Source organism: Nostoc sp. DedVER02, assembly GCF_034530675.2.
In the GTDB taxonomy this organism is placed as follows: Bacteria; Cyanobacteriota; Cyanobacteriia; order Cyanobacteriales; family Nostocaceae; genus Nostoc.
Genome location: NZ_JAVRCP020000013.1, coordinates 1 through 57,671, shown reverse-complemented (window position 1 = coordinate 57,671; position 57,671 = coordinate 1). Strand labels below are relative to the sequence as shown.

General features: G+C 42.0%; 40 protein-coding genes and 2 pseudogenes (1 of these 42 running past the window's edge). 23 read left to right on the top strand and 19 right to left on the bottom strand.

Annotated features, from left to right (window positions below; translation table 11 throughout):
• Nucleotides 1-733: the 3' portion of an ABC transporter substrate-binding protein gene (locus RMZ41_RS14925; protein WP_322642222.1), read on the top strand. 584 nt of this gene lie to the left of the window's left edge; 733 of the gene's 1,317 nt are visible here — the last part of the coding sequence; its start codon lies beyond the left edge, outside the window; it ends in the stop codon at nt 731-733.
• Nucleotides 734-810: 77 nt separating this feature from the next.
• On the opposite strand, the gene RMZ41_RS14920 is transcribed toward RMZ41_RS14925, so the two are convergent.
• Nucleotides 811-1,644, bottom strand: coding sequence for a hypothetical protein (locus RMZ41_RS14920; RefSeq protein WP_322642223.1), 834 nt, complete (start codon nt 1,642-1,644; stop codon nt 811-813).
• A gap of 414 nt (nt 1,645-2,058) precedes the next feature.
• Here RMZ41_RS14920 and RMZ41_RS14915 point away from each other — a divergent pair, with 414 nt between their 5' ends.
• The 8 genes from RMZ41_RS14915 to RMZ41_RS14880 all read left to right on the top strand — a co-directional run bounded on the left by RMZ41_RS14915 (nt 2,059) and on the right by RMZ41_RS14880 (nt 17,234).
• Complete coding sequence (locus RMZ41_RS14915) at nt 2,059-2,376, top strand: hypothetical protein (RefSeq protein WP_012409297.1); 318 nt, start codon at nt 2,059-2,061, stop codon at nt 2,374-2,376.
• Nucleotides 2,377-2,616: 240 nt separating this feature from the next.
• The gene (locus RMZ41_RS14910) at nt 2,617-4,344 is read left to right on the top strand and encodes a succinate dehydrogenase/fumarate reductase flavoprotein subunit (protein ID WP_322642224.1); all 1,728 of its coding nucleotides are present in this window, start codon (nt 2,617-2,619) and stop codon (nt 4,342-4,344) included.
• A gap of 151 nt (nt 4,345-4,495) precedes the next feature.
• Entirely contained in the window at nt 4,496-5,539 is a 1,044-nt protein-coding gene (locus tag RMZ41_RS14905; RefSeq protein WP_322642225.1) for a hypothetical protein, read from the top strand.
• Nucleotides 5,536-8,868: an ATP-binding protein gene (locus RMZ41_RS14900; RefSeq protein WP_322642226.1), complete on the top strand. Its 3,333-nt coding sequence runs from the start codon at nt 5,536-5,538 to the stop codon at nt 8,866-8,868. The genes RMZ41_RS14905 and RMZ41_RS14900 overlap by 4 nt, the downstream gene beginning before the upstream one ends.
• Nucleotides 8,865-11,417, top strand: a complete 2,553-nt coding sequence (locus tag RMZ41_RS14895) for a pPIWI_RE module domain-containing protein (protein ID WP_322642227.1) — start codon at nt 8,865-8,867, stop codon at nt 11,415-11,417. Before RMZ41_RS14900 ends, RMZ41_RS14895 begins: the two co-directional genes overlap by 4 nt.
• Before the next feature lie 228 nt (nt 11,418-11,645).
• Nucleotides 11,646-12,608 carry a protochlorophyllide reductase gene (locus tag RMZ41_RS14890; RefSeq protein WP_322642228.1) on the top strand — a complete coding sequence of 321 codons (963 nt, stop codon included), beginning with the start codon at nt 11,646-11,648 and terminating at the stop codon, nt 12,606-12,608.
• 732 nt (nt 12,609-13,340) lie between these two features.
• Nucleotides 13,341-16,313, top strand: a complete 2,973-nt coding sequence (locus tag RMZ41_RS14885; RefSeq protein ID WP_322642229.1) for an ELWxxDGT repeat protein — start codon at nt 13,341-13,343, stop codon at nt 16,311-16,313.
• 303 nt (nt 16,314-16,616) lie between these two features.
• On the top strand, nt 16,617-17,234 hold the full coding sequence (locus RMZ41_RS14880) for a TMEM165/GDT1 family protein (protein ID WP_322642230.1): 618 nt from the start codon (nt 16,617-16,619) through the stop codon (nt 17,232-17,234).
• A 128-nt stretch (nt 17,235-17,362) separates the two neighbouring features.
• Here RMZ41_RS14880 and RMZ41_RS14875 read toward each other — a convergent pair whose 3' ends face one another.
• Nucleotides 17,363-18,256, bottom strand: coding sequence for a tetratricopeptide repeat protein (locus RMZ41_RS14875; RefSeq protein ID WP_322642231.1), 894 nt, complete (start codon nt 18,254-18,256; stop codon nt 17,363-17,365).
• Nucleotides 18,257-18,634: 378 nt separating this feature from the next.
• Between RMZ41_RS14875 and RMZ41_RS14870 the strand changes: the two genes are divergently transcribed.
• Nucleotides 18,635-19,663 carry a hypothetical protein gene (locus RMZ41_RS14870; protein ID WP_322642232.1) on the top strand — a complete coding sequence of 343 codons (1,029 nt, stop codon included), beginning with the start codon at nt 18,635-18,637 and terminating at the stop codon, nt 19,661-19,663.
• 110 nt (nt 19,664-19,773) lie between these two features.
• On the opposite strand, the gene RMZ41_RS14865 is transcribed toward RMZ41_RS14870, so the two are convergent.
• On the bottom strand, nt 19,774-20,943 hold the full coding sequence (locus tag RMZ41_RS14865; protein ID WP_322642233.1) for a homocysteine biosynthesis protein: 1,170 nt from the start codon (nt 20,941-20,943) through the stop codon (nt 19,774-19,776).
• Nucleotides 20,944-21,534: 591 nt separating this feature from the next.
• On the opposite strand from RMZ41_RS14865, the gene RMZ41_RS14860 reads away from it, so the two are divergent.
• From RMZ41_RS14860 to RMZ41_RS14845, 4 genes are all read left to right on the top strand, one after another.
• A complete protein-coding gene (locus RMZ41_RS14860) occupies nt 21,535-22,413 on the top strand; it encodes a DUF4231 domain-containing protein (RefSeq protein WP_322642234.1) in 879 nt (292 codons plus the stop codon).
• A gap of 453 nt (nt 22,414-22,866) precedes the next feature.
• Nucleotides 22,867-24,135: an MFS transporter gene (locus RMZ41_RS14855; RefSeq protein WP_322642235.1), complete on the top strand. Its 1,269-nt coding sequence runs from the start codon at nt 22,867-22,869 to the stop codon at nt 24,133-24,135.
• Nucleotides 24,136-24,299: 164 nt separating this feature from the next.
• Complete coding sequence (locus RMZ41_RS14850) at nt 24,300-25,886, top strand: B12-binding domain-containing radical SAM protein (RefSeq protein WP_322642236.1); 1,587 nt, start codon at nt 24,300-24,302, stop codon at nt 25,884-25,886.
• Between the two features lie 134 nt (nt 25,887-26,020).
• Nucleotides 26,021-27,061: a DUF2891 domain-containing protein gene (locus tag RMZ41_RS14845; protein WP_322642237.1), complete on the top strand. Its 1,041-nt coding sequence runs from the start codon at nt 26,021-26,023 to the stop codon at nt 27,059-27,061.
• A gap of 57 nt (nt 27,062-27,118) precedes the next feature.
• On the opposite strand, the gene RMZ41_RS14840 is transcribed toward RMZ41_RS14845, so the two are convergent.
• Entirely contained in the window at nt 27,119-27,244 is a 126-nt protein-coding gene (locus RMZ41_RS14840) for a hypothetical protein (RefSeq protein ID WP_322642238.1), read from the bottom strand.
• Nucleotides 27,245-27,362: 118 nt separating this feature from the next.
• On the opposite strand from RMZ41_RS14840, the gene gap reads away from it, so the two are divergent.
• From gap to RMZ41_RS14825, 3 genes are all read left to right on the top strand, one after another.
• Nucleotides 27,363-28,400, top strand: coding sequence for a type I glyceraldehyde-3-phosphate dehydrogenase (gene gap / locus RMZ41_RS14835; protein WP_322642239.1), 1,038 nt, complete (start codon nt 27,363-27,365; stop codon nt 28,398-28,400).
• Nucleotides 28,401-28,795: 395 nt separating this feature from the next.
• Nucleotides 28,796-30,226, top strand: a complete 1,431-nt coding sequence (pyk, locus tag RMZ41_RS14830) for a pyruvate kinase (RefSeq protein WP_322642240.1) — start codon at nt 28,796-28,798, stop codon at nt 30,224-30,226.
• A gap of 248 nt (nt 30,227-30,474) precedes the next feature.
• Entirely contained in the window at nt 30,475-31,479 is a 1,005-nt protein-coding gene (locus RMZ41_RS14825; protein ID WP_322642241.1) for a transaldolase, read from the top strand.
• A gap of 62 nt (nt 31,480-31,541) precedes the next feature.
• Here RMZ41_RS14825 and RMZ41_RS14820 read toward each other — a convergent pair whose 3' ends face one another.
• From RMZ41_RS14820 to gyrA, 4 genes are all read right to left on the bottom strand, one after another.
• Nucleotides 31,542-31,907, bottom strand: a complete 366-nt coding sequence (locus tag RMZ41_RS14820; RefSeq protein WP_322642242.1) for a hypothetical protein — start codon at nt 31,905-31,907, stop codon at nt 31,542-31,544.
• A gap of 401 nt (nt 31,908-32,308) precedes the next feature.
• The gene (locus RMZ41_RS14815) at nt 32,309-32,644 is read right to left on the bottom strand and encodes a DUF4870 domain-containing protein (protein WP_322642243.1); all 336 of its coding nucleotides are present in this window, start codon (nt 32,642-32,644) and stop codon (nt 32,309-32,311) included.
• Nucleotides 32,645-32,721: 77 nt separating this feature from the next.
• Complete coding sequence (gene lnt, locus RMZ41_RS14810) at nt 32,722-34,329, bottom strand: apolipoprotein N-acyltransferase (RefSeq protein WP_322642244.1); 1,608 nt, start codon at nt 34,327-34,329, stop codon at nt 32,722-32,724.
• The gene (gyrA, locus tag RMZ41_RS14805; protein WP_322642245.1) at nt 34,310-36,916 is read right to left on the bottom strand and encodes a DNA topoisomerase (ATP-hydrolyzing) subunit A; all 2,607 of its coding nucleotides are present in this window, start codon (nt 36,914-36,916) and stop codon (nt 34,310-34,312) included. The genes lnt and gyrA overlap by 20 nt, the downstream gene beginning before the upstream one ends.
• Before the next feature lie 649 nt (nt 36,917-37,565).
• Between gyrA and trmB the strand changes: the two genes are divergently transcribed.
• A complete protein-coding gene (trmB, locus tag RMZ41_RS14800; RefSeq protein ID WP_322642246.1) occupies nt 37,566-38,222 on the top strand; it encodes a tRNA (guanosine(46)-N7)-methyltransferase TrmB in 657 nt (218 codons plus the stop codon).
• Between the two features lie 76 nt (nt 38,223-38,298).
• Here trmB and RMZ41_RS14795 read toward each other — a convergent pair whose 3' ends face one another.
• The 7 genes and pseudogenes from RMZ41_RS14795 to ppsA all read right to left on the bottom strand — a co-directional run bounded on the left by RMZ41_RS14795 (nt 38,299) and on the right by ppsA (nt 47,662).
• Nucleotides 38,299-39,462: a hybrid sensor histidine kinase/response regulator gene (locus tag RMZ41_RS14795; protein ID WP_322642247.1), complete on the bottom strand. Its 1,164-nt coding sequence runs from the start codon at nt 39,460-39,462 to the stop codon at nt 38,299-38,301.
• Nucleotides 39,463-39,620: 158 nt separating this feature from the next.
• Nucleotides 39,621-40,067: a response regulator gene (locus RMZ41_RS14790; RefSeq protein WP_322642248.1), complete on the bottom strand. Its 447-nt coding sequence runs from the start codon at nt 40,065-40,067 to the stop codon at nt 39,621-39,623.
• Nucleotides 40,015-42,318, bottom strand: coding sequence for an ATP-binding protein (locus RMZ41_RS14785; RefSeq protein ID WP_322642249.1), 2,304 nt, complete (start codon nt 42,316-42,318; stop codon nt 40,015-40,017). The genes RMZ41_RS14790 and RMZ41_RS14785 overlap by 53 nt, the downstream gene beginning before the upstream one ends.
• 403 nt (nt 42,319-42,721) lie before the next feature.
• Nucleotides 42,722-44,290: a dolichyl-phosphate-mannose--protein mannosyltransferase gene (locus RMZ41_RS14780; RefSeq protein WP_409875392.1), complete on the bottom strand. Its 1,569-nt coding sequence runs from the start codon at nt 44,288-44,290 to the stop codon at nt 42,722-42,724.
• Nucleotides 44,291-44,403: 113 nt separating this feature from the next.
• Complete coding sequence (locus RMZ41_RS14775; RefSeq protein WP_322642250.1) at nt 44,404-44,763, bottom strand: XisI protein; 360 nt, start codon at nt 44,761-44,763, stop codon at nt 44,404-44,406.
• Nucleotides 44,733-45,169, bottom strand: a pseudogene (locus tag RMZ41_RS14770) (element excision factor XisH family protein). The gene RMZ41_RS14775 and the pseudogene RMZ41_RS14770 overlap by 31 nt, the downstream one beginning before the upstream one ends.
• A 12-nt stretch (nt 45,170-45,181) precedes the next feature.
• Nucleotides 45,182-47,662, bottom strand: coding sequence for a phosphoenolpyruvate synthase (ppsA, locus tag RMZ41_RS14765; protein ID WP_322642252.1), 2,481 nt, complete (start codon nt 47,660-47,662; stop codon nt 45,182-45,184).
• A gap of 185 nt (nt 47,663-47,847) precedes the next feature.
• Between ppsA and RMZ41_RS14760 the strand changes: the two genes are divergently transcribed.
• The gene (locus RMZ41_RS14760; protein ID WP_322642269.1) at nt 47,848-48,249 is read left to right on the top strand and encodes a hypothetical protein; all 402 of its coding nucleotides are present in this window, start codon (nt 47,848-47,850) and stop codon (nt 48,247-48,249) included.
• A gap of 303 nt (nt 48,250-48,552) precedes the next feature.
• On the opposite strand, the gene RMZ41_RS14755 is transcribed toward RMZ41_RS14760, so the two are convergent.
• The 4 genes from RMZ41_RS14755 to RMZ41_RS14740 form a co-directional block, all read right to left on the bottom strand.
• Nucleotides 48,553-49,287: a class I SAM-dependent methyltransferase gene (locus RMZ41_RS14755; RefSeq protein ID WP_322642253.1), complete on the bottom strand. Its 735-nt coding sequence runs from the start codon at nt 49,285-49,287 to the stop codon at nt 48,553-48,555.
• Between the two features lie 18 nt (nt 49,288-49,305).
• On the bottom strand, nt 49,306-49,566 hold the full coding sequence (locus tag RMZ41_RS14750) for a MerR family DNA-binding protein (protein WP_322642270.1): 261 nt from the start codon (nt 49,564-49,566) through the stop codon (nt 49,306-49,308).
• A gap of 31 nt (nt 49,567-49,597) precedes the next feature.
• Nucleotides 49,598-50,344 (bottom strand): hypothetical protein, encoded by a 747-nt coding sequence (locus RMZ41_RS14745; protein ID WP_322642254.1) that lies wholly within the window; start codon nt 50,342-50,344, stop codon nt 49,598-49,600.
• Between the two features lie 484 nt (nt 50,345-50,828).
• Nucleotides 50,829-52,757, bottom strand: a complete 1,929-nt coding sequence (locus RMZ41_RS14740) for an alpha-amylase family glycosyl hydrolase (protein WP_322642255.1) — start codon at nt 52,755-52,757, stop codon at nt 50,829-50,831.
• A gap of 230 nt (nt 52,758-52,987) precedes the next feature.
• Between RMZ41_RS14740 and RMZ41_RS14735 the strand changes: the two genes are divergently transcribed.
• From RMZ41_RS14735 to RMZ41_RS14720, 4 genes and pseudogenes are all read left to right on the top strand, one after another.
• On the top strand, nt 52,988-53,116 hold the full coding sequence (locus RMZ41_RS14735; protein WP_322642256.1) for a hypothetical protein: 129 nt from the start codon (nt 52,988-52,990) through the stop codon (nt 53,114-53,116).
• 111 nt (nt 53,117-53,227) lie between these two features.
• The gene (locus RMZ41_RS14730; protein ID WP_322642257.1) at nt 53,228-54,277 is read left to right on the top strand and encodes a hypothetical protein; all 1,050 of its coding nucleotides are present in this window, start codon (nt 53,228-53,230) and stop codon (nt 54,275-54,277) included.
• A gap of 227 nt (nt 54,278-54,504) precedes the next feature.
• On the top strand, nt 54,505-56,343 hold the full coding sequence (locus RMZ41_RS14725) for a protein kinase domain-containing protein (protein WP_322642258.1): 1,839 nt from the start codon (nt 54,505-54,507) through the stop codon (nt 56,341-56,343).
• A 461-nt stretch (nt 56,344-56,804) separates the two neighbouring features.
• Nucleotides 56,805-57,671, top strand: a pseudogene (locus tag RMZ41_RS14720) (haloacid dehalogenase-like hydrolase); the annotation flags it as partial.

Genomic DNA, 57,671 nt, shown 5'->3' with positions numbered 1-57,671 from the left:
GCGAGTTTCTACAGTCGTGATTAATAACGACTATGGCGTTGGCTTTGAAAAAGCATTTGTGCAAACTTTTGAAAAATTGGGTGGAACCATCGTTAATAAGGATAAGCCTGTCCGCTACGACGCGAAAGCGCAGACATTTGATACAGAAGCGGCTGCTGCTTTTGCTGGTAAACCAGATGCAGTCCTGGCTGTACTGTATGCGGAAACTGGCAGTCTGTTTCTGAAAGCCGCCTATCAGCAAGGTGTGACGAAGGGAGTGCAAATTTTACTGACAGATGGGGTGAAATCACCTACTTTTCCCGAACAAGTTGGCAAAGATGGTGACAAATATATTTTAACTGGAGCGATCGGTACAGTACCCGGTTCCGATGGCAAAGCACTAGAAGCTTTCAACAAACTGTGGAAGGATAAAAAGGGTGGTGCGCCAGGGGAATATGCTCCTCAAGCTTGGGATGCGGCTGCCTTGTTGACGTTGGCTGCACAAGCTGCTAAAGAAAATACCGGTGTTGGTATAGCGAGCAAAATCCGTGAAGTGGCTGATGGGCCTGGCACAGAAGTTACCGATGTCTGCGAGGGACTGAAGTTACTTAAAGATGGTAAAAAGATTAACTACCAAGGAGCTAGCGGCAACGTAGATGTTGATGCTAACGGCGATGTCATCGGTGTTTACGATGTTTGGACAGTAGGAGACGATGGCAAAATCAAGGTAATTGACAAAGTTACCCCTAAGTAGAAAGTCAGGAATTAGGAGTTAAGAGTTATGAATGAAATATTACTAACTCTTAACTCCTAACTCATAATTCCTAACTCTTATAACCCAGTGAAGTTATAACCAACTCCTAACAATAAGCCAACATCAGTTTGATCGAAAAATCCCGCATTGACAGAGGCTGTTGCTGTGAATTGAGGAGTTAGAGGCACATCAATGCCACCAGATACCAAAAAGGCAAATTGCGAATCATCACCAGTTTTGTAAGCTGCACCCACTCCGACGTAAGGTGCGATCGCTAACGGTTCGCTAAAAGCATCTGCTGATTTGAAGGTAAAATCATAGGTGATTGGAAGCAAAATTGTGGTGTTGTCACCTAATACGGCTGAAGGCCGCACAGATATAGAATTTGTCAGTCCGATTTTACTAACTACCGCAAAGTTTCCATCGCCCAAGGACGAGCTACCATCACCACTCAAACCAATGTTAACAGCAACGCCAATATAGCTGCTGCCACCACGAGTAGTTCTACCTAAATCAATATCCGATTGTGCCACTTTGGTATCAGATGGTTGATGAGTCGTTTGAGAAGTAGGTTGTACAAACTCAGAGGTAAGGGTTGCAGATGAAGTTGCTACAGTGCCTGGAACGGGTGTAGACGTTTCCTCTATGACAAGGTTTTGAGGCTGTTGTACCTCAGCTAAATTGGTTGCGGTAAATGTTTCAGTTGTTTCTGTAGAGAGCTTTTGGCTTACAGCGTCTAGTTCTGTACTAAACTCATTGGCAGATGCTACGGTTGCGGAAGGATCAGTTAATGCCTGACTGCTTACCTTGTCTACTGTCTGGGCATTTGCAGATAAACCGCTACTCAGGATTGTAAGAGCAGCTATACCTGGCAACCAAAAAACACCTTTATGACGAAAAATAGTATTCACGTTCACTCCTAATACAACATTGCCACGAAAAATAAAGGTTTTTGTTGATTTAAGTCAACAAACCCGGGCAATACTCAAAATTTAACACCAAAAAATCGGATTTCACATCCTTATTTTGCTGAATTTTTCTATAGTTAGAATGACCTGAAAACCTGCGATTGCATCTTAATCTACGACGTAATATATCCTATAAAACTAGGTTTTTAGGACTTATGTATGTATACACTGTAATACAAGGAAAAAAAAGAATACTTGGTCTATTTACGCTATTCAGGACTAAGAATTATACTTTGTAACGAAAAAAGTTAATTGTGAAGCAATATTACGAAGTTTGCAAAAATATTTAGAAATTGTCTACAAAGCAAACATGGTTCTAACGTAGAACCTATATAGGAGAGACTTGAGGCAAATGTGATGAGCGGAAATAATATTCAAAAGTATCGGTTTGTCTGTACCCTGACTTTTGGTGACATCTACGGCCAAATAATTGTTTGGTTAATTACAATTACCCTAAGTTTGGCATCTGCCTTGGCGCTGATGGGTGCCAAGCGTCCTGTGTACGCTTTAGCAACTGCGGGTTTGGTCGTTCTGCTATCGCTACCTTTCTTGTTGTTTGCGTTTGTCACTACCTTGTTAAATCATATTGAAGTCAGTCCTGTAGGGCCGGGAACCAAAATGGAACCCATACCAGGTAATGTGTCTCAACAACAACCTGTACAAGCAGCTAGTTAAAGAATTACCAGAGGCGATTAATCGCATCTGTACATGAGAGACGCGATTAATCGCGTCTGTACAAAAGTTAGGAGTGAAGACCTAACTTTACATTTGACTTTTCACTTTTAATTTAAAAATTTGTCATAATATCCCTGTCTATAGGCAGGGAATTTTTTTGTAGAGACGCGATCGCAACGCACTACCACAGAATCACCTCTCTACAATAGAACAGCAGTGCTTTGCAATCAGGGGCTTATTATGCTGGAACACGATGTGATTATTGTCGGGGGTGGATTGGCGGGATGTCGCGCTGCTGTGGAAATTGCCCGCACTGACCCTAGTTTAAATATTGCTGTGGTTGCGAAAACACACCCAATTCGTTCTCATTCGGTAGCGGCTCAAGGTGGTATGGCTGCGTCGCTGAAAAATGTTGATTCACAAGATACTTGGGAAGCACATGCTTTTGATACTGTCAAGGGTTCTGATTATTTGGCAGACCAAGATGCTGTGGCAATTCTTACCCAAGAAGCGCCAGATGTGGTAATTGACTTGGAACATTTAGGGGTTTTGTTCTCTCGCTTACCCGATGGCCGCATTGCCCAACGAGCTTTTGGCGGACATTCCCACAACCGCACTTGCTACGCTGCTGATAAAACTGGTCACGCGATTTTGCACGAATTGGTTAACAATTTGCGGCGTTATGGGGTGCAAGTTTATGAAGAATGGTATGTGATGCGTCTCATTTTGGAAGAAAATGAGGCGAAAGGTGTGGTGATGTTCCATCTGTTGGATGGACAAATAGAGGTGGTGCGAGCCAAGGCGGTGATGTTTGCTACAGGAGGCTATGGCCGCGTTTATAATACCACCTCTAATGATTACGCTTCTTCGGGTGATGGTTTGGCAATGACTGCGATCGCAGGTTTACCTCTCGAAGATATGGAATTTGTGCAATTTCATCCCACTGGTTTATATCCAGTAGGGGTGCTGATTTCAGAAGCAGTAAGGGGTGAAGGCGCATATCTAATTAACAGTGAAGGCGATCGCTTTATGGCGAACTATGCACCCAGTCGGATGGAACTGGCTCCTCGTGATATTACCTCACGAGCGATCGCTTACGAAATTCGCGCTGGTCGTGGTATTCATCTCAATGGTAGTGCTGGCGGCCCCTTTGTCTATTTGGATTTGCGGCACATGGGCAAAGAAAAAATTATGAGTCGCGTCCCATTTTGTTGGGAAGAAGCGCATCGTTTAGTGGGCGTTGATGCGGTAACTCAACCGATGCCAGTCCGTCCGACAATTCACTACTGTATGGGTGGTATCCCAGTTAATACTGATGGTCAAGTCCGCAGTAGTGGTGATGGTTTAGTTGATGCTTTCTTTGCTGCGGGTGAAACAGCTTGTGTTTCCGTACATGGTGCAAATCGCCTGGGTAGTAATTCTCTGTTAGAATGTGTTGTTTATGGCAAGAGAACTGGGGCTGCGATCGCCAAATTTGTCCAAAAACGTAAGTTGCCCTCTATAGATGAGCAACGCTATGTAACCCAAGCCCAGCAAGAAATCCAATCTCTGCTAGAACAACCAGGACTGTATCGAATTAACCAAGTCCGTCAAGCCTTCCAGGATTGTATGACTGATTACTGCGGTGTTTTCCGTACTGAGGCATTAATGAGTGAAGGGTTGCACAAATTAGAAGAAATACAACAGCGATATCCACAAATTTATTTAGATGACAAAGGTAGTTGCTGGAATACGGAACTTGTGGAAGCTTTGGAATTGCGAAGTTTGATGGTAGTAGGACAGACTATTTTGGCATCAGCTTTAAATCGCCAAGAGAGTCGTGGCGCTCATTTCCGCGAAGATTATTCCGAGCGAGATGATGCTAACTTTCTCAAACACACAATGGCTTACTATTCACCAGCCGGAATTGACATTCAATATCGTCCTGTGGCGATTACTATGTTTGAGCCAAAAGAGCGGAAGTATTAGCCAAAAGTAAATTTATGTGAGAAATCGAGGTGACTATAAAAATTTAGTCCACCTCGATGAATAATAACGTGATTATAAATATTCTTAAAGTCTGAAAACTAGTTCAAACGTATTAAAATAACGGTCAATATCGCTATATAAAAGTCTGGATATGCAATTCAGTGAGGATGAAATTCTGTTCATCAAGTTATGTAAAGGACTTGTGCAGATTTGCGATCGCATCAACCGAGGTGAGCCAGCTTATCTAGTCGAGGACTCACAACCGTTTCCACAGCCATTATATGAAGCATTTCAAGGATTGAGCTTGAAATGGATACTGCGGGATGAAGAAATGCGACATCCAGCAATATTGTGCATGGTTGAGGCCGCCAGAAAGTCAGTAGAGACAGTTGAGCCAGACTTTTCTGAGTTCGTCGATTTTCCAGAAGAGTCACTAATTGAAAATATAACGCGCCCTTCAGAGGAATGTGAAGCTTGGGCTAGCAGGTATGCACTGAATTTGGAACGAGAGCAGAATCAAAGCTACATTCCCCGCCTAATGGCAGAAATTGAGCGACTTAGCTTACCCCACAGTACCTACACACTTTTCCGTCGATTTATTGCTGAGAACCCATTTCCTTCAGATTTAATCATTGCCCTATTTCGCTCTAATAATCCTGATATCGAGCCAGTTTTAGACCTGTTAATGCAAGCATATCGGGATGCCCCACCGCAGTCTGAGTCAATGCCATTATGCAAAACTTGCGGTGGATATTTGGATTGTGCCGCACGAGATATCGAAGGCTGTTGTGAACCATTAGAAAAACGAGTAGATAGGGCACCAATAGAAGATACCGTAATCTGCCTAATTAGACCATCCCTAATTGAATTACGCCTAGCTCGAACTCTCGAAACAATGGGATTGCAAGTAGAACTATGGCCAGAACTGGACAAGGCTGATCTGAAAGTGACACTACCGACTGGAGATATTTGGGCAATTGACGCGAAAGATTGGGGAAGCGCCACCATGTTAGCTAAAGAATTAAATCAAGATACGATTCCAAATATTGGTCAGTCTCAATCATTCTTTGTAGTTCCAGATTACCGATGGAAAAATTTAGCATATCAAGCAGCTTTTAAAAGTCGGTATAAGGGAAATTTGCCTGTTTTTTCAGAGTCAGAATTAATTAAGCGTGTCAAGGGAGTTTTGCAGTGAGAGATACCAGTACTTTGAGTGAGGCGCTGAAAAAAGCAATGGGAGGCGAATCACCACCCATTGGGATGAAATTTCCTGATTTCGCCCGCACAGAATTAATGCTTCATGCTCTACAGACTCATTTCTCTGACCAACCTATTCGGAAAGCACATTTATTGATGCAAGGTTATCGAGAGCCAGGTATCACAGATGTTCAGTGGGATATATTGAAGCATTTACGCCATTTAGCGCCAGAATTCCGCAGTTCAATTAGCTGGGAAATTGCTCTCCGTAGCTATGATGAAGTTGCCAAAAGTTCGGCTTCCGGTTGGCTGGGTTTTGACATAGACTATCCTAACAACCAAATTACGCCAACTAAAAAGATGGCATTGGCTCGATATGATTTATACGAAAGGCTGCTGACTCAAGAGTCATTGAAGTTTCGGCAGGCGAAATACAGACCAGCCCCAGCTGGTGACTACGAGTTCAACATTAACCCACAGCAGACCCGCACAATCAGAATTTCCCAAGAAATTGCCAATATCGGCGTAAAATACGCCACTCAAATTCCCAGTATTAATCTTTCTAAGGCTCGTCAGTCAATCAAAATACCCCTAGCTGATTTGATTAAGAAAGGAACTGAATTGAAACCGATTTTAGGATACGACGCAGGGCAAATACTTAATCAATCAACCTATTGGGATATTCAGCAGGATCAAGAAGCTAGAGAGATTTTTATTGAGCAAGAAGGTCATATTTTAGGCCCGACTGGAAGTGGCAAATCCACCCTAATTGATTGTCTAGTTGCACTCTTGGTAGATAGTAAAAAAAGAGTTGCAATTGCTACAAATAGTGTAGGTGAAGTCCAAAACTGGCTTGAATTTGCTCAAAAAGTTGGGATTAGGGCAGTTCCGATTATTGGAGAATCGGAACGACACAAGCACCTCAGCCGATTAAATCAGGCTGTAATGTTCAGTAACAAACAGCAGCCTTTTACCCATCCAGGTTTTAAATGGCTGGCACAATCCTGCCCATTGTATAGCTTGGCACAGCCTCAGATTCCACAAACATCGAATGGTCAGCGCAGTAGACCACCATGCTTCGGAAAGCTACAAGATGTTAACGATCCGAATAAGGTTTATAGTTGTCCTCTGGCTCCTATTTGTCCCAGACATATTAAAGCTACTGAATTAGAAAATGCACAACTAATCGTTGGAACTTTACAAGGGTTTATTCAGAAAAAAGTTTCCCTACACAATTTGACTGAAAATATTACCATTCTTGAATATTTAGCACTAACAACAGATTTGTTTATCATCGATGAAGTTGATCTTGCTCAACCAAAGCTAGATGAAATTTTCTATCCGACAGAGACACTTGCATCTTTCGATTTGTTGCAAGATACATGGACAAGAACTGAATCTTATCAACATGTACATGGTCTGATGGAAGGCGAAGTGGTTGTGCCAGGGAGATACCGCGATCCCTATTTAGAACAGTCAGAAGATCAACGACATTTAGCCAACCGGGGAATTGGGGCTTTGATGTATTTGATGAGAAATATCACAAATACTCTTAAAGGAAACAGTCCTCGTCAAGAAATTGAGAAACTGTTAAAAGCATACACTCAGGAAGGAAGGCTGTTTACAGCTTGGACATTTTTCGATAAATTGGCTGAACAACTTTCAGGTAAAGCACATATTCAGATTGGTGCTAAGAAAGTCCGAAAACAAACTTTATCAAAATATGAGCGTAACTACGATCGCTACCGTGAAATTTTCAAGCGAATACAGGATAATCCTGTTAGTCCTGACACCGTTGGTCTTAACTCTAGTGACACAGTAATTGCAGAACGTTTAGCACTAGTTTGTGGAGCGCTACTAGCAGGAGACTTGCTCACTACAGTGCCACATCCTAACTGCAAAAAGTTTATTCAAACAACACGATGGGATATTAAATTTGACCAACTAGAATTTGATGTCGACCGCTTCATAGATAATCTTGCTAAATTGCTACAACTAGGTATTTATGCATCCCATGTATTAGGTGCATTAGGTAAGCACGTATCTGCTAGAGGTCACGCTAGCGTTGACCTAGAATCTACCTTACCTATGACTCCTCCAAGTGACTTTGAATGCTTGCTACCTAATTCTCCTGTTGGTTCGGTAACTAGTGCCCAATTCCTCAACAAACAACTTAGGATATTTCGCGGGATTGCCTTGGGTCGGTCACTTCTCAGCCGATGGAATTCTATTTTCAGTATAGACGGGCTAACTCCAGCAAATTTGTTAGTTACATCAGCAACCAGTTACTCAGGAGATAGCGAACAATCATATCCTTTTCATGTGCAATTAAAGCCAACCTTGTTAATAGAACCACCTCCTGATAAGTCTAAAGCGGTAGCACATGATAGTGAATTCTTTTATTGCCCCGTTGTCGATGATGCAGGGAATCCTGTTTTTATCTCCGGTAGTCAAGGAGATGACCGACAAGAGAACATTAGCCGGATGATTTCAGGTCTTTGTCGTCAAAGCAAACAAGGTAAGCCACTACTTGAGCAATTTCAAGATTATTTAGCAACAAACGTCGGTAGCGATCGCAAAAATCTGCTAATTGTCACAAATAGCTATGCAGAAGCTAAGGCATTTTATAATTCTCTAAAAAATCCTTATCTTGATAGGGCATCTTACGTTGTTCAGGATGGTCGCTGGGTTTCAGACGATCAGGTTTCTCGATCTAAGCTCACTGAGTTTCCAGGTCGTGGTAAAGAGTTTTTAATTGCACCAATGGGTGCTATATCTCGTGCTGTTAACATGATGCATCCAGTGACTGGAGAGCCATACTTTGGCGGTATGCTGATTGCCGTTAGACAGCATCCTAGCCCAGACGATAATCAAACAGTTATCAGTGGGGTTAATAAAGAAACAATAGATATCATCGACAAACTACCCGTCGAGGCGATTCAGAGACATGCTCGATATGCACGAGACACTTTTTTGACAATCCCGCAAATTTTCTCTCGATTACCTGATAAAATCGCTAAAATTGCGCTCAAAACGCCACTAGTCTGGACGCTAACGGTTAATTTAACTCAATTAATCGGACGTAGTACTCGCGGTGGTCGCAAAACAGTTGTCTGGTTTGTAGATGCTGCCTTTATGCCAGAAAGCGCAAAGGGAAATTCATCTGGTGATTCGGAGCAAAATTCTATTTTGTTGGCTGCACGCAAACTTTTGGGTAGCGCCATCAATAAAGGTGGTGGCTCTGGAAGGCTCATCAAAACTCTGTATGGGCCAGTTTATTACCCGTTAACTCGACTAACCCATTTCATTCACGGAGTGAAACTTTGAGCATTAATTACTTTCAGCCCATCTACCTTGAGTACAACCAAGAATTGGTCAGTGATATCACTGGTTTTATGATGCCGTTTCCCAATTTAAAAAAATTTAATGCCCATTACGGTAAACCTGAAGAAAATGCCCCAACGACTCCATTACTTAATACGATCCGATTATTGCTGCCACAGATTCGTGTTATCAACCCTTTGGTTGTTAACGGCGAACCAAACCCCGCTACTTTCTTAGCTTATGAAGAAGTTGACCCAGAAATTCTAGCTCTTATATTCAAGAGATGGGTTGAAGTATGTTATCCAGAGTCAGAACATAAAGCGTTAAAACCATATTGCAGTGCCGATCAGTTTCATTGGACAGCATTAACGCCTAATCATCTCGAATTTTGGGCACCTTCTTGGGCGATCGCTTGGGAACTGAGCAAGCATGAGTATCAAATGGGAGAAAATTCATTCAAATTTTTATTTGGCCCAGGAAGGAGCGGAAATACAGTTGAACTTGTATCTTGGCCACCGATTCAAAATATACATGGTCATCGAGCATCTGTGGCGCTTGTTATATCAACTCAAAGTGACATAGATCCTAAAAAAATCAACCTTCACTTTCAGATGAAGCGTTGGATAGTTAAACAAGGAAAGGACTCAGGTATTCGGTTAGAGAAGCGTACTACAGGATGTTATGTTCGCAGATTACGCTCTTGGCTAGGAGACTACAACCTACTACAGCCCAATGCCTTCACGGTTTTGGAAGCAAATTACCGTCGGGAAGGAACTGAATATGTTCCTCAATGGAAAAATCGACAGGTCAGCCAAATTTTAGAACGTTTATCAGTACAAATTCCAAACATCATAGATGTCTTGGCAAACCCATTCAATTTTATTGAAACAGACCAGACAGATATTCTGGTTCCGGCACGAGTCTACCAGAAAGCAGGATGGGGAACAGGATTTACATTTGAGGATGAAAGAACATTGCTTGAACAAATCAAAGATGTTTTACCAACTAGTGTAGTACTTTCTGCTCCCTGGAAAAGGATTTCTGTTGATAGAGATTTGAAGAAGTTCATTAACCAACGATTTCAAAATACGCTAATTATCCCTAGACCCTCTAAAGGTAAACTGCCCAAAATTACTAGAGAAGTACTAGTATTCCTCGCTGAACGAGCTAATAACTTAACTATCCAGGTACGTTACCTGACAGAAGAAGTTCAAGAAGCTCTTGCATTGGTTGCTAAACATTATTTTGGTAACAGTCTAAATTTAGAGTTTTACACATCTGAAGGTTTAGCCGATCCTATTGTTTATAAAGAATCAAAACGCAATGAGAAGCTTCCTCAGACTCAACACATCCAACATTTTGGAGAGCAGAACCAACCTAAGCATCCAATGCCTATGATCGTAGAAATTCTGCCTCCAAACCATCCTAAATACCGTAATGACCAAGATCCGAAACCTTTTCTAAAATCTCTGTTACCTAAATATAATTTTATTCCTCAGTGTATCTTGTCAGCAGAGAAGGTAGATAATAATGGAACTGGGGAAGCAAAAACAGATGAAGATTTGCAAGAGAATATTTATAATCGTGCTCTTTCTGCAATTCTGGATGCCATTTTGCCATTCGACCTAAATTATCCTTTATCAACTCCTGACGATAACACCGTCTATGCTGGTTTGTATGTAAGTCGGCGGAATCAGAGAACAGCAACCCAAAGTTTTAATGAGTCAATTTTGTTGGTAATTTATAAGAATGAAGTCAGCATGTTATTGCCTCAGAGGGATCTGCATTTTAGAACTATGCCTGATACAATTTGCGAATTAGCAAAGCACAAAACATCTAAGGCTAATTGCGATCAAGTCATCAGTAATATGCTGACTACGTTGAGCCAGACATACTCTGCTGCTGACGATATATATCTATTTGTTCATGGTCAAAATGCTCGTAGCTATTGGTCTTGGTTACAAGACAGCAAGTTCGATCCAGATAAACCACCGACAAATAAAATCCACATTGTTCGTATCCGTGACCAGATGAACAATGAAGTTCCGCAAGGATATGGACTTGCGACAAAGCAGGAAACATTTACAAAAGGTGCTGTCTCTTTTACAAAAGGAATTTTTATTCCACAAGACTGCGATATTAATACAACTCGGTTTACTCAAACTGTCCTCAGCATTGCTGAAAAACCTATCAAATTGGCTAAGGAAATGAGCCGTTATCAAGCCTGGATATCGAGAGGATATGAAAAAGAAATTGACAAAGATGGAAAATTAGTAAGCAAACTGGATTCTAAAACAGGCAAATGTATTATCAAAAATATTGCTCACAATTCATCTCCAAGAAAAGATTGGAAAGCTCCGCAGCCACGCGCCCACAATATCCTAGCAACGCGATCGCCAGATAAATTCAAACTTCATCATCTTATTACACACCACCTCAGATCCTGTCATTGGTGGACTTCTGCTGAATGCGCGTCTCCTTTACCTCTGTCATTAGCTGAAAAGTCTAAAGAGTGGTGTTTTAACGATGGCGAATTGGAAAATAAAGAATAATGTTCTCTAACAAGAGTTGCGATCGCTTACCTAAAATTTATTTGCGAGTATCGAGTATCAAGATGAATATTAGCGAAATCTTTCGTAAATCTGTGAGCTATAAACCTTGATTTAAATACTTGTTTATTACCAAAGATGAAACTCAATATTTACAAAATAAATATTGGTACAACCCAGTGATGTAAAATCCTGAAGGGAGAAAAAGGTGATTCACAGAGTCTGAATAGAATGGTACAGGATAGGAAGTCAACGGTTATAATCACAGGTGCTTCTTCAGGAGTCGGTTTGTACGCTGCCAAGGCTCTTGCTGAAAGGGGATGGTATGTAGTGATGGCCTGTAGGGATATAGCGAAGGCTCAACTGGCAGCCCAATCTGTGGGAATCCCGCACCAGGGTAGCTACACTATCATGCATATCGATCTTGGCTCTTTGGATAGCGTTCGACAATTTGTGAAGAACTTCCGAGCAAGCGGACACTCCCTAGATGCTTTGGTGTGCAACGCTGCAATTTATATGCCTTTGTTAAAGGAGCCACTGCGAAGCCCAGAAGGATATGAGTTAAGTGTTGCGACAAATCACCTGGGACATTTCCTTTTGTGCAACCTAATGCTAGAGGATCTACAGAAGTCATCTTCAGAGCCAAGGCTGGTAATTTTGGGAACTGTTACCCATAATCCAGACGAACTAGGTGGGAAGATTCCGCCGCGTCCAGACTTGGGTGATTTGCAAGGTTTTGCAGAAGGATTTAAAGAACCAATCTCGATGATTGATGGCAAGAAATTTGAACCAGTCAAAGCTTACAAGGATAGCAAGGTTTGTAACGTCCTAACCATGCGAGAACTACATCAGCGCTATCACGAGTCAACCGGTATCGTCTTCAACTCTCTCTATCCGGGATGTGTTGCAGAAACACCGCTATTTAGAAACCACTATCCTCTATTTCAAAAAATCTTCCCATTATTCCAGAAGTACATCACTAAGGGATATGTATCTCAGGAGTTGGCGGGAGAAAGAGTTGCGGCCGTGGTTGCCGATCCTGAGTACAATCAATCTGGTGTGTATTGGAGTTGGGGAAATCGCCAGAAGGAAGATGGTAAGTCCTTTGTTCAAAAGGTTTCTCCTCAAGCCCGCGATGACGACAAAGGCGATCGCATGTGGGAACTAAGCGCCAAGTTGGTTGGACTCGCTTAATAAGATAGGATTTGGCTTTAACCTTGGGCATAATTTATCTATTTATCGATCCATTTTTTTGAATAAATGGGTATTATGCCCAGGCAAAAAATACTTGAGGTGACTTAATAATCACTTTTGAAATTAATAGCTTTGTTTAATTTCCAATTTTTTGTATAATCTATAACTCTGACATAATTTTCACTACAAGCAGACAAGATTACATATAAGTTCTGACTTTGCGAAAAGTCCATTTTTCCATAGAGTGATTGCGAACTATGGTGACATTAATTTGTCTTTATTGCATATAGCATTTTAGAGGATGATTATATTGCAGCGCTTACTAGATTAGGATTTCCAGTAAACAAAGATTTAAAACTTGGGACGTACAGATATTCATCTTTAACAAATTGGCTTTATATCTTTATATAAAGAAAATTAAAGAAATAATTCAGAATCGAGAAGTGTGGGGATTCAGAACTTCCATTGAATACCACTAAATTTAGATATTTAATAGAGATTCTTAAACTCCTCGATCCATTCATAAGTTGCTTAACCTTCTTATAGAATTAACGCTTCTGACCTCTAAGCTATTTATTAATAAAATTCAACATCTTTACTGAGGCTATTTAATTGTAAAAAAGCGAAGCTAAGGCAATTCAGCGATCCGCATCTTTGCAAGCAAGAAACAGAGTATCAACTACGCCTGATTTCGCTTGTGATTTTTATCCAAAAGTTTAAGGAAAAACGGTTATGGCAACAGAAGAAGCATCGATTAGCCTTGTCAAAGATATAAATACTGGTGGAGTTTCCTCTAACCCGCAAAATTTGACCAATGTCAATGGCACGCTGTACTTTGTTGCCATTGACAGCAGCGGTGGCTATGAACTGTGGAAAAGTGATGGCACGGAAGCTGATACCGTTATTGTTAAGGATATTTTCTCTGGTACTGGTAGCTCTACCCCGCAAAATCTGACCAATATCAACGGCACATTGTACTTCAGAGCCACCGACAGTAGTGGGGGCTCTGAACTGTGGAAGAGTGATGGTACTGAAGCTGGTACTGTCCGCGTCAAGGATATTTTCTCTGGTACTGGTAGCTCAAATCCGCAAAATTTGACCAATGTCAATGGCATACTGTACTTCAGAGCGATCGACAGCAGTGGGGGAACTGAACTGTGGAAGAGCGATGGCACGGAATCTGGTACTGTCCGTGTCAAAGATATCTTTTCTGGTACGGGTAGCTCTTACCCACAAAATCTGACCAATATCGATGGCACGCTGTACTTCATTGCTAGCGACAGCACTGGGGGCTATGAACTGTGGAAGAGTGATGGCACGGAATTTGGTACTGTTCGCGTCAAGGATATCTTCACTGGTACGGGTAGCTCTTACCCACAAAATCTCACCAATGTCAACGGCACGCTGTACTTCAGTGCCACCGACGGCAGTGGGGGCAGTGAACTGTGGAAGAGTGATGGCACCGAAACTGGTACTGTTCGCGTCAAGGATATTAATACTGCCACAGTCTCTTCTGAACCGTATTTTCTGACAAATGTCAACGACACACTCTACTTTAGAGCCAACGATGGCAGTGGGGGCAATGAACTATGGAAGAGTGATGGTACTGAGGCTGGTACTGTCCGCGTCAAGGATATCTTCACTGGTACGGGTAGCTCAAACCCGCAAAATCTGACCAATGTCAACGGCACACTCTACTTCAGTGCTTCCGACAGCAGTGGGGGCAATGAACTATGGAAGAGTGATGGTACTGAGGCTGGTACTGTCCGCGTCAAGGATATTTTCTCTGGTACGGGTGGCTCTGACCCTAACTTTCTGACGAATATCAACGGTATGCTGTACTTCGTTGCCACCGATAGCGCTGGGGGTCGGGAACTGTGGAAGAGTGATGGTACTGAGGCTGGTACTGTCCGCGTCAAGGATATTTTCTCTGGCACTGGTAGCTCAAATCCGCAAAATTTGACCAATGTTAACGGCACGTTCTACTTCAGTGCTACCGACAGTATTGGAGGTCGTGAATTGTGGAAGAGTGATGGTACAGAAACTGGTACTGTCCGTATCAAGGATATCTTCTCTGGTACGGGTAGCTCTTACCCGCAAAATCTGACCAATGTCAATGGCACATTGTACTTCGTTGCCACCGATAGCAGTGGGGGAACTGAACTGTGGAAGAGTGATGGCACGGAATCTGGTACTGTCCGCGTCAAGGATATCTTCTCTGGCACTGGTAGCTCAAATCCGCAAAATTTGACCAATGTTAACGGCACGCTCTACTTCAGTGCTATCGACAGCAGTGGAGACAATGAATTGTGGAAGAGTGATGGTACTGAGGCTGGTACTGTCCGCATCAAGGATATTTTCTCTGGTACTGGTAGCTCTAATCCTCAAAATCTAACCAATGTCAACGGTACGCTCTACTTCAGGGGCACTGATAGCAGTGGGGGTAATGAACTGTGGAAGAGTGATGGTACTGAAGCTGGTACTGTTCGCGTTAAGGATATTGTCTCTGGCACTGGTAGCTCAAATCCGCAAAATCTGACTAATATCAACGGCACGCTGTACTTCAGTGCCTCCGACAGCAATGGGGGAACTGAACTTTGGAAGAGTGATGGTACTGAGGCTGGTACCGTCTGCGTTAAGGATATCTTCTCTGGCACAAGTAGCTCTTACCCTAACAACTTTACTTACATCAATGGCAAGCTCTACTTTTTTGCAGATAACGGGAACACTGGGCAAGAACTTTTTCAGCTTGACCTAAACAATACTCCCACTGACCTGAGCCTGAGTGCTACTAGCGTGAATGAGAATGTTCCTGCAAACACAGTAATTGGCAACTTTAGCACCACTGACACAGATCCAGACAACACCCACACTTACACTTTAGTTTCAGGTACAGACAGCAACGATAATAGCGCCTTCACGATTGTAGGTAATGAGTTATACCTTAACGTTTCACCTGACTACGAAACTAAGAATAGTTACAACATCCGTTTACGCACCACAGATCAGGGTGGTTTATTCTACGAGAAAGCGATCGCGATCGCAGTCAATAATATTAATGATGCTCCAACAGTGGCAAATACCATTGCCGACCAAACAGCTACAGAAGACAGCCCTTTCAACTTCACTCTACCTACCAACACCTTTGGAGATGAGGATGCAGGAGATAGCCTCACCTACAGCGCCAGCCTGGAAAATGGTGAACCAATCCCTAGTTGGTTAACCTGGGACGGCATCAGTTTCAGTGGTACTCCCACAAATGACAACCTTGGCAGCCTCAACATTCAAGTTATCGCTAGTGATGGAATGGCAACTATCAGCGATGTTTTTGTACTGACAGTGGTTAATAGTACTTCGAGTGGAAATAACCTAATTGGTACAAATAAAACAGATATCATCCCAGTATCTCAGGATAATGACATCTTGTTTAGTGGTGTAGGTAACGATGTAATCATCGGTGGAAACCTAACTGATACTAGCACTGATTTTAATGTTGAAGACAATACTATCTTCTTTTCCAAAGCAGAATTCGGACTGAGCCAATCTCAGGATGTGACAATTAATTCAAGTTCCTTCCAACTTGGGACTAGTTCCATAACCGCAGGCAATAGCTCGATCGACAATCAAACTACGGGGAACCTATTATTTGATCAACATGGAGTTGGTGTTACAGAACAAGTTCAAATAGCCCCCTTCTCGAATTAGGCAATACTTAGCAATACAAATATTGCCGCGATCGCCTAATGCTATGTAGCTAGTTGCCTTGACTTTTACTTGTAACAGATGTATAATTTAAATCGCATTGAAGGGGAGTAGCTGCTGGCAAAAAAATAAGAGCCAGTACATCTGAATCAACATACTGGCGATGAGCCTGGTTCAGATGACGAATAATAAATATTTGAAAGCGAGACCTTCACTAAGTTCACACCGAAAAGTGTAAACTTGGTGAGGTCTTTTGGTTCTCATCAAGCTTCACATCGGTAAACGATTTTTCAGGAGCTTGAAAGAGTGTTAACAGCTTTTACCGCAGGTTTGTTATTAATTACAGTTTCAGAATTAGGCGATAAAACATTTTTTATTGCCGTGATTTTGGCAATGCACCACCCACGGCGGCTGGTATTTATAGGTGTGACAGCTGCTTTAGCCGCGATGACAATCCTTTCGGTGCTATTTGGACAAGCGGTATCTTTATTGCCAAAAGTTTATATTCATTATGCTGAAATAATTTTGTTTCTTGCCTTTGGTATTAAGCTGTTGTACGACGCTAGTAAAATGTCTGCTGCTTGTGATACAGAAGTTGTACAAGAAGCCGAAACTGCGGTGAAAAAAGCAGATTTGCAGTTACCAAAGCAAAAGACTCCCTTAGCAATTGTAATAGAAGCCTTTGCATTGACATTTATGGCAGAGTGGGGTGATCGCACCCAAATTGCCACCATTGCCCTAGCAGCCGGAAATAATCCAATTGGAGTTACCATAGGTGCAATTTTAGGACATGCGATTTGTGCTGCGATCGCAGTTATCGGCGGCAAAATGATTGCCGGTCGAATTTCTGAGCGTCAACTCACCTTTGTTGGCGGATGCCTATTTTTAGTTTTTGGTGTCGTTGCTGCCATTGAGGGAGCGTGAGGGGAAGAGGCAGGGGGCAATACTTGTCGGTTAAAGGGAAAAGGGGAAGGGGAAAAGGGAGAGAAAAAACCTTTAACCTTTACCCTTTACCCTTTACCCCAAATTCCCAATGCCCAATTCCCAATTCCCTACTTCGGAGTAGTTTGCAAGGAGGGTGCGGGAGACGCAGCAGGATTAGGTATTGGAGAAGCCGTTGCTGCTTTTTTAATTTCGTCTTTGTACTGAGCAGGTGCTAAAGCTGCGGCACTATCAAACAAAGGTTTTGCATCTGCGTCTTTGCCTTGTTGTTTCAAGAGCATCGCTTTTGCCACGACGGGGCGAAAATCTTTAGGATCTTTCTTAATTGCCTGGTCATAAGCAGAGCTAGCTTGAGCGTAGCGTTTCTGGGAAGCGTGAACAGAACCTAACAGCACCTGCACGGCTACTATATCTACGCTTCCAGGCTGAATTGTATTTGCTTGGGCTGCTTTCGAGAGGCTTTCTTGCAGCAAACCAATGGCTGCTTCTGGGCGTTGCTGACTGATTAGTAAAGCCACCATTCCTTGCAAAGCCTTCAGATCGCCTGGTTTTGTGGACAAAATCGAGCGATAAGCTTGAGCCGCTCCTTCGCGATCGCCTATTTGCTGTTTAGCTTGAGCCAGTAGTACTGAATATTCTGACTGTTCAGGATTCAGCTTGGCTAGCTTTTCAAGGGGTTCAATGACAACTTGGATATCAGCTGGTTTAACCTCACTTTTTTCTTTCTGACTTAGTAGTTGTAGCCGCGCCTGCAATAAACCCTTAAGGGCAGTCTGATTTTCTGGTTCCCTTTGCAAAACCAGTTCATAACCCCGAACTTCATCTTCCAGTTTTGATTTTTGGTCAGCAGAGGGCAAAGTGCCTCTAGTGCTAGCGGTATTCTGGTTGGAGGATGGCGTATTATTAAATGCTCCAATTATGGGAATCACTGAAACACCCACAAAAGCAAGAACTGCCAGCGCTAATACGACTTGAACTATCCAGCGATTGCGTGTTTGAAACACAGTTTTGTCTTTCTCCTGAATTCTAATGACATTATCATTTACACAAATCGTAAAGTTAAAAATTTCCAAAACTTTGCGGAATACCGCCAATTGCCTGTGAATTTTATAACAATTAACTATCTACACTGCTAAAGTAAGTGATGACTTTAGGAGGAGCCGTCAGAATTGTAGCTATGATATGCTTCCGAAACTAGTGTCAAAGCGCAAAATTACACGTTTAATCTACAAACACTAAATTTAGCGCCTTTAAGATTGTATAGAGTACCCTAGTGTGGCTTTGTGAAAAGCAAATATACTTTCATCAGTCGCACAAATGCTCTTTTCAGCTACCTTTATAAAATCCCACAATGGGATGTGTCTGTGCCGCAAGGAGTTTTTATGAATTCCGACCTGATGCCGTTGCCTGAATCTTCCAATTCTTCTGCCTCTAACAAAAGCCCAATTAAGATCGAGACAGCCACCGATGTTAACATAGCCAAGTCCTCCAAATTTGAAAATTCGCCTGTCAACCCCACTGAGACTGACTCAAATGGGAACTTAGTCAATCGACAGCAGCCGATTCCGCCTCCCAGCGAACCGATGCAGTACCGAGCGATCGGATTAGTCCGGGGTCGCTATCATGCTAGCAGCGAACAATTTACTCAAGGTACGCTCCTAACTACAGATGGTGTAGAACTCAATGCCGTCCTCCTAGGCCGGATTATGAGCTTAGTCAAGAATCACCTAGACTTAGAGAAAGATCACTTGTGGGTAGTATATCCACGCACAAGACAAGAAAATGACACCTTGCACATCCAAATTGTTGGAGTTTGGGAGCCAGAAAATCTGGCTAAAAATTCAACAGATGAGGATGATTTAAATTTAGAGTTGCAAGAGTCAGAGACAGACGATGATGGCTTATCTGAAAATTCTGAATTAAGTACAATTTCCACGATTCCCTCATCAGAAGTTGCCGATGGTGGTTTTTCTGTTCGTGGTGAGGTAGTGTACCAGTCTTTTGACGCTAAGAGCTTAGTAGTCAAAATTAGGCAGGCTGCACGCAAACCAACTGACAAACCCAAGTATTTCAAGTTGAAATTGAGGGGTGTTCTGACCACCAAAGCAGTAGGAAAGTTTTGGGATTTCCAAGCCAAGCGAGAAGCTGACGTTTTAATAGTAGAAAAAGCTGAAGCGATCGCTGACTTGCCCAAAAAACGCAAACCACCATTCAGAGGCGGCCCTCGTGCTGGCGGCGGTGGTACTGGTGCTGGTGGTAGAAAACCATTCCCCCCCAGACGCAGTGGTGAAACCCCGCGTCCTATCAAGAAAACAGGCGGGAGTAGCGACACTTCTGTAGTGTCAAAACCTATACCAAGAACGCCCACTCCAAAGCCCATTATCAAGCGACCGAAACCAACTCAAGATTAGGGAATTGGGAATTGGGAATTGGGAATGGAGAATTGGGGAATTGGTTATTTCCCCCCTTCTCCTCTGCTCCCCTGCCCCCTGCCCCCTGTCTCCTGCTCCATTCCTCAAGATCAAAAATCCGTCCGTCGGTCTTGGGGTAGAAAAGATCGCTCCATTGGAATTGGAGAAACTGGTTCTGTAAGGGTAAATGTCCCTGCTTCAATCCACTTTTTCAACTCTAGGGCGACTTGCCTAGAAAAAAATAAACTCGCTAAGGGGGCAGAGCGTATTGCTTTGCCCTCAATAGCGATCTTCCCAGATTTGAGTTGGGCATAACTTACCAAACCGAAAGTGGGGCGAACGCGCCGGGGTATGGAAAAATCCACTATTGGGGCTACTAAGTCTTGATCCTGTACCGCACAGTGTTCAACTACTTGTTCATTTAATACAGGGAGTGGGACACCAACGCCTAACATCAATGAGGGGCCATAACTTTTAAAGTAACAACCCCGCACCCAATGAGCATCCATCTGTTTGGCATCACCAATTAAAGCTAATGTGGCAGAGGGCCCAATGGGTGTACGATTAGCTAAACGCTTTTGTAACGGGAAGTGCTGAGTGCCTTCCCAAGCGACATAGCCAATACCACCACCTAAAAAAATTCGAGTCCCTATACCAACGAGTTGCAAATCGGGATCATTGAGTAAGGGGGAAATAGCACCAGGATTAGAGTAAACAGCATTCCCCAGACGCGGTTGTAAAGGGCCCAGGTAGGTGAAGAGGGGGCGATCGCCACCATTTACACCTACAATAAAATTTTGATAAAGATTGCGCGGATTGAATAAATAAAACTGATTAATGCTTTCACGGGTAACTGTAGTTTCAAAACTTGCTCTGGGGTAACAATCAGTTACTTGTCCTTGCGCTTTTACATGTATGGCTTTACCAGCGATTAAATCTTCAATTACATGACCACCGCCACGTTCTCGAACTTCTTCCCCATCGGTCGTTTCTACAGCACAACTCGCACCCAAGTATAAATCTACTGCCCCAAAACCAGAGTATGCTGGTACACCATCTAACCAACAACGGCGAATTTTTATCGGGGGGTCAGTATGTCCGAGATTGATAATTGCACCGCTTGATTCCATCGGCTCAAACGTGCCAGTGGTGATTACATCAACTTCTTTAGCAGCTTTAGTAACACCGATTTCTACAACTCGTGCTTTTAACTCTTCAGTTGTCAATACTACCGCACGTTGGCGGATAATTTTCTCATTAATTTCTGCAATTGTTCGCATCTTATCAGTGCTAGCGCTTCCTGCTATCTTCTTCTTTGAAGGATATCCTGATAAATCGGAGAATCTTGAATAATTTTCTGTCGCAATAGTTGTTTGCCAATCTCGACACGACAGGCTAACAACCCCGATAGGCTTAAAATTCTCTTCAAAAAAACAATTCAACTATTGCAAAGCCCAAATCATATATTTTATTTAGAACAACAGATACTTGTATTAAAAATATTTTAATCTCTACGTAAAAACACTTTCAAAAAAACTTGCATTATCAATCAAATGTATGTATGGTTAGGATTAATTAGACTTGCTAGACTGAGATAATTTTACGTCAACAGAAAGAAAGATTTCTGGCTTTTATAAAGGATCTCAGCCAACTAGTCAATCGCAAAATGGAAGCTAATAGTAGATGCTAGAAGGTTTTGGAAAGGGATAAACTGCTTAAGAACAGTTATACAAGGGATGTCTAAGCAAAAGTTAGAATTCTATATATTTGCAAAGTTGTCCTGACTTCTACCCCCTCAGCACAATTAATTCTACTTATTGCTATTCATTTGATTGCTGCATTTCACCCGATAAAAAATTGAGTAAGAGGCAATGACTACTTCTGAATTACCTAATCTTAATCAAAGAAACCAAGGAAAAATTTCCGATAGGATTGAAAATTTCTCCTCCATATCAGATGAAAAAAAGTTCTTTAACTTGAAGGTAATTGAGTATTTATTACTTGCAGCTTTTGTTTCGTCTGGACTCTTTATTGTTTTTCTCTCAGAAGATAAAAGAGTTGTTATTTCTGGGGCAGTAGCTCTAACTTTCTTATTTTTTTTGTTGCTTATCAATAGACAAGTATTCCAGAACTATAAGAAGGCAGCTTATCAGTCAGAACTCACCAAGAAAGCTGAACTATATAGTTATCTATTAACTAATCCTAATTCTTGGGATAAAGATACGCTGACTCTAACAAGAGGGAAGGCTTTACAATACAGCCAAGACTTGATTGACGATTATAAAAAAATTAGGGGTGTATCAAGGAACCTTTACTATAGTTTGCAAATTGCGACAGTGATTTTATCAGGAGTCACACCAATTTTAGTTCTGGTAGACAAATTAGAAGCAGGACAAGCTTGGCTCAAATGGCTCCCTGTATTGTGTCCAGCTATTGCTTCTATTGTTGCTAGTATAGTTACCTCTTTTCCTTTTCAGAAGAATTCTCTTGCTGCTAACACAGCCGTTGAATTGTTAGAAGCGGAACAAGAGAAATTTATATTGGGAGTAACTCCGCCTTATCGTTGCTATGATGTCTCTGATGAAAGCCAACAGCAACAAAAGGCAAGTCAAGCATTAGAATACTTTATTGTTCAAGTGAACAATATTCATCTCAACCAATTGCAACAAACAAACGAGACGCAACCAGAAAAAACAGAATCAGCTTCATCTAATGAATCAAGTAAAGCAGGAGCAGAGGCAACGAAGTAGAAGGTCTGATTAGCTAATTGCGATCGCGCATCAGTCGATTATTGTTTAAAATAGGATTTCTTCAGACTAACTCGAAAACCTCAGATTCCCGATTTATTAAAAAAGTTGGGAATCTTAATTGCTATTTAAGAGCAGTATTGCTAGTTCTAGTTACTTGCAAATCTGCAACACTTCACCCAACTAGCGAAGGCTGTAAAAGATGCAAATGTACCTTACTTAGCATATTTAATAACCCCAGTAATACGGCTGACAGATTACTATAAGGCTGGTTATATCTTTTTCCGTTTGAATCTGATACTGTTGGTGAAATATTGCTTAACTCAGTTTTTGTAGATGCACTGGTAAAAGTTTTCTTGCCAGATGTAGCCGAACGCCCATAAATTTGGCACGATTTTTGTACAAAAGTTTTGCGACTTTTCTTCTCTATAGCTTATCAAACATCGCTAAAGACTTATGCAAAAACAGCAAAGACCGAGTAAGAAAAGTTTGCGCTCTCTTGATTACTTGAATGTGTTTCTCGCAGATGTGCGCGATGGTGTTGGGCCATATTTGAGCATCTACCTGAAAGCCTCACAAAATTGGAACCCAGCCCAGATTGGAATGGCGATGTCAGCTTCAACAATTGCCACAGTCCTTGTCCAAACACCAGCTGGTGCATTGGTTGACAGGCTACGTCAGAAACGGACGTTGATTGTACTGGCTGCTGTGTTTGTTTCTATTGGCTGTATCGCTATAGGATTGTTACCGAGTTTGCCTGTTGTCATTGGCTCTCAGATAATGATTGGGATTGCAGCAGCAATTTTCCCACCTGCTATTACTGCCATTACTCTAGGACTTGTAGGACACGAGAGATTAGATAGGCGGATAGGTCGTAATGAAACATTTAACCATGCAGGCAATCTGATAGCTGCTCTTCTCGCTGCTTTAGCAGGTTACTTTATTGCACGCAAGGCAATATTTTTCCTAGTTGCTGCTATGGCTGTGGGCAGCATTATTTCCGTAAGGATGATTCGTGAAGGAGAGATTGACCACGAACTAGCGCGTGGAGATGGAGAAGAGGGCAAAGAGCAGGATAAAGAACAACATCGACAGGGATATGAAGGCATATTGCAATTATTAAGCGATCGCCAAATCCTTTTTTTTACTGTTGCAGTAGTTCTGTTTCACTTTGCTAATGCTGCTATGTTACCACTAGTTGGTCAAGAATTGGCACAGGGTAAAGGGACAAGTGACACAGTTTATATGTCTGCTTGTATTATTGTGGCTCAGTTGGTAATGATTCCAGTCTCCAACTTGGCTGGACGTTTCGCACATACAGCCAGAAAACCCATATTTCTCCTTGGCTTTGCCGTCTTGCCCATTCGAGGAGTACTGTATACGCTTTCGGATAATCCCTATTTTCTTGTTTCTGTACAAATTCTGGATGGTATTGGAGCCGGGATTTTTGGTGTGCTTTCCGTGTTGATGGTAGCTGATTTAACTAAAGGCACAGGGCGCTTTAATGTTACCCAAGGGATGCTCAACACTGCCATTGGTGTTGGTGCGGGTTTGAGCAACGTATTAGCTGGGTTTGTGGTTAAAAATGCTGGTTATAATGTTGGTTTTTTGATTTTAGCAGCGATCGCAGTTGTGGCTTTGGGAGTTTTTTGGTTTTGTGTACCTGAAACAAAAACAGGAGTTAATAGAAAGGGATCACCTCAAAAGCATATAGCGAAATCATGATTGTTTTCATTTAATTACCCTTAAAAAATATTGCTTTGTCTAAATCAGTCATAGTAAAGTTTACAGCTACTGCATACAAAGGTTTCTCTAAGTGTGTTACAAGAGGATCTCAGTTGTATGTAAACTCAGCCAGTAGCTAAGATCAAGGATTATAAGCATCAAATATGAACGTTTTACTTCTATATCCCCGTTTTCCAAAAAGTTTTTGGTCTTTTGAAAAAACACTGGCTTTATTAGACCGTAAAGCAATGCTACCGCCTTTAGGTTTGGTGACAGTAGCCGCGATATTACCTCAAGAATGGCAGTATAAATTAGTAGATCGAAATGTTCGTGACTGTACAGAGGCAGAGTGGGCTTGGGCAGATTTGGTTATTATGTCGGCGATGATTGTGCAAAAAGAAGATTTGCTTTCTCAGATAGGAGAAGCAAAACGCAGAGGTAAACGGGTAGCCGTGGGTGGGCCTTTCCCGACAGCGTTACCAGATGAAATGACATCCGCCGGGGCAGATTACTTGATATTAGATGAAGGGGAAATTACCCTACCTTTATTTGTAGCAGCGATCGCACGGGGCGATCGCACGGGTATATTTCGCTCTGGTGGTGAAAAACCAGATGTTACCAACACTCCCACCCCTCGCTTTGACTTGCTAGAGTTTGAAGCCTACGCGGAAATGTCGGTGCAATTTTCTCGTGGATGTCCCTTTCAGTGTGAATTCTGCGACATTATTGTGCTATACGGACGCAAACCCCGCACCAAAACCCCAGAACAGCTATTAGCAGAACTTGATTATCTCTACCAACTGGGTTGGCGGCGCAGTATTTTCATGGTGGATGACAATTTCATCGGGAATAAGCGGAATGTTAAATTATTTTTGAAGTCTCTTCTGCCCTGGATGGTAGAACATAACTATCCCTTTTCTTTTGCTACAGAAGCCTCAGTTGATTTAGCGCAAGATCAAGAACTGATGGATTTGATGGTAGCGTGTAATTTTGGAGCCGTTTTTCTAGGAATTGAAACCCCAGACGAAGAAAGTCTCACTTTCACTCAGAAATATCAGAACACGCGAGACTCACTCAGCGAGGCGGTGAATAGAATTACCCGCTCAGGGTTGCGAGTTATGGCAGGCTTTATTATTGGGTTTGATGGCGAGAAAGTAGGTGCAGGTGCGCGGATTGTTAAGTTTGTGGAGCAAACAGCAATTCCCACTGCCTTATTTAGTATGTTGCAAGCGCTTCCAGATACAGCGCTTTGGCATCGATTAGAAAAGGAAGGACGACTCCGCAATAAATCAGCCAACATCAACCAAACCACGTTGATGAACTTTGTCCCCACTCGACCCTTAGAAGACATCGCTCGTGAATATGTGCAAGCGTTCTGTGATTTGTATGAGCCAGAGCGGTTTTTGGAGCGTACATACAAACACTTCCGGCTTTTGGGGGAAGCAACCTACCCGAAAAAGGGCAAAGCTGCCAAGAAACCATTGAACTGGAAAGTACTTCGAGCGTTTCTGATCATTTGTTGGCGGCAAGGTGTACGTCGTCAGACGCGGTGGCAATTCTGGCGTTACCTATGGAGTATGTATCAAAATAATCGCGGTGGGGTGAGTAGCTATTTAGCCGTTTGTGCCCAAATTGAGCATTTCTTAGAGTATCGCCAAATTGTTCGCGATCAAATTGAGGCTCAAGTGGCTGAATTTCTGGAAGCAGAAGCTAGGGTAAAACCTGAAGCGCAAGTGATGGTTAATTCCTAGCAAATTAGCAAGGCAAGAGACGCGATAAATCGCCGTCTCTACAAAGGACTGATTATTGTAGAGACGGCGATTTATCGCGTCTTTGCGATCGTACAATACATTCCGATACAATGTCCTTATTGCTAGAAGTGACCATGCCACCCGATAATTTAGAGATAAATGAAGCGATCGCAACACAATTTGCTCAATTAGTGCTGGATTGTATCGGGCGGGAGTATCCCAATAGTAATTTATATTGGGCTGATAGCGACGAGGATATAAAACCACCGCGTCAATTGACTCCTGCTTTTTATGGCTGCTTAGATTGGCATTCAGCTGTACATGGTCACTGGTTGTTAGTACGTCTGATGCGTCATTTCCCCGAAGCCTCATTCAATGCAGCTTCAAAGCAAGCACTTAGCCAAAGCCTAACACCTGAGAAGATTCAAGGAGAAATTGCCCATTTTCAACGGCTACCCTTTTATGAATTTCCTTATGGTGTGGCATGGTTTCTGCAACTAGCTGCGGAACTTCACGAGTGGAATCATCCTCAAGGGAAAGAATGGCGGGTTGTATTGGAACCGTTAGAGAACTTGATTGCAGGTAACTTACAACGCTGGATTGACAAACTGAAACTCCCAAATCGCACAGGGATGCATAGCCAAACAGCTTTTGCACTTGGTTTGATGCTAGATTGGGCAAGGATTACCGAAAATACTGATTTTATTCAGTTAGTAGAGAACAAAGCACGGCAATTCTATCTTAGCGATCGCAACTACTCCTTACAATTTGAGCCGCTTGGCTACGATTTTCTCTCTCCTGGCCTTGCTGAAGCAGACCTAATGCGGCGAATCCTGCCAACAACAGATTTCAGTGAATGGCTGACGAATTTTCTTCCCCAAATACCCATTGATAACTCAGCAAATTGGTTAGAACCTGTCAGGGTAGATAATCCTCAAGATTATATGCAAGCCCACTTTTACGGACTTAACCTCAGTCGTGCGTGGATGCTTGAGGGTATTATATCTAAGTTGGCAAATAGCGATCGCCGCATCGAAACACTCCGCTCTACTGCCCTCCAACATCGTTATCATGGACTCACGGATGTTGTAATTGAACATTATGCAGCTAGCCACTGGCTAGGAACTTTTGCCGTTTACCTTTTAACAAATCGTGGCTTGCTCCTCATGAGTTGAGTGCTGAGTGCTGAGTGCTGAGTAGTGAGTGCTGAGTGCTGAGTAGTGAGTTAGGAGTTAGGAGTATTCTCCCAATGCCCAATGCCCAATGCCCAATGCCCAATGCCCAATTCCCAATTCCCAATTCCCAATGCCCAATGCCCAATGCCCAATGCCCAATGCCCAATCCTTAAAATATGCCAAGTAAATATGCCTTAGCTTGCTGATACTGTCAGGATCAAAGAGTAAAGAATAAAAGGCAATCTATTTTGACTTTTAACCTTTCTCCTTTTGTTCAACTTCCACAACGGGAGGTTTAATCTTGACTAAATTGAAAGTTGGTATCAATGGCTTCGGTCGAATCGGGCGACTCGTGCTTCGCGCTGGCATCGATAATCCCAATATTGAGTTTGTGGGTATTAACGACCTAGTACCACCAGATAATCTCGCTTACCTATTAAAGTACGATTCAACCCACGGTCAATTAAAGCACAAGGTTGAAGCCAAGGAAGACGGGATTCTCATTGACGGACACTTCATTCCTTGTGTGTCGGTGAGGAATCCAGCAGAGTTACCTTGGGGAAAATTAGGGGCAGATTATGTAGTGGAATCTACAGGACTCTTCACTGACCACGAAGGAGCCGCAAATCACCTGAAGGCAGGTGCAAAGCGAGTGATAATTTCCGCTCCCACTAAAGATCCAGATAGAGTTCCTACTCTACTAATGGGTGTCAATCATCACTTATTTGACCCCAGCAAAGATATCATTGTCTCCAATGCTAGCTGCACTACAAACTGTCTAGCTCCCATAGCTAAGGTTATCAATGACAACTTTGGGTTGACTGAAGGGTTGATGACCACAGTTCATGCCATGACTGCCACTCAGCCAACCGTAGACGGCCCCAGCAAGAAAGACTGGCGGGGTGGTCGAGGTGCAAGCCAGAATATTATTCCCTCGTCCACAGGTGCAGCTAAAGCTGTAGCACTAGTTTTACCAGAATTGAAGGGTAGATTAACTGGTATGGCATTACGAGTTCCAACTCCCGATGTCTCTGTAGTTGATTTAACTTTCAAAACTGCCAAAGCTACCAGTTACAAAGAAATCTGTGCTGCGATGAAGGAAGCTGCCGCAGGTTCACTAGCGGGTATTTTGGGTTACACAGATGAAGAAGTAGTTTCCACAGATTTTCAAGGCGATACTCATTCTAGTATCTTCGACGCAGGTGCTGGAATTGAGTTGAACTCGAACTTCTTCAAGGTAATTGCTTGGTATGACAACGAGTGGGGCTACTCGAATCGCGTGATTGAGATGATGTTATCTATGTCACAAAAAGAACAACTCGCCCCGACAGCTGCTTGATAATTCGTAATTCGTAATTCGTAATTCGTAATTGAATAGGGGTTGATGCCATCGAATAATAAACAGTTTGTATATTAGTGGGGGTTGAAATTCCATTACAAAACATAATTACGAACTACGAACTACGAATTGTTTAATGGTCATTGGTGATTAACCTTTGACTTTTGGGATTTGGGTGAAATGGGAAAGATGCCGAAAACAAAACGCAACCTAGTATTTATATTTAGCAAACCATTGATATGAAGCACATGTGATTTTTGGCTCGTAATACTAATTCTTTGAAAGAAGGCTAAAGATTTAAACCCGAAAACCCAAATAAAATCTGAAGTCTCTGAATTACGAATTACGAATTACGAATTACGAATTCACAGCTTACTCCTCAACCCCTAATCCCTATGCGTCGCACCAAAATCATTTGTACTGTTGGGCCAGCTACATCTGCACCTGAAAAGCTGCAAGCTTTAGTAGAAGCTGGTATGAATGTGGCACGGTTGAATTTTTCTCACGGGGCTTATGAATTCCACGCCCAAACTGCTCATTATCTCAGACAAATTAGTACTGAGCGGCAAAAACCGATCGCAATTATGCAAGACCTGTGTGGGCCGAAGATTCGTTTGGGAACTTTACCACCAGAAGGGTTAAATTTAGAAGTCGGTACTGAAGTCACCTTTGTTTTGCAAGAAAAGGGTGACAGTATCGAGGAACTCCCCCTACCATTGCCGACTTTGTTCGCAATGGTGCGACCAGGTGAACCAATTTTAATTAATGATGGTCGTGTCAAGTTAATTGTTAGCGATCGCGATGCCGATCGCATTCGTGCCCAAGTGAAAACTGGCGGGTTAATTTCTACACATAAAGGAGTGAATCTACCACAAACTCCTTTACCTGTCAATTCGATCACCGAAAAAGACTTACTGGATCTGCGCTTTGGGATTCAGTTGGGTGTAGACTGGGTAGCGGTGTCCTTTGTCCAATCGCCACAAGACTTAGAACCCGCCAAGCGGATGATTGAAGCGGCTGGTGCTTCTATCCGCTTAATTGCCAAAATTGAAAGAGCAGAAGCAGTAGAGAATTTTGACTCCATTTTGAAGGTCGCCGACGCAATTATGATTGCTCGTGGCGATTTAGGTGTGGAAGTGCCAATTCACGAAGTACCCCTGATTCAAAAAGATATTATTCGCCGTTGCAATCGTGCTGGCAAGCCGGTGATTACAGCCACCCAAATGCTAGAGTCGATGATTAGCGCCCCCGATCCCACCCGCGCCGAAGCCACCGATGTTGCCAACTCCATCTTAGATGGTACGGATGCAGTAATGCTTTCTGGTGAAACAGCCGTGGGGCAATATCCCATTGCCGCCGTTCAGATGATGCACAACATCGCCGTGCGGACAGAACAGGCTCTAGATGAGGGTAGTAAACATGCTTGGTGTCATGAAGCAGGTAGTCTCAGCGTCACCGAATCTGTTGCAGAATCAGTGTGTCGCATCGCTTATGAAACAGGCTCACGAGCAATTCTCTGTAACACTACATCAGGAAGTACGGCGAGAATGGTATCTAAATATCGCCCTACTTCTCCGATTATTGCCCTAACCTCCGACATCACCGCTTATCGCCAACTAGCACTGTCTTGGGGTGTGGAAGCTTTACTAATCCCACCAGTCCATCATGCTGAAGAGATGTTTACCAATGTGGTGAACACAGTTGTAGATATGGGTTTGGCAAATAAAGGCGATAAAGTAGTGATTACCTCTGGTGTTCCAATTGGTAAATCGGGCACAACTAGTTTAATCAAAGTGCATTCCATTGGACAGCCAATTTCGGCATAAGGCACTTAGAATAGGGCTGAGGCTCAAGATAGTAAGCAAAATTGGGCAATAATTAAGAAAAATTGCCAGAATCAGAATTGAAGGGACTGGGGACTGGGGATTGGGGATTAGGGACTGGGAGACAAGGAAAAGAATAATAACTCCTAACTCCTGTACAGACGCAATTAATCGCGTCTCTACTCAGAACTCAGAACTCAGCACTCGCTAGGGAATAAGTAAATCCTGTAACATTCATCACGGAGTCTTTTATGTCTAAGAATTTACTAGAACAATTGCGAGAGGTGACTGTTGTAGTCGCAGATACAGGGGATATCCAGGCAATTGAAAAGTTTAAACCCCAAGATGCCACCACTAATCCTTCGCTGATTACTGCTGCGGCACAAATGCCAGAATATCAGGGAATTGTCGATCAAACTTTACTGCAAGCGAAGAAAGATGCTGGAGCCGGAGCCACCCAAGCAGAGATAGTTACTCTGGCTTTTGGCCGTTTGGCAGTTGCCTTTGGATTAAAGATTTTACAAATCATTCCCGGTCGCGTGTCTACAGAAGTAGATGCTCGTTTGTCTTACGATACCGAAGCTACCCTAACTAAAGCACGGGACTTAATTGCTCAGTATAAAGCTGCTGGAATTGGCCGCGATCGCGTTTTAATTAAAATAGCCAGCACTTGGGAAGGTATTCGCGCTGCGGAAATTCTTGAAAAAGAAGGTATTCACTGTAACCTTACCTTGTTGTTTGGTCTTCACCAAGCGATCGCCTGTGCAGAAGCCGGTGTCACCCTAATTTCTCCTTTCGTTGGTCGGATTCTCGACTGGTACAAAAAAGATACCGGACGCGATAGCTACCCAGCCGCCGAAGATCCAGGAGTTTTGTCTGTCACCAAAATCTACAACTACTACAAGAAATTCGGTTATAAAACCGAAGTTATGGGAGCTAGCTTCCGCAACATTGGCGAAATTACTGAACTCGCAGGTAGCGATTTACTAACTATTTCTCCATCACTTTTGGCTGAATTACAATCAAATGTTGGAGAACTGCCACGTAAACTTGACCCCGCTAAGGCAGCAAGCTTGTCAATCGAAAAGATATCCATCGACAAAGCTAGCTATGACAAAATGCACGCAGCAGACCGTATGGCAACTGACAAATTAGACGAAGGCATCAAAGGTTTCACCAAAGCATTAGAAGACCTTGAAAAACTTTTGGCAGACCGACTAGTTCGCCTTGAAGGAGAAGTAGTAGCAAGTCATTAGAAGATAACAATAGTTAGTGGTTGAATCACCAACCACTAGCCATTACTTAGTTGTATCAGCCGTTACCAATAATAACGACCTCGAATATTTTGGTTTCGTCCGTAAGGCTGCTGTCGTCGAATAAACTCCCGTCGTCTGAACTGCTCCCGTCGTCGGATATTTTCATATCGTCCGAAAGGCTGCCGTCGTCGGATAATCTGGTATCGTCCATAGGGCTGCCGTCGTCGGATCGTTCGATATCGTCCTGGCCACCGTTGAGCAATTAAAAGCTCTCCAGTTTTATCTCCAATTAGGTTAGCTTCTGGTGTGGCGCTCTGTTCATTGCGAGCATGACTTAAAGAAATATCTTTTGCTTCAGCTAATGAGGGCGGATACACAAAAGCACATAGCAATAACGCTATTGAGGATAACTTCCTGAAACCTTTCATGTTTTTGCTTCTACTAGACTTTCGTTAATAGCTTTATTAAAACACCTTAAAGTCGGGAAATTATCGCTTCTGAGGTTTTTTTTAAACTTAATTTGGTATGAAATTCTGTATTCAGACTTCATCCTTATGGATAATTGTAAATTAGCCCAGACTATGTACTTAAAAAGCCATCTTTTACCAAAATCTAATTTTTTTTAATAGGCAAAATTGAGAATTACCTAATATTTTGTCTCACTTTAAGAAAGCTTTGCCGCATTACAATAAACTTGAGTAAAGTTTAATTAGATAATAAAAAAATAAATTGTGTAGGTTTGATTGATTCTTATAAACCCACTTTACTATGACATTTATAAATTTCCCTATTACTCAACATAAGCTACAAAGGTATAACTCTTTATTAATTAGACAAATCGGAAAATAAAGGGATAGCGGTAAGATGCATTTGGCTGATTCAGAACATTAATAATGGCAATAATTGGCATAATAAAACTGACCACGCCCAACACAATCAACAACAAAATACCAATGCCTACAACAATCAGCAATGCAAAGATAATTGCATAAATATAAAGATTTATGTGGAAATTGAGGGATTCTTTGGCATTGCTTTTGATAATCGGGTCATTGCTAATTAACAAAATTGCAATGGGTATGCCAATGGAGATAATCGTAGAGCTAAAAAATATTGCTCCGTGGCTTAAGGCAGATAAAAGTTTGCGTTGCTGAATGTCTTCCATGCCACAATCCCTCTTTTAAAGATTCAAGTGGTGACCATTTATCGTGGATGTCACTGTATTACAATCTGATATTAGCGTTAGTTAATCACTCTTTGCACAAACCACCCTAAGACACTCAATGCTAGCAACAAAGGTGTTAACCAATCACCCCAACGCACATATATAGTTTGTGTCTGTCGCCGATAAATTGTTTCAGCGTGAGTTTCGTAAGTATTATATCCAGACATCCATAAAGTTCTACCATGAGGATCTACAAAGGCTGAATATCCGGTATTCGTTGCCCGTGCTGACCATCGATCGGTTTCAATTGCCCGCATGATATCCTGTGCATGGTGTTGGAATGGCATTGATGCAGTGTAATGGGCATCGTTAGAAGAACTGAGGATAAATTGCCCAGCAGCCGCAGCTTGGCGACGAAATTGTTCAGGAAAAGCAGATTCGTAACATATACTAGCGATCGCACGACCAAAAGGAGTGTCAAATATCTGATTTGCCAAACCCGGAACTTGGTGTGCCTCTAAAGGCGATAAGCGTTGAATTAACCCGCCTAAAATCCCTTCAAAGGGAATATATTCTCCCAAAGGTACAAGTTTGGATTTATCGTAGCGGCTGACAATTTCACCTTTACTATTGAAAGTAAACAAGCTAATTGTATAACTGTCTCCCCGTTCGCCAAAAGCCCCAATCCAACCAACTACGCCTTTTTCCTTCACTGCTGCGACTAAGGCAGTTTTCATCAAGTTGCGCTGGAAAATAGGTAAGGCTCCTTCTGGGGTGAGGACTGCATCTACACCTTGGTCTGCTAAAGTTAAATATCCATTGGTATAGTTTTCTTGGGCGCGACGAAACCCTTCGGAACTTCGTAAAAGTCGGTTCGGAATATTACCCTGAACAATCCCCACTTTCAAGGCTGCTTCTGGTGGTTGGGCGATGGGACGACTATATAAGATAAAACCAATGAAGTGTAAGGTAATTAATAATCCTGTGGCGATGACCCAGTATTTATTAACGAACCGCAGAGGCGCGGAGGACACAGAGGAAATTCTCTCTGCCTCTGTCCGGTTCATCCATCCTTCAGCAATTAAACCATTAATGGCAACTATTGCTGCTGTGACAGTATTAGGCCCTGATAGTTGACCCAGATGTACAATTATGAGATTGTGCGGGCTTTGAGTGTAAGCTAGGGAACTCCACCACAAAGGCCCGGCACTCCACAGATTCTCTAAGGCGCACCAGACGGCTGTACCAATAAGTATACGCAACCACGGTTTTTGTCCGCCCAGGCGAACCATTACAGCCGCCCAAATACTAAGGAATATCCCTCCCAAGACACTGATAAATCCCCAACAAAAAAGGGTGATTGCCAAACTTGGCAACCAAGGAACTCCCAACCATGTCATCGGATGAATTCCGGTAATCCAAGATAGGGCGACACCGTGATAACCTATACCCCAGAAAAAAGCTAGAGGGAATTGGTTTTTGCTTTTAGCTGAAGTGACAACTAGCACCCATAAGGGAACTAAGGCAATCCAAGCCAAGAACCATGCATCCACTGGGGCTACGGTTAGCCCCATTAAAATGCCGCTAGCTAAGGAAATGAGGTAAGGGAGCAAAGAGATAAATCTCTCCCCCTGCCTCCCCTGCTTCCCCTGCTCGCCTTGCTTCTTACTCTGCTTCTTCTGCATCGGCAGCATCAGGTGGAACTACTGCCACTCCAATAATTGCGTCATCTTCATCTAAACGCTGCACTCTGACTCCAGTTGCCGATCGCGATTGGATAGAAATCGCATTTACGGCTTGACGGATGATAATACCGCGATTTGTCACCATCATGATTTCATCATCATCATTGTTGACAATGCGTAAGGTTGCTAACTTGTCTTTGGTTTTGCGGTTTTTGAACTTCGTTGCCATTAAACCTTGACCAGCACGATTTTGCAGGCGGAACTGAGCAACTGGTACGCGCTTACCATATCCTCCCATTGTAATCACCAACACCCAAGGGCCAACAATGCCACTGCTAGGCACTTCTGCGGACTCTTCATTAGTTTCGGTAACTTCGATATCTTCTGTTTCGATTACTTCGATATCTTCTGTTTCGGCTTCTGTAACTATATCCAAAGTTTCAAGAATTGCTGCGGGCAGAATATCCATACCCACAAGTTCATCTTTATTCTTAAGTTTCATGGCTTTCACCCCACGAGTCGCCCTACTTAAAGGACGCAGTTGTTCGTGGTTGCACCGGAAGTTAATCGCCATGCCGTTACGAGAACCAATGATTACACTGTCCTCGACTCTAGCGCGTCTTACCCACCGCAGTTGATCGCCTTCTTCTAAAGAAATGGCAATCAAACCATTGGCGCGAATGTGACTAAAGGCTGCCAATTCGGTTTTCTTGATATTGCCGCCCTTGGTGAGCATGACCAAATATTCTTCGTTGCTGAACTCGTCAACCGGTACAATGGAGGTGATTTTTTCCTCTTTGGGAATGGGTAGCATCTGGACAATTGGTGTCCCGCGACTGGTACGCGAACTCGCTGGAATTTGATACGCTCTCAGGCAGTACACAACACCACGTTCACTAAAGAATAAAATACTGTCGTGATCGCAGCAAGTTAAGAAATGCTCAATGGTATCATCATCTTTTACCTTGGCTGCGGCTTTACCTCTAGTAGCACGGCTTTGGGCTTCAAAGGTATTAACTGGCATCCGTTTGATGTAACCTTGCTCTGTCACTAGAATTATCGCTTTTTCATTGGCAATGAGGTCGCGATCGTCTAATTCCCCTTCCCCTGGTAAAATTACCGTGCGGCGGGGTGTGGCAAAGTTAGTTTTCAGTTGCCCAACTTCGGTTTCAATGATTTCTAGCACTCTCTCCCGACGTGCCAAAATATCTTGCAAGTCGGTAATTTTCGCTTGTAATTCCTCGTGTTCTAAACGAATTTTGTCTGCTTCTAAGGCAGTCAACCGCCGCAATTGCATCTGCAAAATCGCATCTGCTTGCACTTCCGAAAGTCCGTAAGTTGTGATTAACTCGCCTTTAGCTGTGGGTGCATCGGGAGCATGGCGAATTAAGATGATAATTGGATCTAAGTGAGACAGGGCAATTAATAACCCTTGTAGAAGATGATCGCGTTCTTCGGCTTTCCGCAGTTCGTAACGGGTGCGTCTGGCAATAGATTCGATACGGAAATCTAAGAAGACAGTTAAAAACTGCTTGAGGGTGAGTACTTGGGGTTCGCTATTCACCAACGCCAGCATATTTGCGCCGAAGTTGGCTTGCAGTGGCGTTTGCTTGTAGAGGTTGTTCAACACAACGCGGGGATAAGCATCACGCTTGAGTTCGATGACAACTCGCATCCCGTCGCGATCGCTTTCATCTCGGATATCTGCGATGCCCTCTAGCCGTTTTTCATTCACCATTTCGGCAATTTTTTCAATCAGCGCCGCTTTGTTGGTTTGATAGGGCAATTCGGTGATGATAATTGCTTCTCTATCTGGTCGTCCCCGTTGTTCAACGGTTTCAATGTTGGCAACACCACGCATGGTAATGGAACCACGCCCAGTAGTATAAGCTTCTCGAATGGCAGATGTCCCCAAAATTTGCGCCCCAGTTGGAAAGTCTGGGCCGTGGACATACTGCATTAATTCGAGATCGGTGATTTCTGGATTGTGGATTACAGCCACTAAAGCATCAATCAATTCACCCAAATTATGCGGCGGAATGTTGGTTGCCATACCCACGGCAATCCCAGAGGAACCGTTGAGCAATAATTGGGGAATCCGTGCGGGTAAGACTGTCGGTTCTTGCTGGGAACCGTCGAAGTTATCGGCGAAATCTACGGTTTCATACTCTATGTCGTGGAGTAAACCAGCGCTAGTTAAAGCTTGCAAGCGGCATTCTGTGTACCGCATGGCGGCTGGTGGATCGTTGTCTACCGAACCAAAGTTACCATGTCCGTTAACTAGGGGCGATCGCATGGAGAAATCCTGCGCCATCCGCACCAAAGCATCATATACTGCTGTGTCCCCGTGGGGGTGATATTTACCCAACACTTCCCCCACCACACGGGCGCATTTCTTAAAGGGGCGATCGTGGAGCAGACCTAGCTCGTGCATTGCGTAGAGAATGCGACGATGCACAGGTTTTAGACCATCCCTAGCATCTGGCAGCGCCCGACCCACTATCACGCTCATGGCGTATTCCAGATAAGACTGCGACATTTCGTTTCGCAAGTCTGTCGGGATAATCCTCTCCTGTGAGGTTGTCATAACCTAAAAATCTCCAAAAATCGTAGATTTTAGCTTTTTTACTCAACAAAGCGCAAAATTATTCTAAATTGCTCTTGAATAATTGCTATATTTTGGTACAATTCTAGCATATACTGCCTTTTTTTGCCTGGGCAGCTAATCCTAAGATTTAGTTAAAAAAGATACAATAACTAACCTTTGAAAAGCTCTTAGCTATCGAACAGGAGCAGTGAATTAAAAGATTGCTTATTACGAATTTGCCTAACTTTAAATATGACAAGTAAATTTAATAAAACAATCTAAAATCACTTTTATAAACTCTTATTTTTATAACCGTTATTTACCAAAAATTCTGAGAATATTATGACTTTCCAAGAATTAGAAATAGGTGACTACTTTCGGATAACTGGTATGAGTTACAATTGCGTATATAGAAAGGCTAACAGTTCACATTGCAGCCTAAACGCTTTATTACAGCCAATCCGGGCAGAAATAAAAGTTACACCACTTACTTTTGCAGAGATTACTAACCATTTTGTGCTTAAGCAAGAGTTCCTTCAAAGTCTCAGACGATAATTTTTACAGTTAGTAAATTTTGTTAGCAAAGCCAACTGAGGGCGATCGCAGGACACCATAAAATATTTTGACGTATGTATAAGGAGAGAAAATTTTGGCAGCAGTCCGAGTCCGCCAACATGTTAATCCACTTGCTAAAAAGTATCAAACACCAGCAAGTCCCCAAGACTTGGGAAAAATTTATGCAAAGCCAAATCAACCACTACATTTAGATATTGGCTGCGCTAAGGGACAATTTTTGTTAAATATGGCCAAAATAGAACCTAACTGGAATTTTCTCGGCTTAGAAATTCGAGAACCTCTAGTGGTGGAGGCGAATAAGTTACGTTCTGAGTTAGGTTTCACAAATCTGCACTACTTATTTTGCAATGTGAATAATTCATTGCGATCGCTGTTATCTTCTCTCCCTCCAGGAACTTTACAGCGCGTTACAATTCAATTCCCCGATCCTTGGTTTAAAAGCCGCCATGCTAAACGCCGTGTAGTGCAACCAGAACTAGTGGAGGAGTTAGCTAGTTATTTGGCGGTTGGTGGGGTTGTGTTTGTGCAATCAGATATGGAATTTATCGCGGTAGAAATGCGCGATCGCTTTGCTGCTCATCCAGCCTATCAGAAAGTTGGCACTGAAGAATGGTTAGCAGAAAACCCGTTACCAGTCCCCACAGAACGGGAAATAGGTACACAAAAAAAGGGTGAACCTGTTTATCGGGCTTTGTTTGTCAGACGAGAAGTTGTGAATGAAGCGACTTGACAAGCAATTCCTTTGGGGAAACTTTGCTGTATCTTTTAAATATATAGAATTTAACCTTGATTACTTAGCTAGATGGTTAAACTTCTAGTAAAGGAAGGGTAACGGTAAAGGTTGTACCGACTCCAACTTGACTATTGACTACAATCTCGCCCTCGTGTGCATCAACACATTTTTTAACGATCGCTAGTCCTAAGCCAGTACCTGGAATCGTCCCAACATTGTCCGCGCGTCGGAAAGGCTGAAATAGTCGCTTTTGACCTTCTTTAGGAATACCAATTCCCCAATCTTGAATTCGGAAAATTACTGCTTTTTCTTGACCAATTAGTTCAAAGCGCACTATCCCACCTGGTAGTGAATACTTAATTGCATTGCTCAGTAAATTGCCCAAAATGTGCCGCAGCAAGCTTTCATCCCATAATGCCTCCTCTAATTTCCCACAACTGGCGAACACCAAAGTTAAATGCTTTTCATTTGCTATTAATCTAACTTCTTCGACCATTTGACGGCAAAAAGCTTCTAAATCTATGCAAATTAGTTCATACCCCATTCTGCCAGAATCAGCTTTTCCGATGAATGTAACTTCATCCAATAGCTTTGCCATATTTTTGATCGCCGAGCGAATCATTTGCAAATGATTCTGTTTTTTCTCTTTGGTCAATCTTTCATCCTGGTTTTGTAGCAATCCAGCAGCCAAGAGAATAGTATTTAGGGGATTGCGGATGTCATGAGAAAGCATTGAGACAAATTCAGATTTGAACTGGTTGAGTTCATTAGCTTTCACCAGTTCCGCAGTTCGTTCTTCAACCCGGGTTTGTAGCGTTTCATTGACCGTGCGTAATGATTCTAAAACCTGCTTGCGCTCGATCGCATAACGCAAAGAGCGAACCAACACATCTACGTTTACCTGTCGCTTGACTAGATAATCTTGTGCCCCCTGCCGTACTGCCTCAATTGCCAGTTCTTCGTCATTTGTATTGGTTAAGACAACAATCGGTATGCTTGGCGCTTGGCTAATCAAAGGAGGTAGAGATGACAATCCTTGGCTGTCAGGTAGAGTTAAATCTAATAAAATAACATCATAATTACATTGACTTAGTTCCTGGAGTGCTTCGCTCAATCGCGTCACATGAACCAGAGTAAACTCTTGGCATTGGGCTTGCGTCAGAAACTCTTGTAACAACCTAGCAGAAGCTAGGTTGTCTTCAATTAACAAAATTTTTACAGAGTAGCTCACAACCATAATCTTCGGGTTTCACCCCCTATTGCTCCTCTATCTTTTGAGTGCTGAGTACTGATAGCGTTAGCGGGGCGTTTAGCCCGTGCTGAGTTAGGAGTTAGGAGTGCTGAGTTAGAAGTTATTATTCTTCCCCTGCCCCCCTGCCCCCCTGCCCCCCTGCCTCACTCCGATGGTAGGGTTACAGTACAAAGCCAAAAATCCTCAATACTCTTGACAATTTGAAATAATTGGTTGAGGTTGCGGGATTTAGTGATGTAACAATTCACATGTAAATCATAGCTGTGAAAAATGTCATCCTCATTTTTCGAGGTTGTTAGTACAACAACTGGAATGCGTTTGAGTACTGGATCGGCTTTTATTTCCGCCAGCACTTCTCGACCATCTTTTTTTGGCAGGTTCAAATCCAGCAGAATCAGGTCAGGGCGAGGTGCATCGGCATATTCACCTTCTTGGCGTAAATATGCCATAGCATCTATACCATCCCTGACTGTTACTACTTGATAGGGCACTGAACTATTTTTTAATGCTTCTTGAATTAAGCGAATGTCAGCTTTATTATCCTCTACCAAAAAGATGGTTTTGTGTTTTTCTTCCGTTTCTACGCTCAAGTTCGCGTCCTCCAACTGGAATCGTAAAGTAGAAGGTTGCGCCCTGGCCCAGTTCTGACTCTACCCAGATTCGCCCCCGGTGACATTCGACAATCTTCTTACAGATGGCTAAACCCATCCCTGTACCAGTATATTCATCCCGTGTATGTAAACGCTGAAAGATTACGAATATGCGATCGCTAAATTGTGGATGAATGCCAATTCCATTATCCCGAACTGAGAACAACCAGGCATCTTCTGTCCTTTCTGCTCCCACATGAATTTGTGGCGGCTCATCGCTATGGAATTTAATGGCGTTACCGATGAGGTTTTGGAATAGCTGCATCAGTTGGGTGCTGTCAGCCATAACTATTGGTAAGGGATCGTGGGTGATAGTAGCGCCAGTTTCATTAATGCGTTGACGCAAATTGCCCAACCCACGATTGAAGGCTGTCTCGACCTCGGTCATTTGAAATGCGATCGCCTGCATATCCACTTTTGAGTATGCCAGTACGTCATCAATCAACGTCTGCATCAGGTTAACTCCCTGAACAGCGTAGCTAATAAACTCCTGAGCATCTTCGTCGAGTTCTTTGCTATATCGCATCTCCAACAACTGCACATAATTTACGACTTGATTGAGAGGTTCTTGCAAGTCATGGGAGGCGACGTAGGCAAACTTTTTCAAGTCGGCGTTAGAACGTTCTAAATCTTGCGCTAACTGGGCTAGTTCATCGGCTTGACGCAGCACAATATTAACAATTGCTTTCCGCAGTTCTAAAGCTGCTTTAACTTCGACCTCTTTCCAAGGTAAAGATGTTAAGCGAACTGTTTCTTTCCACAGTTCAAATGATTTGCGGGGACACAGACGGACATTTCCTTCTGTCTGGTTAACTTCAAAGGCTTTAGTCGGATCGCCACCCCAATTTACAGTTTGAATTACTTCCGGTCGGAACCACAAAACATAATTCCGCTTGGCGATGGGAATTGCTAACAAACCACTAGCGACATTTTTAAAACCTTCGGCATCTGGATAAATGTGTGGTAGAGAATCTGTGTAAAAGACTTCTTCTTCTACATTATTCTTAAGCCATTGGACTAAAAAGCTCAATTCTTCTTCTCTAGGCGTTTCACCAACTACCGTGCAATTTCCACCAAAACATACAGCGGCACCTTGAGCGCTAGCCAAATCTAAAAGATGCTGTGGGTTTTTAACTAAACCATCAATGAAGTTTTCTTCTTGAGACATCTGTTCAATCAATATTGATTGAAGGTGTGTCAGATTTATTCGGTGATAGTAGTCTTGGGTTTCTTCTCTGGCTGAAATTTCTGCAAATATTACTCGCCCCAAAAATTCGCAAGCTTTACGCAATTCATAAGAAACATGTTTAGGGGACTGATGATGACAAGCAATTAGACCCCAGAGCTTTTGGTCTTTAATTAAAGAAATAGTTAGCGAAGCTCCAACACCCATATTATGCAAGTACTCTGTATGGCAGGAGGCAGCACTTCTGAGAATAGAGTTGGTTAAATTAATCGGGCGATCGCTAATTGGATTATTGACAGGAAAAAGTTTTACTGGCTGAGAATAAGAATCCGGTATGATTCTGATGGAATTGGCAGCAAATAATTGTCTCGCTGGTTTGGGAATATCTGATTCTGGGTAGTGCAGCCCTAAATATGGTTCTAGACTTTCTAGTTTTTCTTCGGCGACAACGGAACCATGTCCATCATCATCGAATTTATATAGCATTACCCTGTCAAATTCCGTTATCTTCCGAACTTCTTGAACGATAACTTGACAAAAGTCACGGAGATTTGCTGTTTTTTCTAGCTGATTTATAGAAGCTCTAGCTAGATGATAAAAGCTTAAAAATGGAATATTTTCTTGAGTAATAGCAGGTTCTAATTCCAGAATTAAAACCCCTTCTGTATTCCGGTGAAATATTGCGTCAAATACTATGTAGTCATCACCTTTTTTTCGCACCCAAACTTTAGTGGGATTAATAAAATCAAGATTTTCCCCAGATAACCCTGTTTTAATTCTTTCTATTTGAAAGGGATCGAGTAAATCTTCTAATTTTTTGTGCAACATATTTTCGGGAGCAATTCCGAAAATCTTTAATGTGTTAGTGCTAACTTGTAATATTTTTAGCTCAGGCTCTTCCAATACTAACAGGACACCATGAGACTGAATTTGGCTAGAAATATGAATTGGTGCTTCTTTCAAGCTAATTACATTAATACCTGGGAATTGTAAGTTCATTTCCATGACGATCCTCCTGTGTTATCCGGGAGCATCAAAACTAGAGTATCTATAAATGGAAAATGATGAATAGAAAGTTTTTATACTTTTTTGTCCAGCATTTTTACTTAGTATCTAATTTCCCATGCCCTAATCTTGCGTTTTGCAGCCTTATTCTCATCTGCCTGCGCTTTGAAAAGTCTAACAGTAGCTAAAGTTACATGGCGATAAGAAATGTTAAACCCATGTGATTAAACATTTCTGTATATGTGTCGCTATGTTAAGAGTTAGGAGACGTGATTAATCACGTCTGTGCAAGAGTTAGGAGACGCGATTAATCACGTCTGTACAAGAGTTAGGAGACGCGATTAACCGCGTCTGTACAAGAGTTAGGAGTTATTTATTATTCCAATGCCCCATGCCTTCTTAATCAAATCCAAGAGTTGAACCACATTCGCAGCTTATAATCGTTCGGGGAGAGCGGTAAACCCAAATAAATGGGCATCCAGAAAATAAAAGCAGCGATAATGATAAAAGTAATGGTGACACCTACCGCTCGGAGTTGTTGATAATAACTGCGAAGACACTGATCGACAAACCAAGCGATCGCTAAAAATACAAATATTACTGCACACATATAATGGTATATGAAAACACACCTCGTCACCTCAACCCAAGGTGCTAAGTTAGCAGCATAATTTATAACTAAATACAAGGCAATCCAAGTATCAACACTAAGAGTTCCAGATACTAAAAAACGTTTTTCCTTAACCCAATAAATCGCAATTTTTGCTATCAGCATTCCTGCTAAAAACAACATGGCAGCAACACCAAACCACCACAAAAATGGATTACCCATTGCATGGACATCATAAATAACTTTTCCAGCACCAGCAGGTAAAGGTGGCCCCATTACAGGTAATGCTTCAGTGATACTTTCAGCTGTTTGATAATAATATGCCATTGGTCGAGTCATCAAAGGCCATTTATACCAGGCAGCACAATAAGGATGCACATCCGAGCTATTACCACCTAAGTGTAAATGAAATTTCAAAATTTGCTCATGTACTGCAATAAATCCATAAGTTTTATCTAGCTGAAGGTGGGGAATCCAGATAATGCTGTATATAAAAGCTGGGATAATTCCTAGATAAAATAATATCTGAAAAATATTTAGCTGAGTTAGGTTTTGTAGTGGTGACTCAGATAAGGGAGATGGTGAAAATGGTTGAGAATAAGTACTAACTCCTGAATTCTGACTCCTGAATTCTGACTCCTGAATTCTGACTCCTGAATTCTGACTTCTGAATTCTGCTTCCTGCAATGAGGGGGATGTAAAAAAGAGTTTGGAGTTAGCAAAAGAATACATTCCCTGAATTACCCAGGCTACTATCCAAATAAGATAAGCACCTGATAGAAACCATAAACCGTTCCATTTAGTACCAACTGATGCGCCAAAAGCAATGCCAGCAAAAACTAACCAAAATGAACGTCGCCGATTTTGGTTATCTAATGCCAATAATAAAAACCAGTGCCCTAATAAACCAAAAATGACGATATAAATATTACTTAAAGCATAACGAGATTCAACTAGAAAAATGCCATCACAAGCTGTAAATAAACCAGCAAGCAAAGCAAAGCTACGGCGATAACTCAACTGATAAGCGATCGCAGCTACAACTAAAGGGATAAAGGAGCCTGTAAGGGCATTGAACCAGCGATAAGTCCAGGGCGATCGCATTGAACCTGTCAACCCATTTACCGTATCGTGCCAAAAAGGAATATGACTGCCAATCCAAATGCCGATGCCGATCATATATTGACTTAGCGGCGGATGAGCATTAAAAAATGGCGTATGGGTAAGATAATTATTACCAAATTTGGCAAAGTAAACTTCATCAAATACCAGGGTATTGAATCGCTCCAGTCCCCAAAACCTCAAGGCAAGTGAGAAGATAAATATACCCAACATCCCAATTCGGAACCATTTTTTGGTTATTGGGTATTGGGCATTGGGCATGGGGGATGGGGCATTGGACATGGGATAATAATCAGCAGAATCTAGCGATCGCTATGTTACAGGCAGTTATCCAGAAGTTCAACTATGACGGGTTATGCGATCGCAAATTCTGAATTTTGCCGCAGTTCTTCAGATCGGAATCCCAACACAATCCGATTCTTTGGTATCCCTGCCTTTACTAATTCTGTTGCTATCCCCTCTTCAGTGCCATCACGTTGAATCCAAATTTTGCCATCAATAATATCAATGTGAATCAAACAGCCGTGAACGCGGCGCGTTGCAGTAGGAGAAAGTTCTGGCACCGGTTCTCGGCCAAGAATCATTACCAAATATCGATCCTGTTCTCGATCAAAGATAGTTTCATGCTGAATATTACCGTAAGAGTAAGGAATCTTTGTGTGTTCAGTAAGAATGCTGCAAATTAGCTGCCTGTATTGCTCCAAATTACCCATCGGACAATAACCTCCCGCTTTGGATTAAAAACGATTAGAGGAATTTTATAGTCTTCCAATATAAGTTTACCAAGCGGTTCTTCCTCAAAAATATCAGTAAAGACATCCTCATGAACAGCGATATACAAAACCCTATCTTGATAATTACGGCTCATAACAGCAAGGTAGGTAAAGTACTGACCAATCGCCTGTTCTAAGTCTGCTACTTCTGAGTCACCACTGAAGGTTTTGATTTCTACAGCAATCTTCTCTGTTCCTTTTTCTGCTATGAGCAACTTTTCGGCTGCCAAATCCACGTAAAGATCCTTTTTTCCCCACTTTAGATGAAAGGGATCGTCGTAACATTCCAGCCATCTTTAATTAGGGCATTCTTCAAGTTTTCGTGGTAACGATCTCTAACTGGCATAAATTACTCGAATTATGAATTACTACCCTCGACTTTTGCCACTTCCAGCATCGTCTTTAAAACCGAATCTGGATTTAGACTAATCGAGTCAATTCCCTGTTCAACCAAAAATTGAGCAAATTCTGGGTAATCGCTGGGTGCTTGCCCACAAATGCCGATTTTGCGATCGCATTTTTTCGCTGTTTCTATGACCATTTTCACCATTCGTTTGACAGCCGGACTGCGTTCATCAAACAATCGCGCTACCAATGCCGAATCCCTATCTATTCCTAGTGTCAATTGAGTTAAATCATTAGAACCAATGGAGAACCCATCAAATACCTCAGCAAATTCCTCAGCCAAAATAACATTACTGGGCAACTCACACATTACATAAACCTGCAAGTCGTTAACACCTTGCTTTAAACCATTTTTTGCCATCTCTGCCAAAACCAACCGCCCTTCATCGGGAGTACGACAAAAGGGAATCATCGGAATAACGTTCGTTAAACCCATATCTTCCCGTACCCGTTTGAGGGCATGACATTCTAAGGCAAAAGCTTCTCTGTAGCCTTCATCATAGTAACGTGCTGCTCCTCGCCAACCCAGCATAGGATTTTCTTCATGGGGTTCAAACTGTCGCCCACCTAATAAATTCGCATATTCATTACTTTTGAAATCTGACATTCGCACAATCACTGGTTTAGGATAAAATGCTGCGGCAATTCGACCTATGCCTTGAGCTAATTTATCTACAAAATATTGGGGTTTGTCATCATAAAGTGAGGTAATGTCAGCAATTTTGGCTTTCGCAAATTCATCTTTTAATAGTTCATAATGAATCAACGCCATTGGATGAATTTGAATTTGATTAGCAATGATAAATTCTGTCCGTGCTAAACCTACCCCATCATTAGGAATTGCCGATAAACTCAATGCTTCTTGGGGATTACCCACATTCATTAAAATTTTAGTATGGGTACGCGGTAAGTTCTCTAAAGGAACTTCTTCAACTTCAAAAGGTAATAAACCTGCATAAACTTTTCCCTCTTCTCCTTCAGCGCAAGAAATTGTTACCTCTTGACCAGGTTTTAAGATTTCTGTAGCATTACCACATCCCACGATCGCAGGTACACCTAATTCTCGCGCAATGATCGCCGCGTGACACGTTCTACCACCAGAATTAGTGACAATTGCACTAGCGCGTTTCATAATTGGTTCCCAATCGGGATCGGTTCTCTCTGTCACTAAAACTTCCCCGACTTGAAACTGTTCAAGTTTCTGAACATCTAAAATTAAGCGGGCTTTCCCTTGACTAATAGCTTCTCCAATTGCACTTCCTGTAACCAGGGGAATTGGGGATTGGGAAGATTTTTCCCCATTCCCTATTCCCCATTCCCTATTCCCCAATACCAACCGATAACTCCGCAATACATTTCCTGTCTTCTGTGACTGGACGGTTTCGGGACGCGCTTGCACAATAAAAAGTTGGTTAGTAATTCCATCTTTTGCCCACTCGATATCCATTGGAGTTAAAATGCCGTGGACTTGAGAATAATGATCTTCAATTAAACACGCCCAAGTTCCTAATTGTAAAATTTCTTCATCACTTAGGGCGAATTTGCCTCTTTCTCCAGCAGAAACAGACACATTTTTCGTAAATTTTGAACCGTCATCATAAATCATTTTCAGTTCTTTGCTACCCAATTTTTTATCGATAATTGGGCGAAAACCAGCTTTTAAAGTTGGCTTAAAAACATAATATTCATCGGGATTTACAGAACCTTGGACAACGTTTTCACCTAAACCATAAGCGGCTGTAATTAGTGCTGCGTCCTTAAATCCGGTTTCTGTATCAATGGAGAACATCACCCCAGAGGTTGCTAAGTCAGAACGCACCATTTTTTGCACGCCCACAGCCAGAGCAATGCTAAAGTGGTCAAATCCCTTGGTGTGGCGATAAGAAATGGCACGATCGGTAAATATGGAAGCAAAGCATTTGTGACAAGCTGCTAAAACTCCCTCAACACCAACAACGTTAAGATAAGTTTCTTGCTGTCCAGCAAAACTAGCATCAGGTAAATCTTCGGCGGTGGCGCTAGAACGGACTGCTACATCTGTCTCTGCATGGTATCGTTCGCAAAGGCTATGGTAGGCTGTGGCGATCGCCTCTCGCAATTCTACAGGAAATGGAGTGTGGATTAATAGCGATCGCGCTTTTTTCCCCCGTTCGCGTAAATTTTTGACATCCTCAACATCCAAGTCAGCAAAGAGTTTGCGTAGCTTTACTTCTAAACCTGCTGATTTGATGAAATGACGATAGGCGTAAGCAGTGGTGGCGAATCCGTTAGGGACGTTAATTCCTTTGGGCGTTAGCTGTTGAATCATTTCCCCCAATGAGGCATTTTTACCACCAACTAAGGGGATATCAGCAATGCCAACTTCATCAAACCACAAGATGAGCGATCGCTCTTGGGCAGATGGAGATAAAGTACTTTTAGATACTGTAGTCATAATTACCTTTTAAATTTATAATTTGTAAGTGCGTAACCGTTTGCATATCTTTCCCATATTCAATTTTAGATTTTTCATTCTGTCGTGTAACTTTAAATTTGGCGATTAAATACAAGGTTATAGTCAATAAAAATTAATAATTATTCAAGTTAATAGTTGTATTAAAATACTGGATGCAATCTAAAATGGCGCAACTAGAACGACTGTTAAAAATGGCAGAAGATGAGTTAACTGAGTACAGCACTGATGCCCGGAAAATGGAAAAACTACGTCGAAAAATAGGTTTATCAGTCTCGGCAGCTGAACAGCGACAAGTAAAAGAAGCATTATTAGCTAATAAACAATCTAATATAATTACTCAAATTGTGGAAGAACAAAGACAAACCGTAGCCTTACCATTTTGGGGAATTGCTGGATTAGGTTTGTTATTCGGAATTTCTTTAAATCAACCCTTCTTTTTATTAGCAGCGATAGTTGGTACTGTATCAGCTTATAGAATTCAAAAGTGGGGTTGGCAATTGCAGGCAAGGAGTCTATTGTTACAAACATTAGAAGATATTGAAGTGCGTATTGCTCAACCTAAATAGATATACTTTATAGATAAGTTATCTATGCATAATTGTATTTTAATATACATGCAAATCGATTAGCTACTTCATTGGCGCTTCCTAAGTACTTAATAATTCCTTTGGGATCACCATAACAAAAAAAATTAGATATTGGATTTAATTCAAATGCAATACAGTTCAGTTAAGCAATTTTTTCCTTCTCTTTCTTCTCTCTGCGTCCTCTGCGCCTTCTCTGCGAGACGCTGCGCGAAGGCGGTTCGTTAAAAAATTGACTTGATAACAGAGTTTTAGCCTTAACCCAAGCGTATTGGATTCAAATGTTTACGATCCTGGTTTGCGTGCAATAAATGCTACATTACTATTCGGCAGAGCATATTGACCATAACTGCGAGTTGTCTCAACTTGGAAACCAATGCTACAGAGTTCACTTGCAATAGCTGTTGCTTCGTATAACCGCACCTGGTGTACTTCGTCAGATCGTCTGTAGTGTTCTCCTATCTTACGGAAGCTGATAATTCGGCGAGTCAAAGTTTTTTGTTCTTGATCTTCTGACTTTTCAACTAGTACTACCCAGCCGTCTCCTTCAGTGAAACTCTTAGTTGTAGTACCTGGTGCAATTTGTCCTTTCTCAGCAATGTCGAAAATGAATAGACCCCCAGGAGTTAAAGCATTATATATGCGCTGGAAAAGCTGAACAAGATGGCGATCGCTATCTGGCTCAAACAGGTAGCTGATGCATTCACTTATAGACGTGACAGCATTGCATGGTGGAATATCTGTTTTAAATAATGAATCGATCCGAAATTCAGCATCCGGCACTCTTGTGCGGGCAATATTAATCATCGACTCAGAGATATCAACTCCGAGAACATGATAATGAGCCTTGGTGAGTTCTTGTGCCCATAATCCGCTACCGCAACCCAAATCAACCACTAGTCCATTATCTATTTTGTTTTGAGCGAGGATTTCTAAGATGCCAGGAGCAGATTTAAGAGCGAAATCACGGAAACCGTCATCATGAATAAATGCGAGGTCTTCTTTGTACCACTTATTCATATTGCTTATTAAGATTCTTTAAGATTGTGTATGAGAAAGTGGTTGGAAATCGCTGCTAGAATCAGCATTAACTTCGTACTTCAGCCCACTGAGTTTATTAGTTAGGTAAGTTTTAATCTTTATTAATTGTTGCATCTTTTCTGAAATTTCTTGAAGTTTACGCTCAACAATGCGTATTTGTTCAGTTTTAGGCATTGTGTTACTACCCCATTCGTCGAGTAAGTATTTAATCTCATTGAGCGTAAACCCCAATCCTTTACCTTGATTGATCGGTCCCAGGCGTTCTACCGTCTCTGTGCTAAATTCCTTATTATTGTCTCTTCACAGCAATTGTGTAGCTAGGTAGATGTGAGGCATCTGTTTGAGTTTTCACAAGTCGCCAATCATTATCTATATATAAATGCTCAAAAATTTGAGAACTTGCTAAGGATGTTTTTTGTAATTCCTGAGCATCATTTGTATCTATATTTTTTAATTCGAGGGCTTTAGGTAAATCAAATTTTGGTGAGTTAAGCTTGACTTTAGTATTAACTACATTAGTAAACCAGTTGTATACTGATTCTAAATTTAGAGGAATTTCTCTATTTTGGAAAGCCTGAAATCTATCGATGTTTTGAAGATACCATTTGCCATTTTGGACTCCATATTTTTGGATTAACATGAAATCATAAGCTGGTAAATTTGATTGATAATTCTGGGATAAAGACGGTTCTTTTCCCATTACGTAACGAGCTACGCTACCACAGTAACCATCATGCTGAAAAATTTGGAAAGACTGATCTTGTATTCTTTTTGGTAAACTTTCATGAAACGATATAGTAGACCAAATTGGTGTCCAAACACCCACTAAAAGCCGTAGTTGCTCTGTAACACTGAAAACAGGATTGTGTTGACTCAACTTTATAAAATAGGGAAGTAATTCAGTTTTGTAAAAATTTATCTCGGCATTTAAATCTTCTGAATTTCGACCTTGAACTCGTGCCAAAATTTCTTTTTTAAACTTTAGTTTTTTGGGAGCGCTTAATTGATTTTTCAGCAATAGTTCAAACATGACCATTTACCTTTTTCCCATTTTTTAAAATGATTTGATAAGAATTAAAAACTGGCGAGTATAGTACTCACAAAGGTATCACCTATTCTTTTATCCTGTACAAGGTAGAGCTTTATAGCTCATCATCTTGACAGTTGTTAGATATTTATGTGCTTGATACTATCTATTTTTACTGACAAGATGGTGTGATCCAGATCACTTTAAGCTAAAATATATATTTATCGAAGAAGCATTTAAAAATCAGGTATTAAATATATAGATATGTAGCAGCTACTCTTCGAATTCTCCAACGGAGTGTCTATAGAGTAGAAGAAACACTATTAATTCACAAAAAATAAAGTGCGAAGGAAAAAATTTTGCTCCTTCACACTTCATTGTTTATCTGAATGAAATTTATAACACAAGCCTTGGTGGTTAGGACATCAATAGATGATGAAACTTAGACACAAAAAGACTTTTCACCCAGTCCCCAGTTCCTTGCTATAAATTTCTACGATTCTCTTCCAGAAGCCCAGGTATCACGCCATTTCACAGTACCTTCTTTGGCAATCACCCAACGGCGGTTAACGAGATTTTCGCGCAGAGGCGATCGCCCTTCCCGCCACATGGCATATTTATAAGCAATCAGCTTACCAGCACTCTCATTAAAGGGAATCTCAGCAGACCAAGTATTGGTGTTGATGTACTCTAGCGGATATGCTTTACTGATATCCCAATTACCCAACTCTGGGCAATCTCCTGTCACCACGATGATTTCACCAGGTTGGGTCTGCACGCCATTAAGTTGTACGCGCACAATTGTTTGTGCTTTAATCCGTTCCCCAACGTGGCTGAAAACAAGTACTCCCCGTTCTTCTAATACTAGATTAAAAATCTTGCCGTCTTTGACTTCATACTTGTTGCGAGTCACCACGCAAGTATGTTCTCCATCTGGCAATTCTGTTTCTACTTCTGGTAAGGTGACTTCTCCTCCCCGGTTTAAAGCTACAAAACACAGGGAGTCACGATAGCGGCGTACATAACAGTAAATATCTGCTGTTAAGTATTTTTGCCAGTGGCTACCCATTGACACGGCTGGATTCAGTCGCCGTAAGCCAGATAGTAGCCTGATGCAACGATAAATTTCACTATCAGTATCCCAATTTTCCATCATCGGGCGGTTATAGGGATCATTACCGCCATCGGTGTCGTTATGCAGATATTGTTCTGTACCGTAATAGATGCAGGGAATACCGCGACAGGTCATAATTAAAGCGATCGCAACCTTTAGCATCGCTGGATCGGGATTCAGCGATTGGAAGCGGGACATATCATGGTTATCGATGAAGGTAACTAACTCTGTTGCCCCACTATAACGATAATCTTGATCAAAAATGTATTGAATTGTTTGGAATCCCATTTCTGAACCTTGCCCTAGTGCGGCTCGAATTGCTACACATAGCCCAAAGTCGAGAAGTGTCATGCCTGAGTGATTGGCAAATTCTACCGAGCGATCGTCATTAGGATTACTGTAAATCCATTCACCAAAAATAAATACATCTGGTTTGTGATTGCTCATCTCGCCAGTAAATTCTTGCCAAAACCAGATCGGCATGTGCTTAACAGTATCAACCCGCAGTGCATCCACACCCCGGTCTAGCCATTGTTTAATTGCTGACTTAATATACTGCCGATATTCTGTATTATTTTCATTGAAGGTTGCAAGACCCGCTAGTTCACAATTCTGTACTTGCCAATCGTCCTCCCAGTCTTGCACTTCACCATAGTGGTGATACCAATGATTCACATCATCATTGAAGTCAGCAATTTTTACCCCATCATCATATAATTCACCTTTACTACCGCTAGTATCAGGGCTGCTGTGGTTGCAGACAATATCAAGCACCAGCTTCATATTGCGCTTATGCAGTTCCGTAATTAACCGATCGAAGGTTGTATTTTTTTCTTCTTGGGTAGCATTTAAAGAAGGATTCTCTCCATCAGCAATATAGCGAGGATTAATCCGCTTAAAGTCTTTTGTCCAATAGCCATGTAACGCCGCATTGCCAACAAATAACTCTTCAACCTGCTCGAATAGTGGAGTTAGCCAAAGGGCTGTAACTCCCATATTTTTCAGATAATCTAATTTATCGATGACACCTTGCAAGTCACCACCCCAGTACTTACCCCAATCTTGTCTATTCGGATCGTACAGTTCTGAGTTTGCACCTTCGCTATTATCTGGATCGCCATCATAAAAGCGATCAACCACTAGAAAGTAAATGGTTTCTTGTCGAAATTCAATATCTCTGGTGTAAAGAAACTCTAAGTCAATCTCAGTTTCTGATGGTGGCGTTTCTACAATAGCGTTTACTTTTTCTTGTGGAGAATCAACTTTGTATTGATCTGGGGAAAACTGAGATGGAGGGGTTTCTACCATAAAAAAACTCAAAATTTTATATAATTCACGTTTGTAGAACTAACAGTACCAAAGTTTCGAGTATTGTGTGCTACTGCAAACATCGCTATTGTGACATCCTGCCGACGGTATAGGTATCTATCGCTAGCTAGTTTATAATTCTATCGATAGATATAATTCATCTGCTAGAGGATAAAAATAAAGGAATATAGCAGTTATTAATAGTCATTAGTCATTGGTCATTAGTCCCAATGACTAATGACTTCGATTTTTTTATGGCAATTCCAGAAAAGGATGGCGGAGCTAGAACCGAGTCTACGAGCGTAGCGAAGGCGGGAGCGCCTCAGAAGCCAAGCCTTGTTTTCGTGGCTGTGGGATGAATTAACTACCTATTCGTTAACTTTTTCTCTAGAAGATTCGCTCCATTGCTAAACTGACCATTGTCACTTTCAATCTGTTTTTACTATCAAGGATTAATTTAGGTAGCAATTATGACTAAATATGACAAGGTTTTTAACTCATCAAAGAGATCGGAGGAATCACTAAGTCCAGAGGAGGCGGTGGCAGCGATCGCAACTGTCACTGCGATCGCTGATTCAATAATTGAAGATGTAGATGCAGAAAGTTTAGCGGGTATCCTCTGGGAATTCGAGGTTTTCGAGGAATACTCAGAAGATGAAATTGCCGAGATAGTTGACAGACTCCTAGCCATTGCAGAAGCAGAGGGAATTGGGCCTTTGTTTAATACCGCCAAAGTATCTCTCTCAGATGAATTAGTTTTGGATGGTTTTGCAGCTGGGGTGATAGTGCTTTTAGACGATGAACTTGCGATCGCCAAACCAAAACAAGCCTACCTCAAAAAGCTACAAGCAGCCTTAGAACTGGAAGATGAAGAAGCAGAGGAAATCATTAAGGAGGTAATTGCAGCTTTTAAAGAAGCAGAAGAGGAAGAATATGCAGACGACGAAGATGAGACAGTAGTCATAGAAGATTTTAGCGAACAGACATATCAATCCCCTTTAGGTAATTTTACTGTACCAATTCCGGTCGATCCCCAACAGGGCGGGAGAATTCAAAGCCAGGAAGGAGTAGTTGGCTTTTCTGATGACATTGGGACTTTGTTGAGGATCGATTATTATCCTTTCCCTTTAGAACAGTTAGAAGAACTGGAAGCTGTTGGACAAGAAGAATATTTACAAACAATTTTAGTAGACAAGTATGTACCACAGGCGATTTTTGCCAATGTACCAGAGGCTTCTGTGGAGTATACCGAATATCTAGAAAATACCTTGCGAGGCGCTTACTATGTGTTAATTGATATGCCCAAAGGTTCAACGATTTCTAAGCAAGAAAATAATGGAACTGCAATCAGATTAGATGCATACCGAGGGCTGCTCACTTTTATTAGTGGTGAATTTTTGTACATAGTTAGTAGTCAGCACAGCTTTTTGGACGGCGAAACTCCCGACTCCCTTGAAGAAGAAGCTGAAGACATTAAGGAGAGTATTTTAGAGTTTGTGGAGACTATAGAGTTTACTTAAGACATTTCCGTGAGTTTCAAACGAAATTGGCGGTCAGAAACCGCGTCTACACTACCGAAATCCACCTTCGTAGTTTAAATTTTTGATTCGAGGAGGTTGCCTTTGCCTGTGTAGACGCTAATTCCCTTCGCCCTAGCTTTGCCTATGTGATGTACATTTGGAAAGGGCGATGTCTGACGACAAGCCCAGAGGCGGAGTGTCTCCGATGTCTACGCTTGTGATTTTTCATGACAATAACCCTGCTAAACAATCGCTATCAAGTTATCCAAGTAATCGGCGCTGGTGGTTTTGGCGAAACCTTTCTGGCAGAAGATGTCCATTTACCTTCTCGCCGTCGTTGTGTAATCAAGCAACTCAAACCGATCACTAATAACGATCCGCAAAATTACCAACTGATCCAACAACGGTTTGAACGGGAAGCCTCAACATTAGAATATTTGGGTGAAAGTAGTAACCAAATTCCTAAACTCTATGCCTACTTTTCTGAGAACGGGCAATTTTACCTTGTCCAAGAATGGATTCACGGCCAGACTCTGACGAAAATTGTCGAAGCCAAAGGATTTGAGAGTGAAACTGCTGTTCGGCAAATTCTCTTGAGTCTGCTTCCAGTGTTAGATTATATCCACAGTAAAGGGATTATTCACCGAGATATCAAGCCAGATAACATTATTCTCCGTGCTGTTGATAACAAGCCAGTTTTGATTGATTTTGGCGCAGTCAAAGAAACAATCCGTTCCGTGGTTAACTCTTCAGCATACCCCACGCGATCGCTCGTTATTGGTACGCCGGGATATATGCCTAGCGAACAAGCCGTAGGCCGCCCAGTCTACAGCACTGATATCTACAGCTTAGGCTTGACGGCGATTTATCTGCTGACTGGCAAACACCCGCAAGAATTACTAACCGATCTCAAAACAGGGGAAATACTTTGGCAGCAGCACGCCCCTAATGTCTCTTCTCAATTAGCGACGGTACTTAATCAGGCAATCAAACCTCATGCTGGCGATCGCTACAGCACCGCTAGTAAAATGTTATACGCCTTGCAGTCTCCTAGCAATATTCTTCCTGAGTTAGGTGCAAAGACTTCCACAGTCAATTTTTCTCCCACTGTTGCATCAACTCGGCAAACGCAGCCATTATATTCCCCGCAAAAAAATTCTGTAATTTCACCAGGGTCTTCAACTCCTGGAAACTGGCAAAAACCAACTGTGATTATTGGTAGTTTGCTGATAGGTGGCTTAATTGGTGCAGTAGTAATTCCTAACATCATTCGTCAGCAACAACCAGAAACAACCATTGTCACAAGTCGCACCCCATCGCTAGAATCTTTGCCCACTCCAGAATCTCCAGAATCGCCCGTTTCTTCCCAAACTTCTCCAATCCCAGTTGTACCAACCTCACGACCACGACGGCGAATTATTCCCGATTCTTTACCAACCTTTAATCCCCCAGTTATATCCACGCCACAGCCAGAAAAAGAACCTGTCACTTCAGATACTCCAGCGCCAGAAGTGCGTTTTACACCACAGCCAGAACCAGAGAGTGTTGCAGTTCCCACACTAGAAGCACCTTCTACACCACAAAAGAAGGAGCAGCCGCCTAGTAAAGTAGCTGTAACTACCAGCAGCCAAAGCATTCCCGCCTTTCCTACAGGTACGTCAAGAAGTGCCGTAGAAGCTACCCTCGGCAAACCAAATCAAGATTTAAGAGGCGCGTGGGGCAATACCCGTGCTGTTGTTTACAAACTAGTGCCAAACAAAATTGATCTTGGTTACTTATTCGATCGTAATTCTAAAGTCCTGCGTCAAACTGAGGTATCTTTTGCCCAATCGGTAGACCCGCAGCTGATGGAAGCTACTTTGAATGGAATGTTAGATGGGCAAGCCACTGAAAAAATTAAGCAGGGACTGAAACAAGTACAGCAAGGTCAGTCTGATAATTTTAGTTTTAAGAATGGCTCAGTGAAGGGTCAGATTATCCGCCAAGAATGTAATTTTATTTACATTAGCATTTGGGATGAAAATTTGCATGATTTTGTAAGTCCATCGACAGCTAAACAGTGTTAATCTACTGTAAGAGCTACTAGTACGGCTTTGCTTAATTCGCAATTTTAATTCCTAATTAACGCGATGTGCAACTTCTTCTTAAAACCCTGATTCCATACCTCTCCTCGTTGGCATTAGTCTATCGTTAGGCAAGCAGAGAGAGAGCTTTGAATCTTACTCTTTTTCCCTACCAGGAAAGGAGTCGGGGGTTAAGTTTGAGGAAAAGTTGCACACCGCATTAATTAGCATTGTGTAAGGGTTTTAGATATTTCAGAAGGTAGTTTATTTACGCCGTGCTGCACTAAGAAAAACACACGTTGAAGGAAATAATTACAGCTGGAGAGAGAATTCAGAATATACCACTTGAAAGTTGTCGAGGACTCAACTTTCAAGAAAATGGCTATCTGATTTAGCGTTCAGGTTTAGAACTGTCCCCACGTATAAAATGATAATTCTGTAATCAGACTATTAGGCTTATATTAATGAATACATTAAGCTATGATACCTCTGTGCGCGAAGTAATAAGCATCATTGACAGAACTCCAGATGATAGCACACCGATTATAGTAGATTTAGATGAGACTCTCTTTCTTCGCAATTCAACACAAGAGTATCTCGATACATTAAGACCGCGCATACTTGGATACTTATTGCTCACATTGCTGAATTTTCTTAAACCGTGGAGTTTTTTACCAGGAAAAATCAAAGGAGAAGTTTCACGAGATTGGGTGAAGGTTTTTGTGGCAACCTTGCTTTTTCCCTGGACTGTCATTTTGTGGCGATGGCGAGCTAAAGAGTTAGCTCAAGTTTATGGAAACGCTATTCTGATCGATGCATTCACTAAAAATGCAAATTTGCGTGTAATAGTTGCTACTCAAGGGTTTAATTTTATTGTTCGTTCCCTGTGTAAACACTTCCCCATAGAACTTGATAGCGTAATAGCTTGTCGATTTTGGCAAGGAGCTATAGATAGAGAAAAAGGAAAATACTCGTTAGTGTCAGCATTATTGACTAAAGATGAAGTTAACCGTGCGATCGCAATCACGGATTCAACCGACGATAATCTGTTACTTGCGTCTGTGGCAATTCCATGCTTAGTTATTTGGCCGGAAGCAAAGTATGTTTCGGCTATGGCTAATACTTATATTCCGTTCTTGTATCTAGAGCGAGCGAAGCGACCAGGTGAGCAATATTTTCTCAGAAAGATAGTATACGATGATTTTTTAATCTTAATACTAGGTTTGAGTTGGGTGAATAACCAACCTCTTATTCGGGAGCATCCAGTTTTGGAAGATTTACCATTTATGGGAAAATGTAAAGGGAAAGAACCCTGTGCGATCGCTGACAAT

What these genes read in the sequence shown, in the direction of transcription:
- RMZ41_RS14915 (WP_012409297.1), top strand. Translation starts at nt 2,059, where the DNA reads ATGAGCGGAAATAATATTCAAAAGTATCGGTTTGTCTGTACCCTGACT.
- RMZ41_RS14910 (WP_322642224.1), top strand. Translation starts at nt 2,617, where the DNA reads ATGCTGGAACACGATGTGATTATTGTCGGGGGTGGATTGGCGGGATGT.
- RMZ41_RS14905 (WP_322642225.1), top strand. Translation starts at nt 4,496, where the DNA reads ATGCAATTCAGTGAGGATGAAATTCTGTTCATCAAGTTATGTAAAGGA.
- RMZ41_RS14890 (WP_322642228.1), top strand. Translation starts at nt 11,646, where the DNA reads ATGGTACAGGATAGGAAGTCAACGGTTATAATCACAGGTGCTTCTTCA.
- RMZ41_RS14885 (WP_322642229.1), top strand. Translation starts at nt 13,341, where the DNA reads ATGGCAACAGAAGAAGCATCGATTAGCCTTGTCAAAGATATAAATACT.
- RMZ41_RS14870 (WP_322642232.1), top strand. Translation starts at nt 18,635, where the DNA reads ATGAATTCCGACCTGATGCCGTTGCCTGAATCTTCCAATTCTTCTGCC.
- RMZ41_RS14865 (WP_322642233.1), bottom strand. Translation starts at nt 20,943, where the DNA reads ATGCGAACAATTGCAGAAATTAATGAGAAAATTATCCGCCAACGTGCG.
- RMZ41_RS14860 (WP_322642234.1), top strand. Translation starts at nt 21,535, where the DNA reads ATGACTACTTCTGAATTACCTAATCTTAATCAAAGAAACCAAGGAAAA.
- RMZ41_RS14855 (WP_322642235.1), top strand. Translation starts at nt 22,867, where the DNA reads ATGCAAAAACAGCAAAGACCGAGTAAGAAAAGTTTGCGCTCTCTTGAT.
- RMZ41_RS14850 (WP_322642236.1), top strand. Translation starts at nt 24,300, where the DNA reads ATGAACGTTTTACTTCTATATCCCCGTTTTCCAAAAAGTTTTTGGTCT.
- RMZ41_RS14845 (WP_322642237.1), top strand. Translation starts at nt 26,021, where the DNA reads ATGCCACCCGATAATTTAGAGATAAATGAAGCGATCGCAACACAATTT.
- pyk (WP_322642240.1), top strand. Translation starts at nt 28,796, where the DNA reads ATGCGTCGCACCAAAATCATTTGTACTGTTGGGCCAGCTACATCTGCA.
- RMZ41_RS14825 (WP_322642241.1), top strand. Translation starts at nt 30,475, where the DNA reads ATGTCTAAGAATTTACTAGAACAATTGCGAGAGGTGACTGTTGTAGTC.
- RMZ41_RS14820 (WP_322642242.1), bottom strand. Translation starts at nt 31,907, where the DNA reads ATGAAAGGTTTCAGGAAGTTATCCTCAATAGCGTTATTGCTATGTGCT.
- RMZ41_RS14815 (WP_322642243.1), bottom strand. Translation starts at nt 32,644, where the DNA reads ATGGAAGACATTCAGCAACGCAAACTTTTATCTGCCTTAAGCCACGGA.
- lnt (WP_322642244.1), bottom strand. Translation starts at nt 34,329, where the DNA reads ATGCAGAAGAAGCAGAGTAAGAAGCAAGGCGAGCAGGGGAAGCAGGGG.
- gyrA (WP_322642245.1), bottom strand. Translation starts at nt 36,916, where the DNA reads ATGACAACCTCACAGGAGAGGATTATCCCGACAGACTTGCGAAACGAA.
- RMZ41_RS14795 (WP_322642247.1), bottom strand. Translation starts at nt 39,462, where the DNA reads ATGGTTGTGAGCTACTCTGTAAAAATTTTGTTAATTGAAGACAACCTA.
- RMZ41_RS14785 (WP_322642249.1), bottom strand. Translation starts at nt 42,318, where the DNA reads ATGGAAATGAACTTACAATTCCCAGGTATTAATGTAATTAGCTTGAAA.
- RMZ41_RS14775 (WP_322642250.1), bottom strand. Translation starts at nt 44,763, where the DNA reads ATGGGTAATTTGGAGCAATACAGGCAGCTAATTTGCAGCATTCTTACT.
- ppsA (WP_322642252.1), bottom strand. Translation starts at nt 47,662, where the DNA reads ATGACTACAGTATCTAAAAGTACTTTATCTCCATCTGCCCAAGAGCGA.
- RMZ41_RS14760 (WP_322642269.1), top strand. Translation starts at nt 47,848, where the DNA reads ATGGCGCAACTAGAACGACTGTTAAAAATGGCAGAAGATGAGTTAACT.
- RMZ41_RS14755 (WP_322642253.1), bottom strand. Translation starts at nt 49,287, where the DNA reads ATGAATAAGTGGTACAAAGAAGACCTCGCATTTATTCATGATGACGGT.
- RMZ41_RS14745 (WP_322642254.1), bottom strand. Translation starts at nt 50,344, where the DNA reads ATGGTCATGTTTGAACTATTGCTGAAAAATCAATTAAGCGCTCCCAAA.
- RMZ41_RS14740 (WP_322642255.1), bottom strand. Translation starts at nt 52,757, where the DNA reads ATGGTAGAAACCCCTCCATCTCAGTTTTCCCCAGATCAATACAAAGTT.
- RMZ41_RS14735 (WP_322642256.1), top strand. Translation starts at nt 52,988, where the DNA reads ATGACTAATGACTTCGATTTTTTTATGGCAATTCCAGAAAAGGATGGC.
- RMZ41_RS14730 (WP_322642257.1), top strand. Translation starts at nt 53,228, where the DNA reads ATGACTAAATATGACAAGGTTTTTAACTCATCAAAGAGATCGGAGGAA.
- RMZ41_RS14725 (WP_322642258.1), top strand. Translation starts at nt 54,505, where the DNA reads ATGACAATAACCCTGCTAAACAATCGCTATCAAGTTATCCAAGTAATC.